The organism is Bacillus sp. I-2, assembly GCF_001974945.1.
Taxonomy (GTDB): domain Bacteria; phylum Bacillota; class Bacilli; order Bacillales; family Bacillaceae; genus Bacillus; species Bacillus safensis.
Genome location: NZ_LZRW01000032.1, coordinates 1 through 57,671 on the forward strand (window position 1 = coordinate 1; position 57,671 = coordinate 57,671).

Here is a 57,671-nt window from a genome sequence, read left to right on the forward strand (position 1 = left end):
TACACTAATCGGATAACTAACTCTTTTTCCCATACAAAAAACACCTCCAAATTGTTTTCAGATATGCTATACCCGATTTTTCAATTTAAAGGTGTTTTTATTTGTCTCACTTTATGGGGTCAGTCCCATGAGGAACGGCTTTTTTCTCGCTTGCGATTATGCTTTTTTTACTCTTGGACTTCTTGGTTTATTGACTTTATTGGCTTGTTTGATGATTCTTCGTTCATCATTTAGTGATTTATACAGTGAGACAATCATCAATATAATGACAACGGAGAACGGCAAGGCTGCGAGCTTGGCTGTATTTTGCAAGGCTTCAAGTCCCCCTGAAAATAAAAGCACAGCAGCAACAGCCGATTGGATAATGCCCCAGCTGACTTTGACACTGCCAGGAGGGTTTAATGATCCGTAGGTTGTCTGCATTCCAAGCACAAATGTAGCTGAATCTGCCGATGTAATAAAGAATACGGCGATTAAAATGAGTGCTAGTATCGATGTAATCATCGCCAGCGGATATTCATTCAGTACACCGAAGAGCATCGTTTCAGTTGAAAGGCCTGCAACATCGACAATATTCTTTTGCTGTAAGTCCATTGCAGATACACCGAAAATCGAGAACCATAGGAATACTAGGATGGAAGGAGCGACTAAGACACCCACTAAAAATTCGCGAATTGTTCGCCCGCGTGACACTCTAGCGATAAAGATCCCGACAAATGGTGCCCAAGAAATCCACCATGCCCAATAAAAGATCGTCCATCCATTAATCCATTCTCTCTTTTCAGGATCATTGGGAGATAGACGGAAGCTCATTTGAACAATATTGGATAAGTATTGTCCAATCGAGTCAGTAAATGAATTTAAGATAAAAACAGTTGGACCTACCAAAAGTAAGAAAAACATCAGAACAGCTGCTAATACCATATTGATATTACTTAAGTATTTAATGCCTTTTCCAATCCCTCTTAAAGCAGATGCAAGGAAAAGCACCGTTACAATGATAATAATGATCAATTGTGTGCTAAAGGTATTTGGAATATGAAAAAGGTAATTCAATCCACCATTTATTTGTGCCGCGCCTAATCCTAGGCTTGTCGCAACACCAACCACGGTTGCAAATACCGCAATACAATCGATGGTTTTACCGATCCATCCGTGAATTTTATTTCCTAAAACGGGCTGCAGCGTTGCACTGATTAAGCCAGGTGCGTCTTTTCTAAATTTAAAGTAAGCAATGCAAAGTGCAACAATGGCATAAATAGCCCATGCATGAAGCCCCCAGTGGAAAAATGTATAGCGAAGGGAATCGCGGAAGGCCTGCGCAGTTTCAGTCTCCCCTGTTGGTGACTGAATAGCATAGTGGCTGATTGGTTCAGCTGCTCCGTAAAAAACAAGACCAATTCCCATACCGGCACTAAATAGCATAGCAAACCAAGAAAATAAACCAAATTCAGGCTCTTCCCCCGGCTTTCCTAGCGTAATCTTACCGATTGGGCTAAAAATAAAGAATAGACAAAAGCCGACAAGCAGTGATACCACTAACAAGTAATACCAGCCAAAGTCATTTGTAATGTATGTTTGAATTTGATCTGTGACATTTTGCAATGTGTCTGGAGAAAACGCTCCCCACATCACGGCAACAAATGTGATCGCAATCACAATCCAAAATACACTTGATACGTTTTTCACACCATCTCACTCTCCTGTTGTTCTACACGTTTAAGCAGAGGACTTTTGCTTAATATCCCCTAACTCAACTTATTTCAAACAAAAAGAGGCGAGCTTCTCACTCGACCTCTACTTTACCGTAACATGTTTTGCTTCCATTTATCAACTATCGATATGGGAAGACGATTTTTCCTCAATTCGTTTGCGAAGACGGTAGACATATTCTTTTAAACATACTGCGAAAATGGTAAACGCCAAAACAATGGCGATTTTTAACGGGGTAATGGACAGCTTCAAGAAAACAGCGGCTGTCAAACTGATAACGACCGCAAGAACAATCGGTAATGCACGTCTGATCATTGATCTCTCTCCTTTGCTTCTAGTGCAGCATTCATCCCGGCAAGCCTGCCTGTCACAAGTGCTGACGTGATATTGTATCCGCCTGTGTAGCCATGGATGTCTAAAATTTCTCCGCAGAAATAAAGACCGGGCATTTTTTTAGACGCCATTTTCTTCGGTTCAATTTCCTTGACAGAAACGCCGCCTCCTGTCACAAACGCTTTGTCCAAGGATAGCGTACCATTTGCATGCACAATAAAATGTTTGCAATCATGGGCAAATGCACGCAGTTTATCCTTGGCTAGACCAGAGAATGTGTCTTGTGGATCAATCCCGTTCCGTTCTAACAGAAACAATAAATAGCGTTCTTGCATCCAAGACTTGAGGACATTTTTAATGGCTTTCTTCGGTTCATCTTTAAGGTCACGATGAAGCTTCTGGAACAGCTCCTCGTCATTCAGCTTCGGATATAAGTCAATTTGAAGACGGACGACCGGCTGCTTTTTCAATTCCTTCACAACAAATCCGCTGCATCTAAGAACAGCTGGACCTGATAAACCAAAGTGAGTAAAAATCATATCCATGACATGTGTGACGACGGGTTTCCCTTTTTTATTTAAAACACTGACAGCCACACTTCTTAAAGAAAGACCTTGAAGCACTTTTTCTTTAATAAATCGTTCATCGGATGTGACCGGTACCTCTGTTGGGAAGAGCTCTGTAATGGTATGACCGGCTGCTTCTGCCCATGCATAGCCGTCACCAGTAGAGCCGGTATGCGGCACACTTTTTCCGCCGACAGCAATGACGACAGACTTACTTGAAATTTTTTCATCATTATTTGTAACAATTCCAGCTGCTTGTCCGTCTTGATACAGAACTGTTTTAATTTTTTCGTTCGTTCGAATGGTGACATTGAGGGCGCGGAGCCTGTCTAGAAGGGCATCCACAACAGATTGTGCTTTGTTTGATACAGGGAACATACGTCCATGGTCTTCTTCTTTTAGTTCAATGCCAAGGTTTTCAAAAAACGAAATAATATCCTCGTTGTTGAACTCAGAAAATGCACTATATAGAAAACGGCCGTTTCCGGGAATATGTTTGATGATTTCTTCTACTGGAAGGCGATTGGTGACGTTACAGCGTCCGCCGCCAGAAATGGCCAGCTTTCTGCCAAGTTTGTTTCCTTTGTCAATTAACAGAACAGTCGCACCGTGCTCTGCTGATGCAATCGCGGCCATCAGTCCAGAAGGTCCGCCGCCAATGACAATGACATCATAATGTTTCATGTTACATTCCTCTTTCTACTTTCAGTCATTTTTCTATTATAACGAAGATTAGGGAAGGCTGAAATATGAATTGATTGGTTTTGTGACTTCCGTATTGGATTTGTTACCTGTGTGTTGAATTGATGTGGTAAAATAGTTAAGTTGAATATTCATTAGAAAAATGGTGGTTAAGCGCATGTCTAATAAACTGCTTCGTGGTACGTTGGTTTTAACGATAGGGACGTATCTCTCTCGTATTCTTGGTATGATTTATTTAATTCCATTTAGCGCAATGGTTGGAGCAACTGGTGGAGCGTTATTCCAATATGGATACAATCAGTATACGATTTTTTTAAGTATTGCTACGCTTGGTTTTCCAACAGCGGTATCAAAATTTGTTTCCAAATATAATGCGATCGGCGATTATGAGACAACAAGAAAAATGTTCAGGGCGGGTATGTCGGTCATGCTGGTCACCGGGATGATCGCCTTTTCTATTTTATATTTGTCCGCACCGATTTTTGCCAAGATTCAGCTTGGCGGATCAAATGAAACAGGCGGTTTGACTGTCGATCAAGTAGTATATGTGATTCGGATGGTCAGCTTAGGTCTTTTGGTTGTACCGATTATGAGTCTTGTACGCGGATTCTTCCAAGGACACTCCATGATGGGACCGACAGCTGTTTCTCAAGTGATTGAACAGCTTGTCAGAATCATCTTCCTATTAACGGCGACGTTTATTATTTTAAAGGTGCTTGACGGCGGGCTTGTCATTGCTGTCGGATATGCAACATTTGCGGCACTGATCGGTGCATTTGGCGGTTTATTCACGCTTTATTTATATTGGCTGAAGCGGAAGGATCGGCTCTTAGCTATGCAGCCGAATACAGGCGCTCACTCTGATTTATCTTATAAGCAAATGTTTACAGAGCTGTTTAGCTATGCGGCGCCGTATGTATTTGTTGGACTTGCGATTCCAATTTATTCTTATATCGATACAAACACAATTAACAGAGCCATGATTGCATCCGGACATCAGGATATTAGTACAGCGGTATTGTCCATTGTGACGTTATATTTACCGAAGGTCGTGATGATTCCTGTGTCACTTGCCACAGCGTTTGGCTTAACATTGATTCCGACGATTACGGAATTATTTACAGCACGTAATTACAAGCTGCTCAATAGACAAATTGATCAGACGATGCAAGTCATTTTATTTTTCGTGCTGCCTGCTTCATTTGGTATCTCGGCATTGGCTGGACCGGCTTATTGGTTTTTCTATCCGTCTGTTCATCCTGAGATTGGGATCTCCATTTTGTTCTGGTATGCACCTGTTGCATTATTGTTTTCTTTATTCACCATTAATGCAGCGATTTTGCAAGGGATCAACAAACAAAAATTTGCGATCGTCAGTCTTTTGTTAGGGATCATTATTAAAACGGTTCTGAACATCCCGCTGATCAGCTGGCTGCAAGGAAATGGTTCTGTATTGGCAACAGCATTAGGCTACAGTGCGTCCATCTTGTATATGTTTATCATGATTAAACGCCATGCCGGCTATTCGTTCCGCAGAATTTTCAAACGTTTTATTCTCATTGGTATTTTAACGGCGATCATGGCTGTCGTGGCATATTTGACAAGTCAGCTTGTGAACCAAGTGATTTCTTATGAAGGCGGAATTTTACAAGCGGGTATCGTCATTTTGATTTCCATGATCACTGGTGGCGGTGTGTATATGTACTTGTCTTATAAGGTGGGATTACTAGAGCGTGTAATGGGCAGCCGTATGCCGAAATTTTTAAGAAAAAAGAGTTAAAGAAGAGGTAGATATTCATGAGGCTTGATAAATTACTTGCTAACAGCGGCTTTGGTTCAAGAAAAGATGTGAAAAAGCTTGTCAAGGCCCGGGCGGTCACAGTGAATGGAGAAGTGGCAAAGCAGGTGAAAGATCATGTTGATCCATCAAATGATGAAGTGCTCGTACACGGTGAGCGTGTAGAATATAAAGAATTCATTTACTTAATGATGAACAAGCCGGACGGAGTGATCTCAGCAACTGAAGATCTGCGGGATGAAACGGTTGTCGATTTACTCGAGCCGGAGGATATCGCAAGGGAGCCATTCCCTGTGGGGAGACTTGATAAGGATACGGTCGGTCTCCTTCTCCTCACAAATGATGGACAGCTTGCTCATCAATTACTTTCTCCAAAAAAGCATGTGCCAAAAACGTATGAGGTTCATTTGAAATATCCTTTAGGAGATCAAGACATTAAGCGTCTTGAAGAGGGCGTTGTCATCTTAGATGATTATCACACGAAGCCGGCGAAGGTGGAAGTAGATGCAAATGAAGAGGAAGATACACGCATCCGTTTGACGATTACTGAAGGGAAGTACCATCAAGTGAAGCTGATGGCCCAAGCGGTGGGAAATGAAGTGATCTTTTTAAAAAGGCTCTCGATGGGGGCTGTCTCTTTAGATGAAGATCTAGCACCGGGAGAGTACCGTGAATTGACGGATGAAGAATTAGACAGCTTAATGAATCGAGAATAACGTCAGAACAAAAGACGAAGGGCTAAAATAAAAATCATTTTAGCCCTTCGTCAACAATTTGCAAAAGAAAAGAACCGGCATATCGCCGGTTCTTTTTGTTATATGGACAATTCATTATACGCTTAAGATGATATTTTTACTTTTTTTCTCGTTGTTTCCCATTTGCCTCTGCTTGGACTATGAACAAGATCGTTATAGGCAAGCACGTTTAAGTCTCTTTGAATGGTTCTAGGTGTGATCCCGAATTCATCAACCAGCTCTTGTGTCGTCACAAGACCTTTCTCTTGAATGAACATATAGACTGATTTGATTCGAGTCATCATACGGTTTGTTGAAGGTTTCAAAAAACCACTCCCTATCAATAAGATCGGATGGACTTGACTAACCACAACTTACTACACTAAAACTGCGAAATAAGGACAAGCAACAATGGTAAATGTTCGTGTTTCTTAATGTTTTATTCTATTATACACGTTATTATGCATCTAGTTCCACCAAAAAGTCAACTTTACGTGTTTTTAAACTTGTCTTCATGAAATGAAATATGGTATATATCATGATTTGAATCCGGTTACAACCCAATAATGATAAGGGATGCGATGGAAGCTGACATTTTCAAATTCCGAAAAATAAACACAGAAAATTTACAAAATAAAAAATTCAGTGAAGGCGAAAAGGCACATTCCATGTGAGGATGTGCCTTTTTTGTTTCTGTTATCCTTCTAAGAAAAAGAGCTGAATGAAAAATAAGACCGCAAAGATGAGAACAAGCACATGTACTTCTCTCCATTTCCCTTTCGCCAATTTCACAAGCGGATATGAAATAAATCCAAGTGAAATTCCTGTAGAGATACTAGAAGTCAGCGGCATCGAAAGAATAACAAGGAAAGCAGGGAATGCCTCGTCTAGTTCGTTCCAGCGAATGCGTGACACCGAGTTCATCATCAAGCAGCCAACAATGATTAAAACAGGTGATGTGATCGATGGTAAAGAGGAAATAGCTTGAACGAGCGGGCCAAAAAATAGTGCCACAATAAACAGTGCAGCGACCGTTAAAGACGTCAGCCCAGTTCTTCCGCCAGCAGCTACTCCTGATGATGATTCAATATAAGCAGTGGTTGGGCTTGTACCAAACATAGAACCAACCGTTGTTGCAGCCGAGTCAGCGAGCAGGGCTCTGCGCACTTTTGGCAGCTGGCCATTTTTCATTAATCCCGCTTGTTCGGCAACGCCGATCATAGTGCCTGTTGTATCAAAAATCGTCACCAGTAAGAAGGAGAAGACGACAGCATACAAATGATGAGAGAACACGTCACCAAAGGCAGCGATTGGATTTGTAATCAGCATGCCTTCAGGCAGTGCAGGGATGTCCATCAGTGTTTTAGGGAAATGAAGCTGGCCGGTTGCGAGCGCAATCAATGTGGTCGCTAACATGCCGATAAACAGTGCACCATTTATTTGAAGAACCATTAAAATAACCGAAATCATTAATCCGACAAGCGTTAAAATGACAACTGGCGAGCTTAAATTGCCAAGCTTCACAAGGTTTTCTGGATCAGCAGCGATGATCCCAGACTGACGGAGGCCGATAAATGCAATGAAAAGCCCGATTCCTGCTGTAATACCGTACTTTAAATTATCTGGAATGGCTTGAATCAGTTGTTTTCTAAGGGATGTTAACGATAAAATAATAAAGAGTAGACCAGCAACAAATACCGCACTAAACGCTGTTTGATAGCTGATGCCGCCACCGCCGACAACGGTAAAGGTGAAATAGACATTCAGCCCCATGCCTGGTGCAATGGCAATCGGATAATTTGCAAATAGTGCCATCCAGAGCGTACCGACAACAGCAGCGATGATTGTTGCAGTAAAGACTTGGTCAAAAGGAATACCTGCTTTTGAAAGAATTCCCGGGTTGACGGCAACAATATAGACCATGGTAAAGAATGTCGTCATACCAGCGATTATTTCTTTCTTTATGTTGGTTTGATTTTCTTTTAACTGAAACATAAAATCCTCCATTTACGAACATTATTACAAAACAATTAATATAATATTCGTTTTAAGGGTGGATTGCAACCTTTTTTCAAGGAGGAATGGAAAAATGAATTGGGAAGCTGAAGTAATACGAAAAAAAGACGACTTGATTCAGGACACACAATCTTTTTTACAAATTGAAAGTGTCCTTGATGAAGAAGGCGGTAAAGAAGGAAAGCCATTTGGTGAAAAAGTCGATGATGCCCTGCAGTATATGCTGAAAAAAGGGGAAGACGAAGGCTTCACAGTCAAGAATGTCGACGGCTATGCAGGTCATATTGAATACGGGGAAGGCGAAGACATTGTAGGTGTGCTGTGTCATGTGGACGTGGTTCCTGCTGGCGACGGCTGGACAACCCCGCCATTTTCAGCTGACATCAGAGAAAATAAAATCTTTGCACGCGGGGCTATTGATGACAAAGGCCCAACCATGGCGGCATTTTATGCGCTGAAAATCTTAAAAGATACTGGCCTGCAGCTGTCGAAAAAAATTCGAATGATCATTGGAACAGATGAAGAAAGCGATTGGCGCTGTGTGGACCATTATTTCAAGCATGAGGCGATGCCGCAAATCGGATTTGCTCCAGACGCCGATTTTCCGATTATTCATGCGGAGAAAGGGATTATTGATGCCACCCTGTCATTTACATATCAACAAACAGCGAATCATCAGCGCTATACGCTGAAGCAATTTACATCGGGTATGAGGCTCAATATGGTGCCAGATGAGGCAGCTGCTACTGTGACTGCTGCACAGGAACACGATGCTGAATTAATAAAAACAGCTTTCAAAGCCTATCTTGCTGATCATCAATTATCTGGTGAGGTAAAAAGCGCAGCGGATGGACTGCATTTTACATTAAAAGGGGTATCTGTTCATGCCATGGAGCCGGCGCATGGGACAAATGCGGGCATTCATATGGCGAATTTCTTATGCGGACACGAATTAGATGAGCAGGGACTTGCCTTTACTTCCCAAATCAACGCTTTATTTGATCAGGATACAAGAGGACAAAAGCTGGGAATTGCTTGCAAAGATGAGATTAGTGGAGATTTGACGTTGAATGTTGGGACAATCCGCTATAAACAGAATGAGGAAGCAAAGCTAGGGTTAAATGTCCGCTATCCAGTGACAGCAGACGGCAAGGACGTCAAAAAAGGAATTGAAAGCATCAAAGGGGCGGCTCTTCTAAAATTCGAAGACAGTCCTCCTCATCACGTCTCAAAAGATCATCCGCTTGTGAAAACCTTGCAGCGGGTATATGAGGAACAAACGGGAGATCCCGCAACTCTTATTGCCATTGGGGGAGGAACGTATGCGAGATCTTTAGAAGCAGGCGTTGCCTTCGGACCTTTATTTCCTGGCAGACCAGACTGCGCCCATCAAAAGGATGAATATATTGAAATTGATGACTTACTGAGAGCAACAGCTCTTTATGCACAAGCCATGTATGAATTAGCAAAATAAAAATTGGAAAAGAGAAGAGGGGATTTACAGTGAAAAAGATGTTCTTATGCTCTTCATTCAAAGACAGCTATTCTCTCTTATCTGACTTTGCCGGTGAATCTTTAAAAGGGAAGCGCGTGACTTTCTTTCCAACGGCAAGTGCTGTAGAAGAAGTCACGCACTATGTGGAGGCAGCGAAGGAAGCCTTTCAGGAATTAGGGATGCAGCTTGAGACTGTACAGATAGATGAACAGTCCGCTGAAGAGATCGCACAGATGATCAAACAAAATGATGTGATCTACGTTTCAGGAGGCAACACTTTTTATTTATTGCAGGAGTTAAGAAAGCATCGTCTCGATGACGTGTTGAAAGAAGAAATCAACAACGGCAAGCTGTACATCGGAGAGTCTGCGGGGAGTATCATCATGGCGCCAAGCATTGAATATATCTCCCTGATGGATGATCAAAAAAAAGCGCCGGAGCTTTCATCATTTCAAGGTGTCAATGAAATAAGCTGCTATCCAGTACCGCATATGCACAATGCCTATTTAGGCGAGGCTGCGCAGCTAATCACAGAGAAGTATCAGCAGACGCTCGATTTATGTCCGCTTACTGATGAACAGGCTTTACTTATCAGAGGGGAACAGGCTGAAGTGAAATCTGTCAAAACATCTTAACCGTGAAATGAAGAAAAAGGAACAGGGATTCATCGCCCTGTTCCTTTTTTAATCTTGAAAAACATCACTTGATAAGTATCGTTCGCCCGTATCTGCTGTCATACAGATCACAATTTGATCTGCCGGCAATTGTTTGGCTGTTTCAATGGCTGCATAGCAAGCCGCCCCAGAGGATGGGCCTACTAAAATTCCTTCAAGCTTAGCGAGCTGCCGTGTGATGTGATAAGCATCTTCGTCACTTACTTGCACGATGTCATCATAGACGTGCTCGTTTAAAATATGGGGGATAAATCCTGGGCTTGTGCCAACAAGTTTATGCTTCCCAGGTTTCCCGCCAGATAAGACAGGGGAACCCTTAGGCTCTGCCACACGGATGGTTAAATGAGGGAATGCTTTTTTTAATTCCTCTCCAGTTCCTGTAATAGTACCGCCTGTTCCAGCTGTTGCGACAAAGGCTCCAAGTGGCTGTCCAAGTTGTTTCACAGCTTCCATAATTTCGACTGCTGTTGTTCCTCTATGTGCATCTGGGTTCGCTCTATTGTCAAACTGCATGGGAATAAAGCTATGAGGAATTTGAGCAGCCAGTTCCTCAGCCTTGCGGATGCAGCCTGGCATTTTTTCTTCTCCTGGGGTTAAGACGACCTGCGCCCCGTATGCCTTCAAAATATTGATTCTTTCCTTTGTCATCGTATCAGGCATGACAAGGATGGCTTTGTAGCCTCTTGCGGCGGCATTCATGGCTAAACCAATCCCTGTATTCCCGCTCGTAGGCTCAATAATGGTTGCTCCTTTTGTGAGTTTCCCTTGTTTTTCTGCTTCGACGATCATATTGTAAGCCGCGCGGTCTTTTACACTTCCGCTGGGATTAAATGATTCCAGCTTTAAGTAAACAGCCGCCGCATTTTCTGGCTGGAGCCGCTGTAATTTGACAAGCGGTGTATCGCCAATCAGCTCAGCTATATTTTGTGCAACTTTCATCAGATGACACCCTTTCTTCTCATTCCGCATTTCTTTAGTTATACTATCATCAATGGGGATTCGTAAAGTTTGTTAAAAAAGGACAGGTGATATTGTGTCAGAAAACCGTCATTATTTTATAGGGATTCACATCCCTGAACAACTTGCGCATCAAATCAAACAAGACATTGATCAAAGGAGCGGACTGTTCTTTCAAAAATGGACAGCACCACATGATTATCATGTGACCCTTGTCTTTTTAGGCGCCATTCCAGAAGAACGTTTAAAAAAGATCATCCAGCTGCTTGACATCCTTTCAAATGAAGCGTCTGCATTTCCACTAGAGCTGAATGAGGTAGGGCAGTTTGGTGCGAAGGAACGCCCAAGAGTCTTTTTTGCAAAGCCTCATGAAAGTGAGCCGCTCATGCATGTAAGAGAAAAGGTAAAGGAAGCCGTCTTGTCAGCAGGACACCCTGTTGAAAAGAGACCGTTTCATCCGCATATGACGATTGCGCGCAAATGGAATGCGGATGACCCTTATGAAAAGCAAGCACCTTTACGCAAAGAGCCATATGTAATGGAGGTTTCTCGTATCACTTTATTTGAAATACGTCCGAAGGAAACCCCTCGTTATCACGCAATCAAACAATTTACACTACATAAATGATTCTAGAAGTTGGAGTGAGCAGCAGATGGCGCAAATTATCAAAATTCAAGATTATATATCACGATATGAACAAGACCCGCATCACTATATCAATCAATTCAATCGGTTGAAAAAACAAAGATGGGACGATTTAAAAAAGGCTTCAAAAGAGGAGGCGCAGCAACCGGTTGACCAAATTCCTCAACAAGCGCCTGAACAAGAGGAAGAAAAGAGAAACAAATTCTCCTTAAAGAGAAAGCAAAAAGAAGCCGATATGAAAAAGGAACGGGACCTGAGTCTTTTTAACGAGCCGACAGATATAGAGCAAGGGGTTTTCAGAAACGTCCCTACCGATGAAACGAAGCTGATTCACTTTTTTAAGGATCATCTCTTTGAAGTGCAATTAAAATGGGCGAGTTCGACGATTTCACATATTTCAACCGTTTCCCATCATATTCGGTATGATGAAAAGCTGCGGATGCTTGCAAGGCAGCTTCCGGATTCTTATTTTGTGATGTACAAGCCGGTGCTGCTCATTCAAAAAGCTGAGATGGAATTATGTCCGATACTCATCACGCCGCTCGAAGTGATCTGTTTATCCTTCTTAGAGGCCGAGCCAGACAGCGTCTATATTGGAACAAAGGAACGTTTTTGGGAAAAACGGGCGACTGGGAAAGCTGTTCAGTCCGTCTTGAATCCTTGTGCAAGCCTTTTGCGTTCTGGTACCGTCGTGTCAAAGATTTTACAGCAAAGTGGTGTAGACCTTCCTGTGAAAAAAATCCTCATCAGCCGAACCTCTTATATTGATTTACCTGAAGTTCCATATGGGATGGAGGTTATCGATAAGAAGAAGGCAGAAGAGTGGTTTGAAAAGCAGCGGAAAAATTCGGCGCCGACAAAGCATCAGCAATTTAAGGCGACAAAGGCATTGCTTGCTTATGGTGAATCAGACAGCAAAAGAAGACAGGAATGGCTCGATTAAAGGCATGATGGAAGGTCACGAAAAATGAGACCTGAGTGGAGCTAATATATGAATGAATGGTACTTTATCGTTAATCCAGAAGCAGGACATGGAAAAGGACTCCGCACATGGAGGAGCATAGAGAAAGAATTACAAAAGGTGGAGGTCTCTTATCGATCATTTCTCACCCAGCATGAAGGCCATGCAGAAGTTTTGGCAAGACAAATCAGTGCCATGCAGGATGACAGGCTGAAGCGCTTAATTGTTATTGGCGGTGACGGCACCATTCATGAAGTACTGAATGGCTTAAAGGAAATCGATCATGTGCAGCTTAGTTTTGTCCCTGCTGGTCATTGGAATGATGCTGCGAAGGGTCTCGGTATCCATCGTCATGATGTCCTAAAAGAAGTGAGAAAGCAAAAGAGAATGCTCACCAAAACATTTTCTCTCGGCTCCTTTCAAGATCATGCCGAAAGTCCGCAATCTGTTCTCTTTCTCAATCACATCGGTGCGGGGTTTGACGCACATGTACTGAGAAAAACGGTGCATTTTAGAGGGGAAAAGTGGCTGAAACGGCTGGGGCTTGGCTTTATCATCTACCCGATGTCATTTCTCCATTCTTTATGGTCGTTTAAGCCGTTTGATCTTGCGTTATTTATTGAAAATGAGAAGAAAGTCTTTCGTCAAGTGTGGTTTGTGATCGTCTGCAATCACCCGTATTACGGGGGAGGGCTGGAGGCGGCACCGGAAGTGAGTGCGAGGCAGCCAGGTTTTCAAACGTTGGTTGTCACAAATTTGAATCCATTCAAAGTCCTTTTGTTTCTAAGCGCGATGGTGTTCCGAAAGCACCTTGGGATGAAGGGGGTTACCCTGTTTCAGCATGAGGAAGCGTTTTTAGAAGCAGATGAAAAAATCTTATTTCACGCAGATGGAGAAGTGATTGGCGCAACGCCTGTCTTTGTGAAGGCAAGTGAACGATCCTTAAAATTACGTGCTTAAATAATTTGCGGTATATCCGCAGTCAAAGAACCATGAAAAAAGCCTTCTTTTTCATAAGGTTCTTGTCCTGATTTTTTAGTTTTGCTTGACGAGTATAAGAAGGTAACGATAAAATCTATAGGACGGCTATTGTTTAGCATCTCATTCTCAATAGCTGTCCTTTTTGTTTTTATGATCATATAAATAAAAAAAGAAACAGCCAATTGATCCTCAATCGGCTGAATTTTGTCGACTAAAAAAGCAAGATTTAAAATATTTTAAGAAATGATGGGTTGAAAATTGATATGAACTGGTTGGGACAAATATTAGGTAGCGAATGGCACATCTCTCCGGCTGGAGGCGCTACGGGGGATGCGTACTTCGCAACACACAATGACCAAAAGCTATTTTTAAAACGCAATACGTCACCGTTTCTTGCGGTTTTGTCAGCTGAAGGCATTGTGCCGAAGCTTGTCTGGACAAAACGGATGGAAAATGGAGATGTGATTACTGCACAGCACTGGCTGAGCGGCAGAGAGCTGAAGCCAAAGGACATGAATGATCGTCCTGTAGCAGAGCAGCTAAGAAAAATTCATACATCAAAAGAATTGCTCGATATGCTGAAACGATTAGAGAAGCACTCTCTAGACCCAGAATCCATTCTGATGCATCTGAAACAGTCCATATTAAACGAGCAAATTGATTCACAAGATATCACACGTGCCATCCAGTATTTAGAGAAGCATGTGGAGGCTGTCCATTTTGAGGACAAGGTCGTCTGTCATTGCGATCTCAATCATAATAATTGGCTGCTGACAGATGAAAATCAGCTCTATTTGATCGATTGGGATGGGGCGATGATTGCAGACCCAGCGATTGATCTTGGACCGCTTTTATACCATTATGTTGAGGAAGAGAACTGGGAAAGCTGGCTCTCTATGTACGGCGCCCCGCTGACGGACAATTTGCGAAAGCGCATGGCGTGGTACGTGCTCGCTGAAACCGTATCGTTTGTCGTTTGGCATAAACGAAAAGGGAATGAAAAGGCGCAAAAAGAAGTGCAAGCGGAGCTAAATGCACTCTTAAAACGATTAAACATCCATTAAGACAGTGGAATGTTCTCGACCCACTCAGACAGATGTGATTGATGCTCCTCAATATGTGCATCAATTGAACTGACAGAGGTGCCCTTTTGGCTGTAATCATAAATATCTGTTAACAGCTGACGTATGTCAGCATCCAGATCTTCTTTTGCCAGCATTAATTGAATCACGCGTCCCACCTGTTCATATTCTGCAACAGTCCCGCAGCAATCCAGCTGGTGATCGGTTAATATATCTTTGATTAATTGAAGCTGATGTTGACGGTTTAAACCCATACGAATGCTCCTTTCCTGCGTGTCATTTATGAGGTTAAACTGTGCATTCAGCGTCCAATTTATACATGCGGCAGACCAGCTCAAGCGAAGGGCTGGTCTTTTTATATGGACATAGAAGATGCTGTCTTGCGGGTCTTTATGTTTCATGGTATCTTGATAAAATGTAAAGAAAATAGAGGTGTATCAAATTGAGAATGCGACATAAACCATGGGCGGATGATTACTTAGCTGAGAATGCTCATATTGCTTTAGCAAGTCCCGAGCAATATAAAGGGAAATGGCATGAGCTATTTGGAAATGATCATCCAATCCATATCGAAGTTGGAACAGGAAAAGGGAGCTTTATTGCTGGAATGGGCAAGCTTCATCCTGATATCAACTATATTGGCATTGAATTATTTAAAAGTGTCATTGTGACGGCAGTAGATAAAATCAAAGAGACAGATGTTGAAAATGTAAAGCTTTTGAACATTAATGCTGAGACGCTGACAGATGTGTTTGCGGAAAATGAGATTGACCGGGTGTATTTGAATTTCTCTGATCCGTGGCCAAAAGCAAGACACGAAAAGCGCAGATTGACGTTTAAAACCTTTTTAGAGCGATATGAACATATTCTCCGTCCAGGCGGTGAGTTACATTTCAAAACAGATAACCGCGGGTTATTTGAATATTCCTTAAAAAGTTTTTCTGCATATGGCCTTCTTTTAACGTATGTCAGCCTAGATTTACATGAGGACGGCTTAGAAGGAAACGTGATGACTGAATATGAAGAGAAATTCTCGTCTATGGGACAACCGATCTATCGATCAGAAGTCAAATTCCCAGAATAACAAGTGACATCAAGCTGGCTGCAAAGAAAAATGGCAGTCAGCTTTTTTTATGAAAAGATTGGTGCATGCGATTTTTGCCTGTATTTGCTACGATAGAAAAAGGAGGGATGACAGCAATGGAGACAATGAAAATAGGTGAAATGGAACTGTTTTGGTTAAACGGGGGAGATACGCACATGGACGGCGGAGCGATGTTCGGTGTCGTGCCAAAGCCATTATGGTCAAAAAAATACCCGGTAAATGACCGCAATCAAATTGAATTACGATGTGATCCAATTCTCATTCGGTGGAAGGGTCTTCATCTGTTAGTGGATTCAGGCATCGGATCAGGGAAGCTGACAGATAAACAAAAACGCAATTACGGCGTGACAGAGGAAACCAAATTGGAAGAATCTCTAGCGGCGCTTGGCCTGCGTCCATCAGATATTGATTACGTATTGATGACACATCTGCACTTTGATCATGCCAGCGGATTAACAAAACGTGAAGGCGATAAGCTCGTGTCTGTTTTTCAGCAGGCAAAAATCATCACATCGAAAATCGAATGGGATGAAATGAGAGCGCCGAACATTCGCTCAAGAAATACATATTGGAAAGAAAACTGGGAGCCTGTAGCAGACCAAGTGGTCACATTTGAAGAAAGCATCGAAGTGACAGAAGGAATCGAGCTGCATCATACAGGCGGACACAGCAATGGTCATAGTATTTTAACGCTCACAAGTGAGGGCGAAACAGCGATTCATTTAGCTGATATCATGCCAACACACGCTCATAAAAATCCACTCTGGGTTCTGGCATATGATGATTACCCAATGACTTCGATTCCAGCCAAGCAAAAGTGGCAGGCATTTGCTGAAGAAAAAAATGCGTGGTACTTGTTTTATCATGATGCCATTTATCGTGCTGTAAAATGGGACGAAGATGGGCAGATTACACACGAAATCAAAAGAGAAACAGGAAGATAAAAGATCATCTGTATGTTTTTTTCGCCTTTCACACAAAATAACGACAAAATGAACTTGTGAAAGGAAGAGTGCAGGTGAACCAATTTTATCGTGTACATGGTGATGTGATCGAAACACCATTAAGAGGGATGGAAGTCATGTCAGTCCCTTATTTAAACAAAGGGGTTGCATTTACAAAGGAAGAGCGGGAGGAGCTCGGGTTAAAGGGATTTCTTCCGCCTAAGGTCTTAACCTTAGAGGATCAGGCAAAGCGTGCATATGAGCAGTTCAAGGCACAGCCTGATGAACTGGGAAAAAATGTGTATTTAACAGCGCTTCATGACAGAAACGAAGTGCTTTTTTACAAACTGCTAAATGAGCACTTGGCGGAAATGCTTCCAATTGTCTACACGCCGACTGTAGGAACGGCTATTCAGCGTTATAGCCATGAGTATCGGAAGCCGAGAGGGCTCTATTTATCGATTGATGATCTGGAAGGCATGGAAGAGATTTTTGCTTCTTATGGTGTCGATGAATCAATCGACTTAATCGTTGCAACGGATGCAGAAGGCATTTTAGGCATTGGAGACTGGGGTGTTGGCGGGATTGCCATTTCAGTCGGGAAACTTGCTGTTTATACAGCTGCAGCAGGCATTGATCCCAGCCGCGTGCTGGCGGTAGTGCTTGATGCCGGAACGAACCAGGAAAGTCTCTTGAATGATCCGCTTTATGTTGGAAATCAGCACTCCCGCGTTCGAGGAGAGCGCTATGATCAGTTCATTGATCAATATGTCGAGCTTGCCCGCGCTACTTTCCCAAATGCCCTCCTTCACTGGGAAGACTTTGGGACAAAGAATGCCCGTGCGATATTGGAAAAATATAAGGACCGTATTTGTACATTTAACGATGACATTCAAGGGACTGGCGCCGTTTCACTTGCTGCAGTTCTGGCATGTGCAAAGGCTTCGAAGGTTCCGCTGAAAGATCACCGTATTGTCATTTTTGGAGCGGGTACGGCAGGTATTGGCATAGCCGAGCAAATCCGTGATGCGATCGTCAGAGACGGAGTCAAAGAAGAGGAGTCCTATGATCACTTCTGGTGTATTGATAAAACGGGGCTGCTCACAGATGATTCACCTGACATTCAGCCATTTCAAAAGCCGTATGCAAGACGTTCTGACGAAGTAAAGGATTATGCCCGAAATGGTCCAAAGCATTCGATTGATCTATTAGAGGTCGTCAAGCAGGCGAAACCAACAATCTTAATTGGCACTTCGACGGTCGGAGGCGCTTTTACAGAGGAAATTGTAAAAGAAATGGCGTCACACGTGGAGCGCCCTGCGATTTTACCGATGTCGAATCCGACACCTCTTTCAGAAGCAAAGCCACAAGATCTGATCAAGTGGACTGAAGGACGTGCCCTTGTGACAACAGGAAGTCCATTTGATCCTGTCGAATATGGCGGCGTCACATATGAAATTGGACAAGCGAATAATGCCCTTGTCTTCCCAGGCCTTGGTCTAGGCACAATTGTGTCAAAAGCACGCCTCATGACAGACAGTATGTTTGTTGCGAGTGCTGAAGCCATTGCAAGCATGGTCAATGTTGGGAAGCCGGGTGCAGCGATGCTGCCAAGTGTCGATCAGCTTCGAACCGTTTCAGCGACAGTGGCCGTCCGTGTGGCGCAGGCAGCAATTGATGAAGGAATAGCAGAAGAAACGCCTGATGATCTTATTCAGGCTGTGCAGGACGCTATGTGGCATCCTGTGTACAAAAAAATTAAAGCCATATAAAAAAAGCTTCGCAAGGACACGTCTTTGCGAAGCTTTCTTGATCAAGCAACAGAATCAATGACATCCACGATCATGCCAGTTTTGGCATCAATCATCACTTCATACTGTTCAAGCTCGCCAAAGGCAGAGCGGGTAATGCCAGATTTGTATACATCAATCGTTTCGCCATTTACGGTATACGGTTCTGGTACAGTATAAATCCAAGAGCCATCAATCGGGCCGCGCTGTTTAAAAGCAGATTTCACAATTTTTAATGCTTTTTCAGACGAGATATACGTAGGGAAAAATACTTTCTTTGCAACAATTGCAGCGGCTACGCCAATACTCGCACCAATCAGAACATGTTTTAACTTCAACGTGCTGCACCTCCGTATTGCTGTTTTTTCCATTATACAAAACTTGTCCATTGATGTTAAGGAATCCGAATGCTTGAAAGCATATTCAAAATTTCTGGAGAGATACTTGGAAAACCGAAAGAATTCTTATAGTATAAAGTGAGTGTTATTTTTATAGGAATATATATGGTCATTACATAGAAACGAGGTAAACTGTAGAATGAACGAAGAAACATTGTCGATTTTCCGAAATTTAACAGAATTACAGGGAACTCCAGGAAATGAGCACCATGTGCGTGCTTTTATGAAAAAGGAACTTGAGAAATATTCTGATGAACTCATTCAAGACCGTCTTGGCGGAGTGTTTGGCGTACGCAAGGGTCAGGAAAACGCACCGAAAATTATGGTAGCGGGTCATATGGATGAAGTCGGATTCATGGTCTCATCCATTACAAAAAACGGGATGATTCGTTTTCAAACACTTGGCGGCTGGTGGAGTCAAGTCATGCTGGCGCAGCGTGTGGACGTCCATACCGATCACGGGCCAATTCCTGGTGTCGTCTCTAGTACACCTCCTCACCTTCTGACGCCAGAACAAAAAAGCAAACCTGTGAAGCCGTCAGATATGCTTATTGATATTGGTGCAGACAGTGAAGAAGAGGCAAAAGAGCTTGGCGTTCGTCCAGGACAGCAAATCGTTCCTGCAACGGTTTTTACCCCAATGGCGAATCCAAAAAAGATTTTAGCGAAGGCTTGGGATAACCGCTATGGCTGCGGCCTTGCAATTGAATTATTAAAAGAATTAAAAGACGAAACACTTTCATGTCAGCTGTACTCAGGAGCAACTGTTCAAGAGGAAGTAGGGCTTAGAGGGGCTGAGGTAGCTGCGAATATGATTCAGCCAGATCTTTTCTTCGCTTTAGATGCGAGTCCTGCAAACGATGTGACAGGTGACAAAACACAGTTCGGCCAGCTAGGAAAAGGTGCACTTCTGCGTATTTTTGATCGGACAATGATTACGCACCGCGGAATGAGAGACTTTGTGCTTGATACTGCTGAGACAAACAACATTCCATATCAATATTTCGTATCACCGGGTGGTACGGACGCTGGACGTGTTCATATTTCAAACCAAGGTGTGCCTTCTGCTGTCATTGGGGTTTGCGCACGCTACATTCATACAAGTCATTCTGTTTTGCATGTGGATGATTACGCAGCGGCAAAAGAGTTAATTGTCCGCCTTGTCAAAAATTGTGATCAAAGTACAGTGGATACTATTTACCAACAAGTATAAATAGAATAGAAAAAGGCTGCTTCTTCAATGAGAGCAGCTTCAGCGTGTAGACAAACCCTCGCATTCTTTGTCAGTCCTGCGTGCCGGTGCTCACGAATGTACAATTCGCTCCGCTCCGGTACTCGTCCTTCCTATACTGCAAAGGTTTTCTATCACGCTGAAAAGAAGACAAAGGGCTAAATTAAACATCATTTTAGCCCTTCGTCAACAATCTGAGGCTGCTTCTTCAATGAGAGCAGCCTTTTTTCTTATTGCTGTTCAAACACATAAGATAACGCCTTGATCGCTTGGTTTACGGTTTCCACAGTGATATTTGCTTTGTTTGAGAGTTCTTTTAATGGATGGTGCAGCTCTTTTGGACGGATTAAAATAAGAGGTTTCCCTTTTGCAATCGCAGCAGATGCATCCATGGCTGTGTTCCACTGCTTATATTTCTCACCAAAGCGCGCAATGACGACATCTGCTTTGTTTAATAAAATTTCAGTACGAAAATTGTTCAAATCAGAAGCTGCATCATCTTTGAAAATGGCATTCGGCTGCTCACCTAAAATATCCTCACCGATGTTATCTGAGCGGTCATGATTTTCCATTGGACCGACAAATGTCACCGGCAGCTTCAAAGATTGGCTTTTCTCCTTGATTTCATCACGCCACTGGCTATGAATTTCTCCAGCTAAATAGACAGTTAATTGCATAACGATCTCCTCCTTTTGTACAAACTTAGTAAAGGTTTGTCCTGTTTCTTTTCATGTTACACAAGAAGTGCTTGATAAAGCAAAAAAAATATGATTATGATATTCATGGTAGAGACTATTTTTCATCGCAAGAATACTACATATAATGGGAAGGACAGGCCTCTTCGTCTTTCCTATGAGAAAGCAGGAAGACGACGTTGATGACTTATTTAAAAAGAAAGGGGATCTCCCTTTCGCCAAAGGTGTATTTCATTGATGCACTTTCTTATATGGCTTTAGGTCTATTTGCTACATTAGTGGTAGGTCTGATTTTAAAAACAGCAGGCGGTCTGTTATCACTTCCACTCATCATTAAAATGGGAACCCTCGCCATGGGGCTCATGGGACCGGCGATCGGCGTAGCGGTTGCGTACCGTTTACATGCATCTCCTTTGATCATTTTTGCAAGTGTTGTCTCAGGCGCTGCAGGAGCAGAGCTTGGGGGGCCTGCTGGAAGCTTTGCCGCAGCATTAATTGGTGTGGAACTTGGCAAGCTGGTCAGTGGTGAGACAAGAATTGATATTATTTTAACGCCGCTTGTCACCATTATCACTGGCTTTTTCACCGCTGCTCTAATCGGACCTGGGATTGAAGCCATGATGACAGGGCTCGGCAGGCTCATCATGTGGGGGACAGATCAAAGCCCGCTGATCATGGGCATGCTGGTAGCGACCATTGTTGGACTTGCTCTCAGTTCTCCGATCTCAAGTGCTGCACTTGCGCTTATGCTTGACTTAAGCGGGACAGCTGCTGGTGCTGCAACGATTGGCTGCTGTGCTCAAATGGTCGGCTTTGCCGCTGCAGGCTTTAGAGAAAATCGTTTTGGCGGTCTTGCGGCTGTCGGCATTGGGACGTCAAAATTGCAGCTTTCGAACATTGTGAAAAATCCCCTCATCCTGATTCCGCCGACGGTTGCTGGTTTGATTCTCGCGCCAATTGGTATTATTGGCTTTGGGATGGTCAATAATGCGGCAGGAGCGGGAATGGGAACGAGCGGCCTTGTTGGACAGCTCATGACGCTGACCGTCATGGGGTTTCATCCATCTGTATTTCTGGCGATCGCTCTCTTGCATATCGTTGGCCCGGCAGTGATTAGTTTGGTAGTATCAGAATGGATGAGAAAGAAAGGCTATATACAATTCGGAGATTTAACCATACAAACTGGAGGAATGAAACATGAAAAAAATTGAATCAAACGAAGAATTACAAAAAGTGATTCAAGAAGACTTAACGGTATTGCTATTTTCAGCTGACTGGTGCCCGGACTGCACATTTATTGAGCCATTCTTGCCAGAGCTTGAAGCAAACTACCCAGAATTTGAGTACTTCTATGTCGATAGAGACAAGTTCATTGACACTTGTGCAGAGTGGGAAATTTACGGTATTCCAAGCTTTTTAGTCTTTAAAAACGGACAAGAGATTAACCGCTTTGTCAGCAAAGATCGTAAGACAAAGGAAGAGATTGAAGCATTTTTAACAGATTCTCTTTCTAAATAACGAAAGGAGAGTCTAAAACGATGGCAAAAATGACATCAAGGCAGCTTGCGAATGAACTCAAAAGCCGTCTGACGAACGACAGCTGGTCACACGAGTTTGACCGGGAAAAAGATACGCTTCGTATTGAAGATAAACAAACAGGCAAAGGCATCACACTAGAGCTCCCGCCAATTATTGCAAAGTGGGAAGTAAAGCCTGATGAAACCATCGATGAGATCGTTTATTATGTGAAAGAAGCGCTGAGTGCCATGAAAGGCGAAGCGCAGCACATTTCAGGAAAAGAAAAGCAGATCTATCCAGTCATTCGTTCCACTTCCTTTCCTGAGGCATCCAGTGATGGGATTCCGCTCGTGTTTGATGAGCATACAGCAGAAACGAGAATCTACTATGCACTTGATCTTGGAAGCACCTACCGATTAATTGATGAAAAGATGCTTCAAAAGGAAAACTGGACAAAAGAGCGAATCAGAGAAACCGCCAGCTTCAACGTCCGTTCGCTTAAAACTGTAGTGAAAATGGATGAAGTGGCAGGCAACCGGTTTTATTTCTTCCGTGCAAATGACGGGTATGACGCCAGCAGACTTTTAAATGAGTCGTTATTACAAGAATACGCGCAAAAAATAGAAGGACAAATGGCGATTTCTGTTCCCCATCAAGATGTATTCATCATTGCAGATGTTCGCAATGATTCAGGCTATGATATTTTAGGACAGATGTCGATGAGCTTCTTCGCCAGCGGTACGGTTCCGATTACCGCATTGTCATTTTTATATGATGAGGGTAAGCTTGAACCGATCTTTATACTTGCAAAAAGCAGACCAAAACAGCAGTAGAAGGGAATTTTGAAGAATGAACGTTTTTTATAATGCAGAAGGTGTAGGCGACACACTCCTTATCTCATTGAAAGATGTAACGAGAGAAGAAGTAGGTCATGAGACGTTTGGAGATGTTGTACGAATCTTCAATCAAGAAACAAAAGAAACAACAGGCTTTAATATCTTCAATGCATCCACTTACATGAAAATTGAAGAAAACGGATCTGTCCCGCTTTCTGAAACCATTGTTCAAGATATCAATGAAATTTTAAACCGTAACGGTGTCAGTGAAACGTTGACTGTGGATCTATCACCAAAATTTGTTGTCGGCTATGTGAAGGAAAAAGAAAAGCATCCGAATGCAGATAAATTAAACATTTGCCAAGTTGATGTGGGCGATGAAACCTTACAAATCGTGTGCGGTGCACCAAACGTTGACCAAGGCCAATATGTCGTGGTTGCGAAGGTCGGTGCAGTGATGCCAAGCGGTATGGTCATCAAAGATGCTGAGCTAAGAGGCGTTCCATCAAGCGGCATGATCTGTTCAGCGAAAGAGTTAGATCTTCCAGACGCACCTGCTGAAAAAGGGATTCTTGTTTTAGATGGAAGCCATCAAGCTGGCGAACCCTTTAAAGCGTAACCTCCCATAAACGGGCACATAGGAGCGAAGAATGTGTTATACCAAAAGTCACTAAGTACGTACTTAGTGACTTTTTTTCATCTATAACAGAGATGTACAGCATAAAGCGGCACTTTTCTCGCTTTTCTGCATGAAAAAGCAATGGTATACTAAAAATCGCCCAAGAAAACGTAAGGGGAGTTAAAGTGAGTGATAAATGATGAGTTGGTTAGATAAATTTTTTAGTGTATTTTTAGGAGAAGAAAAAAAAGAAGAAAAAGCTGCAAGACCTGAAGAAGATCTAGCTGCACCAAAGCAGCCAGCTTTTGAACAGCATAAAGAATATAAAAAAATCGAAGATACGAAAGTGTATTATGAATATCCAAAAGGCAACTTTCGCTTTCCTCTCGTTCCTGATGAACCTCAGCGTGATGGAGTGAAGCCGGAGAGAAGACGCGTGAAACCAAGTCAGCCAAAGACCAAGCAGACAACCTATCAGCCTAAACAAACGCTTCAGCCTGATATGAATAAAAAGCCATTCAAGCCAGAGCAAATTCCATCACCGATCTATGGCTATCATCAGGATATGCGTCCAAAACGGGCAGATGCAAAAGAAGAAACAGCTTCAGTTCAAAGGAAAGCAGCAGAAGAAACGGCGCAGCGTGTCACACTGTTATCAGAAGAGGCAGAGCGTGAACGGAATGTCAGACAGCAAATGAACATCCCATCTATACAGAAAGAAAAACGTATCGAGGAAATGGTTTCAGCGTCAGCAGAAGAGAGAGCAGATAAGGAGCCAGCAGTAACCCCGCATACATTGCAAGAGGAACTCGCTTATCAAGATCATGTTCAATCGACGATGGAACGTTTAACTGACGAGCCGTTCATCCAGCCAGAAGAAAACGAGCCAGAAGATCTTCATGAAGCTGATTTACATAAGCAGCAAGCAGAAGTCTATCAGAAGCAGCCGATTGAGTCTGAGACGGAACAGACTGTCTCCGGTGATGAAGAAGAAATAAAGGACGAGCCTGTCCATCAGTTTGAAGATCATACTGAGGAAATAGACATGTTGACCTTCGAAACACCGGAACCTTCGCACCCAGCAATTGAAATGGAAGTAGACATTCCAGCAGAAGAAGCGGCGTTAACAGAAAACATTTCAGCAGAACCGGTGGAAGAAGAAGTAGAAGCTAATCCAATAGAAGACAAACTAGAAGAAGAGCCAGCGGCAGCATTTGAAGAAGCTGAGCCAGTCAAACATGACCTGCAGGAAGATCAGCTGGTCCAAGAAGCTGAAATTGAAGAAGATCAAGTGATGCCAGTAGAACAAGTAACAGAGGAACAAACTGCATCTGAACCGGCAGAAACGGTTATAGAGCAGACAGAGCAGCAAGAGCAAACGCAGGAAGTCAAGAAAGAAGAACCAAAACAGACATCTCCGCAGCCACAACGCGCAAGCGGTCAAACCTCTACGGTTCCGTTTAATGTCATGATGTTAAAAAGCGATCAGCGCGTGCAAGGGCAAAAGAAAGCAGCCGATACAAAAGGGTATGTTTTTCCAAGTCTCGCCCTTTTAGACGTACCGCCAGCTCAAAAAGAAGAGGACGGCACATGGGTGAAAGAGCGGGCTGAGCTGCTCAATGCGACACTTAAAAATTTCAACGTAAGAGCAAGTGTGGTTCACGTCACACAGGGACCTTCTGTGACAAGGTTTGAAGTACATCCAGAACCAGGTGTCAAAGTGAACAAAATCACGAACCTGTCAGATGATATTAAACTTAGTTTGTCCGCAAAGGATATTCGAATTGAAGCCCCGATTCCAGGGAAAAATACGATCGGGATCGAAGTGCCAAACCTGCACAGTAAAATGGTGTTCTTAAGAGAAATGATCAGAAGCAGTGCGTTTAGAGACAATCCATCTCCTTTAACAGCGGCACTCGGATTAGATATTTCAGGCCAGCCTGTCGTGGTTGATCTGCAAAAAATGCCCCATGGCTTAATTGCCGGAGCAACTGGTTCAGGAAAAAGTGTCTGCATTAATACGATTTTAGTGAGCCTAATGTTTAAGGCATCACCAGATGAAGTGAAAATGCTCTTAATTGACCCTAAAATGGTTGAATTAGCGCCGTATAATCACATTCCGCATCTTGTGAGTCCTGTTATTACGGATGCTAAGACAGCAACTGCTGCTTTGAAATGGGTAGTGGATGAAATGGAAAGACGCTATGAACTATTTGCACACTCTGGCGTGAGAGAAATTAAACGATTCAATGAGCTTGTGAAAGAAAAACAAATGGGTGAAAAACTGCCTTATCTCGTCGTGGTGATCGATGAGCTGGCTGATTTAATGATGGTCGCACCAAATGAAGTCGAAGAAAGCATCTGCCGAATTGCACAAAAAGCAAGAGCATGCGGCATTCACTTATTGATTGCGACACAAAGACCGTCTGTTGATGTCATTACAGGTCTCATTAAAGCCAATATCCCAACAAGAATTGCGTTTTCTGTTTCAAGTCAGGTTGATTCAAGAACGATCATTGACATGGCAGGTGCAGAAAAGCTTCTCGGAAAAGGAGACATGCTCTTCTTAGAAAATGGCTCCGGCAAGCCGACAAGGCTTCAAGGGAACTTTGTATCAGACCGTGAGATTGATCAAGTGGTGGCACATGTGAGAAAGCAGCGCAAGCCAGTGTTCCTTTTTGAACAGGAGGAACTAATGCTCCAAGGCTCTGCGATTACAGACGAAGATGAATTGTTTATGGATGCCTGCCGTTTTGCCATCGAGCAGAATAGCGCTAGTACATCAAGTTTGCAGCGAAGATTTAGAATTGGCTACAATCGTGCAGCCAGGTTGATTGACATGATGGAGCGCGAGGGCATGATCTCTGGTGCGAAAGGCAGTAAGCCAAGAGAAGTGCTCATGACACTGAGTGACTTAGAACAGTTGATCTAAACAAACCACTTCATTTTTTTCGTAAACATGGTATGATAGCACATAGGTGCAATTTTGTAATTGGACGCTTTTCGCATGTCTGCCAGAACGCTTTTTTATGTAAAATAAGCGGAAACAGGTGTTAGAAATGGGAAAGTTGTCGGATACTAATCATAGTTAATATTGATTAGAATAGGAAGATCGGAAAAAATCTTTATTTGGAGCTGCGATCTGTGATCAGCTAGAGGCAAAAATCACAAGTTGCAAATTGAAATGAGCGTCATATACTGTAAGTCAGATAGACGTTTGTTGGAGGTACAATTATGACTGTTTATCATTTTGTTGGAATAAAAGGGACAGGTATGAGTCCACTGGCCCAAATTCTTCATGATACTGGGTATACTGTCCAAGGATCGGATATCGAAAAACATATCTTTACACAAAAAGCATTAGAAGAACGAAATATTAAAATTCTACCATTTGACCCAGATAATATTCAGCCAGGGATGACGGTCATCGCAGGAAATGCATTCCCTGATACACACCCTGAGATTGAACGTGCCCTTTCTGAAGGGATTCCTGTCATTCGTTACCATAAATTCCTTGGAGAATACATGGATTCATTCACAAACGTTGCGATTACTGGTGCTCATGGCAAAACATCGACAACAGGACTGCTTGCTCACGTCATGCAGGCAGCCAAACCTACTTCGTACTTAATCGGTGATGGATCTGGAATGGGGAAAGAAAACAGCGAGTATTTTGTCTTTGAAGCATGCGAATACCGCAGACACTTCCTCAGCTATCATCCAGATTATGCGATCATGACCAATATTGATTTTGATCACCCTGATTATTTCTCGGATATTGATGACGTGTTTGATGCGTTTCAAAACATGGCGCTTCAAGTGAAAAAAGCCATTATTGCCTGCGGTGATGATGAGCATCTGCCAAAGATTCAAGCGAAGGTACCTGTTGTGTACTACGGTTTCAACGAAGAAAATGATTTCCAAGCACGCAATGTTGTGAAAAATACGGAAGGTACCACATTTGATGTATTTGTACGCAATACGTTTTATGATACCTTCTACATTCCTGCCTACGGAAATCATAATGTCCTCAACTCGTTAGCTGTCATTGCATTATGTCACTATGAGTCAATTGATGTAGAGCTTATCAAAGGCGCATTAACGACATTTGGCGGTGTGAAACGACGCTTTAATGAAAAAGTGGTTGGTGAGCAGGTCTTAATTGACGATTATGCACATCATCCAACTGAAATTGAAGTCACGATTGAAGCAGCTCGCCAAAAATATCCGGACCGTGATATTGTGGCTGTCTTCCAGCCGCATACGTTCACACGTACACAGCAATTCTTAAGTGAATTTGCTGACAGTCTAAAGAAAGCCGACTATGTCTACCTTTGTGATATTTTCGGTTCAGCCCGTGAAAACATTGGGAAGCTGAGCATTGAAGATTTACGAGAAAAAATCCCGCAGGCCCAATTGATTGAGGAAGAAGATACATCTGTGCTGAAAACGCACGAAGATGCGATTCTGATCTTTATGGGAGCAGGAGACATTCAGAAGTATTTGCGTGCTTATGAAAAAGTCGCTGTATAAATGCTTTAAAAAAGTGCCGTTTCACACGGCACTTTTTTTATTTTGAATAAAATGTGACAAAAGGGCTAAATGTGTCAACATGTGGCGCTTTTTTTCGTTCGCTGTGGACAGGAATTAGCGAATAAGTGTAGAATTATTATTCAATCGGTCATTCTAGGCGATGTTTGAATGATACAACGAGAGGGTAATGAATTGAATATGCCCGCAGCAAAGGAGGTATCAGATGATTATTATTCTATATCTAAGCGTTGCACTGATCGCAATTGCTTTCCTCATTCTTGTCATCTATTTGTCCAAAACATTAAAATCCTTACAGCTGACTTTAAAGAATGTTGCATCAACTTTAGAAGGTCTTGAAGGTCAGATGCAAGGGATCACCACAGAGACAGCACAGTTGCTACATAAGACGAATCAGCTTGCTGAAGATATTCAAGACAAATCAGCAAAACTTAACACAGTTGTGGATGCGGTGCAGGGAATTGGCGGCTCGATCAACCAATTTAATACAAGCATAAAGCAGGCAGCTGGTGCGGTTTCTTCATCCGTTGAAAGAAATCAAGAAAAAGTGACGGATGTGGTAAGCTGGAGTAACGCAGCACTTGAAATTTATAAAAAATGGAAACAGCGTAAACACCAAAAATAAACCATATTCGCATAGGAGGAATAATCATGAGCAAAGACGGAATCAATAGCAAAGACTTTTTGATCGGAACACTTATTGGTGGAATTGTTGGTGCAACAACAGCATTATTTTTAGCACCGAAGTCAGGGAAAGAGCTTCGCGATGATTTGAACACCCAAGCGAATGCGTTAAAAGAAAAAACAGACCGGCTCACAACAGATGCAAAAGAAAGAGGCACTGAATATGTGACGATTGCGAAAGATAAAACGTCTGAATTGTCTCAGCTTGTAGCAGAGCAGTCAAACCAGATTTTAGACAAAGTGAAAGACATAAAAGAGCGTGCGGCTGGAAAAGCTAATCACGTGAAAAATGAAGCAGAAGATGGGGCAGCGGATTTGGCAAGCGAAGCATCTGATGTAGCAGATGAAGCAAAAGTAAGAGCACAAGAAGCAAAATCAGAAATTGAAGACGGCATCAAAGATGTCAAAGAAAAAGTAGAACAATCTACTAAAGGCTAACTCTCACTGCTCGAAGTGAAGAAGGAGAACATCATGTCAAAACAACTCATTGAAACAGAAGAACAGTTTGATCAACTAACGAATCAAGATGGGACCTTTGTCTTTTTTAAGCACAGTTTGACATGTCCGATCAGCCAAGCGGCTTTTCAAGAGTTTGAAGCATTTGCGTCTGCACATGAAGACGTGCCAACTTATTTCTTGCAAATTCAAAACACGAGAGAGCTTTCATCCTACGTGGCTGAAAAATCGGGTGTAAAGCACGAAAGTCCGCAGGCACTCGTTTTTAGCGGTGGAAAAGTAAAATGGCATGCTTCTCACTCAAGCATTACAAAAGAAGCGCTTGAACATAATCTGTAAAAGAAAGAAACGTCAGCAGCGGCTGACGTTTTTTTTATAAAAAAGGTTTACTTGAACGAAAAGTATGCTATAATCTTACATACAATACTTTATCGCTTAAAAGCGTTTGGGTAATAAAGAAAATTTTCGTGACAATTCCGAAATCTTTGTTTATAATAAACCCTATCATGCAAGAATGAAAAAATAAAAAGCGAGAGCAGGCAGAGGAAAGGATGACAAAAATGAGCAACAATGAACTAGAAAAATTGAGGCAGCAAGCAGATGAACTAAATCTTCAAATTCTAAAACTGATCAATGAAAGAGGAAACATTGTCAAAGAAATTGGAAAAGCAAAAGAAGCGCAAGGTGTCAACCGTTATGATCCTGTCAGAGAGCGCACAATGCTGAACCAAATTCTTGAAGAAAATGATGGGCCATTTGAAAACTCAACGATTCAACATATTTTCAAAGAGATTTTCAAAGCAGGTCTAGAGCTTCAAGAAGATGACCACAGCAAAGCACTTCTTGTTTCTCGTAAGAAAAAACCAGAAAACACAATCGTGAACATCAATGGGGAAGCGATCGGTGATGGAAAGCAGCGTTTCATCGTTGGACCATGTGCCGTTGAAAGCTACGAGCAAGTCGCAGAAGTAGCGGCAGCAGCGAAACAGCAGGGATTAAAACTACTTCGCGGTGGCGCATTTAAACCTCGCACAAGTCCATATGACTTCCAAGGACTTGGTGTAGATGGTCTAAAGATTCTAAAGCGTGTAGCGGATGAATACGGTCTTGCTGTCATTAGTGAAATTGTCAATCCTGCTCATATTGAAGAAGCGATTGAGCATATCGATGTCATCCAAATTGGGGCACGTAACATGCAAAACTTCGAACTGTTAAAAGAAGCCGGTTCCGTGAAGAAACCAGTTCTTTTAAAACGCGGTCTTGCAGCGACCATTTCAGAATTCATCAATGCAGCTGAATACATCATCGCCCAAGGAAATGATCAAATCATCCTTTGCGAGCGCGGTATCCGCACATACGAAACAGCGACAAGAAATACACTAGATATCTCTGCAGTGCCAATCTTGAAACAAGAGACACATTTACCAGTCTTCGTTGATGTGACGCATTCAACTGGACGTAGAGATCTTCTCCTTCCAACAGCAAAAGCAGCTCTTGCGATTGGAGCAGACGGTGTCATGGCAGAAGTACATCCAGATCCATCTGTTGCTCTATCTGATTCAGCGCAGCAAATGGACATTCCACAATTCGAAAAATGGTTAGATGCGTTAAGACCACTTGTCAATATTCACGCGTAATCATAGATAGAAATAGCCGCCGGATGACTGCCCGGCGGTTTTTTTTATGGAAAAAATACCATGAGGTTTGGGAATGAAAGGAAGAAAGCACATTGCAAGCCCAAAAAGTGCTTGTTCACAATGTTTTCATTTTTAAAATTCGATAGAATCTGCTAAGATCATTGTCATAGCTGGCGTTCTCGATGATTTTTTATGAAATATGATTCAAATTACAGGTAACAAGCTGATTAAAGTTTGTTTAATTTAGTTATAAAAAGAAAGGGAACGTTTTCATATGACAAAAAAACGTGTATAATTTCATAAAAGAATGTCATTTTGATGTAGATTGAAAAATTATGTGTCTCTTTTCATCGTTTTAATGACAAATAGGATATTATTTTCCTCGTATCTGACATGTCTCTATCCAATTGGTGAATGCTATAGATATGAAGTGTATTTGAAGGAGTGATTTATGTGAATAATGTTACAATATATGATGTAGCAAGAGAAGCAAATGTAAGTATGGCAACGGTATCACGCGTAGTAAATGGTAATCCAAACGTAAAACCAACAACAAGAAAAAAGGTGCTTGAAGCGATTGATCGCCTTGGCTATCGTCCGAATGCAGTGGCACGAGGCCTTGCAAGTAAAAAAACAACGACAGTTGGGGTCATCATCCCTGATATTTCTAGTATCTTCTATTCGGAATTAGCACGCGGTATTGAAGATATCGCCACGATGTATAAATACAACATCATTTTAAGCAACTCAGATCAAAATACGGATAAAGAGCTTCATTTGTTAAATACGATGCTTGGCAAACAAGTAGACGGAATTGTCTTTATGGGCGGAAACATCACAGATGTACATGTGGAAGAGTTTAAGCGCTCTCCTGTACCGATAGTGCTTGCAGCATCTGTTGAAGAACAGGCTCAAACACCATCTGTTAACATCAACTATGAGCAGGCGATTTATGATTCCGTTCAGCTGTTAGTTGAAAAAGGACATAAACGAATTGCGTTTGTTTCTGGTCCGATGTCAGAACCAATTAATTCCGTGAGAAAGCTAGCAGGTTATAAGCGTGCGCTTGAAGAAGCGGGTATCGCGTTTGACGATGCACTTGTCGCTGAAGGCGATTACTCTTATGACTCTGGAATTGAAGCACTTGCTCATCTGCTTGAGCAGTCTGACAAACCGACAGCTGTTATCGCAGCTACAGATGAAATGGCACTAGGTGTCATTCACGGAGCACAAGACAGAGGGGTCTCCATTCCTGAAGATTTAGAAGTGATTGGCTTTGATAATACAAGACTTTCTCTCATGGTGCGTCCTCAGCTGACAACAGTTGTTCAGCCAACATATGATATTGGTGCTGTTGCCATGAGACTGCTCACAAAACTGATGAACAAAGAACAAGTGGACGATCAAATTGTTGAGCTTCCGCACAGAATTGAAGAAAGACAATCAACAAAATAAAACAAAAAAAGCAGGCTTACCTTATGAGGGAAAGCCTGCTTTTCTTATGCCTTTTTCTTTTCTCTTCTAACAGGCATGAGTGCTTTTTCTACTGTTTGAGCATTTTTTTCTGTGATTTCTGCTTTTCTTGGGATCGGTGGATATAAATCGTTAGGGTCTCTCCACGTGGATGGAAGGGTAACAGGCGATTGCTTATTCCATGCCTGAATCCAGTTCTGAGGGAGCTCATCTGGCGGTGTAATGCCTTTCATCTCAAGCCAAATGCGGCTCCACGCTCTTGGAACGACGCGCCAAATATCATATCCCCCTCCGCCAACAGCGATCCACTTGCCGTCACAATATTGATGAGCAAGTTCATGGGCAAGTCTAGGAATTTCTTCATATATTTTCATCGTGGCAGATAAATGAGTTAACGGATCATAGTAGTGAGCATCTGCCCCGTTTTGCGTCAAAATCACATCTGGTTTAAAAAAAGCAGCAATTTCAGTCACTGCTGTTTGGTATGCTTCGAGGAACGATTCATCTTCCGTAAATGCATCTAGCGGAATATTATAGGCGTAGCCATAGCCTTTATCGTGGCCTCTTTCCTGTACTTGTCCGGTTCCAGGGAACAAGTAGCGTCCCGTTTCATGAATGGAGACTGTACATACCTCTGGGTCGTCATAGAAGCTGAACTGGACACCATCGCCGTGATGAGCATCCGTATCAATATATAAAATTCTAGCGCCATAAGTCTTTTGAATATATTGAATCGCCACAGAGCTGTCATTATAAATACAAAAGCCAGATGCACGCCCTTTGAATCCGTGGTGAAGCCCGCCTCCAAGATTGAGGGCATGCTGCGAATGACCGAGCATCACTTGATCAACCGCTGTTAATGTTCCGCCAACAAGGAGAGATGCCGCCTCATGCATGCCTGCGAACATCGGTGTATCTTCAGTGCCAAGACCGTAGCGTTCACCCTCTGCTGTAGACAGCTTTCCTTCACTTGCCCGCTGCACAGCCTGGATATAATCTGCTGTATGGACGAGCTTTAATTCCTCCAGAGTAGCCATACGCGGTGCGATGATTTCATCATCTGTTAACGCCTTCATTTTTTGAAGAAGATCATAAGTTAAGTAGACCCGAAGCTGATTGAAAGGATGATCTTGGTTAAATTGGTACGTTTGAAAAGATGGTGAAAAAACAAAGGTCGCTTCCTTCATTTGATCGTCTGCTCCATAGGCCAGAGCACCTTATAGCCTTTTGCGCGAATCAGCTTCGTCACATGATCTGCATGAATGGTTTGAAGGCGGAAGACGAGCACTTTAGATGCCTCATTGGCATGCGGGTACACAAGCACACTCAGCAATTGAATATGCTGCTCCTTTAAAATGGCTGTAATGTCTGCGAGGCCTTCTGTCATCTGCTTCACTTCAACCTCTAAGTGCGACCCAGGCTGATCTGCACCTGTCAGTCTTACAAACGTACGAAGCAGATCTGTTTTTGTGATAATGCCTACAAGCTTGCCGCGTCTCACCACTGGAAGACAGCCAATTCCGTGCTCAAAAAAGACACTTGATATCTCCTCAACGAAATCAAGCGGGTGAGCAGTGATCGTCTCTAATACCATGATCTCTTCTACCGGCCGCTGAATAAAGAGCTTCCTTTTCTCTGTTTCAAAAATACTTGGACTGGCATTTTTAATATCCCGGTCTGTCACCATCCCAATGACAGATCTTTGATCAGATACGATCGGAATATGCCGGATGTGGTGTGCACTCATTTTTTGAATGGCCTCTTCAATCGTATCGGTTTTTCGCAGCGTGATCACATCACGCTCCATAATTTGTTCAATCATCATTGTTTACCAATCCCCTTTGCCAAAAAAACGAATTGAACGTTAATACATAAAGCGCTGATGGAAGCGAAGACGATCGAAACGCTCGATCGAATCAGGACTCACATGTTTCCCAATTCTGGCCATTAAACAATTGGCTGGATGTGAGCTGATTTCTGGCTCGTCTGTTGCAAACCAGACAAGACCGCCTGCGTTCATCATTTTCTCCATCATTTTGCGGTACTCCCAAACGTTTTTCTTTGTCCCCTTTAAATCCCAATGCCAGTAATATTCAGTTGTAATGATGATGTAATTCTCCATTTGTTCATCCATCATGCTCACATCAAGCAAATGCTTGCCAAGTGAGCATCCTCTAAATGGAGGAGCGACCTCAATCGCGCCAAGCTCAATTAAATTGTCCATTTTGCCCTCTGACCAGCGCTCAAGTGGATCAGGATACAAATACGTGACATAGCCTACGACGAGCTCATTCGCTCTTGCAATGATAATACGTCCTTCTGGAAGATCTGCTATTTCAACAAGTGCTTGTTTCTGTTCCTCAGGCGTGCGAAATGCCGTTAGTCCTTCATGAAACGTATAGTTCGCAAGCTCTGATGCAGGTACCGGTCCTTCAATCAGGATGGAACCTGTTTCTCGCTCAATGGTTTTTGAATAATAAGTTTTAGGATGCTCCACGTATCCACCGCCCCTAATTCTAGTGAGTCGTCTCTATTCTATCTTAAATCTTGCAATAATTAAAACGGTTTCATCAGAAGTTTTTTAAAAATTGAGAAAAAAAGTCATCTATACTATAATGGTCATTGTAAACGTATGCAAAGGGGGACTGTTTGATGAAATTGGAAACGCTACCATCAGTAAAAGGGGATTATCATTTAAATGATTATGAGCAGGCATACAAAGATTTTTCATGGGAGGAAGCTAGAAAAAACTTCTCCTGGTATGAAACAGGAAAAATAAATGCAGCCTATGAAGCGATTGACAGACATGCGGACTCGTTTCGTCAGAACAAGGTGGCGCTTCACTACAAAGATTCACAGCGGGATGAAAAGTATACGTTCAGGGATATGAAAATCAACACAAACAAAGCGGGGAATCTATTCAGAGAAAAGGCACATGTGGAAAAAGGGGATCGCGTGTTTATCTTTATGCCAAGATCACCTGAGCTCTATTTTCTTCTGCTTGGTGCAGTTAAAATTGGAGCGATCGTTGGCCCATTATTTGAGGCATTTATGGAAGGTGCCGTCAAAGACCGTTTAGAAAATAGTGAGGCTAAGGTGATCGTGACAACACCGGATTTGCTTGAGCGAATTCCATTTGCAGAGCTTCCGAAGCTTGAATCTGTCATCATTGTCGGCGGTGAAAACGAAGACGTCGATGGCGTGCGGACAATTCACTATGAAAAGGCGTTTGAGGAGGCAGCAAAGGAGCTTGAGATTGAATGGATGGATGAAAAAGACGGCTTCCTGCTTCATTACACATCAGGATCTACTGGTACGCCAAAAGGTGTGCTTCATGTCCATGGTGCAATGGTCCAGCAAGGTCAGACTGGTAAATGGGTGCTTGACTTGAAAGAAGATGACGTTTACTGGTGTACAGCTGATCCAGGCTGGGTTACAGGCACAGTGTACGGTATTTTTTCACCGTGGTTAAATGGGGCGACGAATGTGATTTTAGGCGGCCGGTTTAATCCTGATACGTGGTATGAAACCATTGAATCACTCGGTGTAACCGTTTGGTACAGTGCCCCGACCGCCTTTAGAATGCTCATGGGGGCAGGGGATGATCTTATTCAAAAATATGACCTCAGCTCGCTCCGCCATGTCTTAAGTGTGGGAGAGCCACTTAATCCAGAAGTCATCCGCTGGGGAGATGCTGTTTTTGGCAAACGGATTCACGACACTTGGTGGATGACAGAAACCGGAGCACAGCTGATTTGTAATTATCCATGCATGGACATCAAGCCAGGCTCGATGGGAAAACCGATTCCAGGCGTAGAAGCGGCGATTGTCGATAATGCAGGAAATGAACTTCCGCCATACCGGATGGGCAACCTTGCGATTAAAAAAGGATGGCCTTCTATGATGCATACGATCTGGAACAATCCTGAAAAATATGAATCTTACTTTATGCCGGGAGATTGGTATGTTTCAGGAGATTCAGCTTATATGGACGAAGACGGATACTTTTGGTTCCAGGGACGTGTCGATGATGTCATCATGACGTCAGGAGAGCGGGTCGGTCCATTTGAGGTGGAAAGTAAACTGGTCGAACATCCAGCTATTGCGGAGGCTGGTGTCATTGGAAAGCCAGATCCGGTCCGCGGTGAAATTATTAAAGCATTTATAGCGCTTAGAAGTGGATATGAGCCGACAGATGAGCTGAAAGAAGAGATTCGTACGTTTGTGAAAAAAGGACTCGCAGCACATGCGGCACCGCGGGAAATTGAGTTTAAAGACAAACTGCCGAAAACGAGAAGCGGAAAAATTATGAGACGTGTGCTAAAGGCGTGGGAGCTGAATTTACCTGCTGGCGACCTTTCGACAATGGAAGATTAAATTTTTCATCAGTTGACTTGATATCAAAAGTGTGTTAAAAATGACATTAGTTGAATATGAAAAGGTTTTGACTGAGATTCAGTAGAATGATCTTTCCCTGTTGAAGAGAGCTGACGGCTGGTGCAAGTCAGTACAAAGAGATATTCGAATTACCCTCACGAACCGCTTTTACGAAAAGGAGCATGCCCTGATTAGTGAAAGAACGGATCTGTCCGTTATCAGTGTAAGTGAAAAGACGAGATTTTTTGTCTTTTAAGCAGGGTGGTACCGCGATATATATCGTCCCTTCGTTCATTCGAAGGGGCGTTTTTTATGTTGAATTGTAAAAAAAGGAGATTTGGAAATGAGTCAATTGATGGAAGAGCTATCGTTCAGAGGATTAATTCAGCAGCAAACTGATGAAGAAGGTTTAACAAAATTGTTAGCAGAAGAGAAAATCAAACTATACTCCGGTTTTGATCCGACAGCTGACAGCTTACACATTGGTCATCTATTGCCAATTTTAACATTACGCAGATTCCAAGAAGCAGGTCATCATCCGATTGCTCTTGTTGGCGGCGCAACTGGACTCATTGGTGACCCTAGCTTCAAAAAAGCAGAACGTTCACTCAATCCAGCAGAAATCGTAGAGCAGTGGTCAGAAAAAATCAAAGGACAGCTGTCTCAATTTCTTGATTTTGAAGCAGGCGAGAATCCAGCTGTCATCGTGAATAACTACGACTGGATCAGCCAAATGAATGTCATCACGTTCCTTCGTGATATTGGAAAGAACTTCGGTGTAAACTTCATGCTGGCAAAAGATATCGTGAGCTCACGTATCGAAACAGGGATTTCTTACACAGAATTCAGCTACGTCATCCTGCAGTCTTTAGATTTCTTAAACCTTTACAGAAATGAAAATTGTAAGCTGCAAATCGGCGGAAGTGACCAGTGGGGAAATATCACATCTGGACTTGAGCTGATCCGTAAGTCTGAAGCAGAAGGGGCAAAAGCATTCGGTCTGACGATGCCGCTTGTCACAAAAGCAGATGGCACAAAGTTTGGTAAAACAGAAGGCGGCGCCATCTGGTTAGATAAAGAAAAAACGTCTCCATACGAGTTCTACCAATTCTGGATCAACACAGATGACCGTGATGTCGTGAAATACTTAAAATACTTTACGTTCTTATCAAAAGAAGAGATCGCATCGTACGAAGAAAAAGTGCAAACAGCACCTGAAAAGCGTGAAGCGCAGCGCCGTCTAGCAGAGGAAGTGACAACACTTGTACATGGCCGTGAATCACTAGAACAGGCTGTTAACATCTCAAATGCGCTATTTAAAGGTGAGATCAAATCTCTTACAGCTGAAGAAGTGAAAGTAGGCTTTAAGGATGTTCCATCAATGGAGAAAAGCAGCACAGAAGAATTAACACTAGTCGATATCCTTGTGGAATCAAAGCTGTCTCCATCAAAGCGTCAAGCACGTGAAGATATCACAAATGGTGCTGTCTCCATCAACGGAGAGAGACAAACAGATAAAGATTATGTTCTTTCAGCTGACGACCGAATTGAAAACCAATTTACTGTTTTAAGAAGAGGGAAAAAGAAATACTTCCTCGTGACGTATAAATAAAGTATGAAACAGTAAGCATCATGGAAAAGCCCCTCAAATGTTCGTGTACATTGAGGTGCTTTTCTTTTTTATGTAGAAGTAGCTTATTCGTCTGCTTCTTGTTCAAGGAGTGAATCTTTGTTTGTATAAGCATGTTCTACCTTACAAATTCGAGTTGTATAGGATTCATACCAATCTTTTTTCCCCTTTTTTTGAACACGTTGATGTGCTGTGTGTGCTTTCCATTCTTTGATGGCTTCTAATGAATCCCAATAAGAGACAGTGATTCCAACACCATGTTCATCTCGTACACTTTCTATTCCAAGAAACTCATTTAGATCTTTCGCTAATTCTTCCAATTTTTGAGCAGCCGCATCGTATTGTTTCTGTTCGACATTTGTTCGTTTTGATGTGAAAATCACGGCATAATAGGGTGGTGAAGGTGTTTGAGTAAATAGCATTTAGTAGAACCTCCTTTTGTCTATTTGACATTATATATGAAAGAAAGAGGGTCTCGTAGTCTTTTTGTTTTAATTTAAAAAAGTCCAAGGTGCTTTTTGATTATTTATATTTTTGTAAAATCATCTCATAAACATTACCTTGTTCACTTTTCTGACATATTTTTCTTGTATAAAATAGAGTCGTATAAGATGAATAAGGGGGAATGAAAGTGATGTTCGTTAAGAAAAGGAGTTTGCAAATTCTCATTGCGCTTGCATTGGTGATTGGTTCAATGGCTTTTATCCAGCCGAAAGAGGTGAAGGCGGCTGAGCATAATCCAGTTGTGATGGTGCACGGCATTGGTGGTGCCTCTTATAACTTTTTTTCTATTAAAAATTACTTGATTGGACAAGGCTGGGATCGAAACCAATTATATGCTATTGATTTCATAGACAAAACAGGAAATAACCGCAACAATGGTCCGCGTCTATCGAGATTCGTCAAAGATGTGTTAGACAAAACGGGTGCCAAAAAAGTAGATATTGTGGCTCATAGTATGGGCGGGGCGAACACGCTATATTATATTAAGAATCTAGATGGCGGCGATAAAATTGAGAACGTTGTCACAATTGGTGGAGCAAACGGACTCGTTTCAAGCAGAGCATTACCAGGCACAGATCCAAATCAAAAAATTCTTTACACATCCGTCTATAGCTCAGCAGATCTTATTGTCGTCAACAGCCTCTCTCGTTTAATTGGCGCAAGAAACATCCTGATCCATGGCGTTGGCCATATCGGTCTATTAACCTCAAGCCAAGTGAAAGGGTATATTAAAGAAGGACTGAACGGCGGAGGACAGAATACGAATTAAAAAACAAAAAAAGACAGCGGCATATGCTGTCTTTTTTTATGTCAGTTGGCACATGGCGGCTGCTAGGTAAAAGAGATATTGATAAAGGAGGCAAAACGATGATGCAAAAACAGACAAAACATCGTACATAGCCAAATAAAAACATGTACAAAACGATCCTCATTCCTTACACTACATGTAGTGAATGTGAATATTCGGAGGTGGGCGTTTGTGAAAACGAATCAAAAGGCTTTTATCATTGTAGATGTACAAAAAGCGTTCGAGCATGAAAAATGGGGAGAACGCAATAACCTAGGGGCAGAGGGAAATATCAGCAGGCTATTGGCGTTTTGGCGAGAGAAAGGCTGGAAAGTGATTCATATTCAGCATACATCCGACAATCCGGACTCTGTATTTCATCCAGCAAATGAAGGGCACCTTTTCAAAGATATGGCTAAACCGCTAGAGGAAGAAACAGTGATACAAAAGAAAGTCAACAGCAGCTTTATAGGTACAAGCTTGGAGGAACAACTAAGGTCAAATCAGATTGACACGGTCGTAATTGCAGGATTAACAACCCCTCACTGCGTATCAACGACCACAAGAATGAGCGGAAATCTTGGCTTTGATACGTACTTGATCTCAGATGCAACAGCCGCATTTGGACTAACAGATCAAAACGGTACATATTTTGACCCAGAAACGATCCACCGGCTCTCACTTGCAACCCTGCATGATGAATTTGCGACTGTCATGACAACAGAGCAGCTCATCGCAAAATGGACAAGTCCAGAATGAACGTTTGAAAGCTCCTAGGAAGAAATCTAGGAGCTTTTTTTATGCTAAGTATATGTGTCCAGCGATTGTTTTCGTTGTTTCTTACGTGAGTAAACGAGATCAATCTCAATAAATAAAAAACTGACAAAGAATGATAAAATCAATACGCCGTCATCCCCTATCGATACATTCATTAAGTTTAAGTAAAGGACATACTTGATAGAGAGATATAAAACGATCCAAGAACTCACCCATTCCAAAGCATAAGTGAGCCATACAGGAAGTTTAAGGAGATAAGCCAGTCCTTTTCCTATGAATAGAAGGACAGGTGACCAAAAAACGACGATAACACTCACGAACAAAGAGAAAGAGATCAAAGAAAAAAACGAATCATACGTGATGGTTTCTCCAAAAAGAAAATTCACGCCTAGAACGGTGATGTATAGCAATACACTTGAAACCGCGATCACAAAGCAGATAGAAAAAAAGAGCAGGAAGATAAACAGACTTGCAGCAAATCTATTGGGTGGCTCATCTATAATCTGTTTTTTTCTTAGAAGAGAATAGGCAATCACTGATAAGGTTAAAAGTAAGAATAGAATAATCGTGATACTATACATGGAACTCCTCCATCTAAGTACTATAGAAGACCATACGACTGATATGTCATCTATCATGATTGTACCAATAGAAAAAAGGAACTTCAATGAAATATTTCCTATATTTGTATATAAAAATAGAGACAGGTTTGATTGAAGTAGAAATGGAGGGGATGGTCGAGGAAAAGTGGTTTTTGAAAATGGGAGGTTTCTTCCAATAATCTCATGTATAATAGAGAATGTACAAATGTACGGCTTACTCAAAGGTGGTCTTGGCTAAATCCCCTTGAAAGGGGGTGACGCCTATGTCAACTTTTCAAGCATTATCCCTTATGTTTTTATTTGGGATGTTTATACTTGCTTTGTTGACGTATATAGACAAAAAGAAATAGACCACCCTTTGAGCCTAGACAACTTGTAGGGTAGGTCCATTTATTGCGTACCTTCTAGCCAGCTCACTTTGAGCCAAGCATTTGTGCATTGCCGGGATGTGACAGCATCCTGGCTTCTTTTATTTTACGCTAAGTCTATTTGTATTATAACATAAAAAGGATGCGGTTAAACACTGTCATACATTTGCTTTTACTTTATATGTTTGACCCGAAACAAAAAACCCTAGAAATCCTTGAACAATCAAGGGATCTAGGGTTTGTTTGCTCTGTCTTAGAGAAGTAATGAAATTAACGAGAGTAGAACTCAACGATTAGTTGTTCGCTGATTTCAGGCGCTAATTCAGAACGCTCTGGAAGACGAGTGAAAGTTCCTTCAAGCTTTTCAGCATCGAAAGAAAGGTATTCAGGAACGAAGTTGTTTACTTCAACTGATTCTTTCACTACTGCAAGGTTTTGAGATTTCTCACGAAGAGCAATCGTTTGACCTGGTTTCACAGAGAAAGATGGGATGTCTACACGGCTTCCATCAACAAGGATGTGACCATGGTTTACTAGCTGACGAGCTTGGCGGCGAGTGCGAGCAAGGCCAAGACGGTATACTAGGTTGTCAAGGCGAGTTTCAAGAAGGATCATGAAGTTTTCACCTTGTTTACCAGGAAGTTTAGCAGCTTTGTCATATAGTGTACGGAATTGACGTTCGTTGACACCGTACATGTGACGAAGCTTTTGCTTCTCTTGTAATTGTAAACCATATTCAGAAAGTTTTTTGCGTTGTCCTGGACCATGTGGGCCTGGAGCGTAAGGGCGTTTTTCAAGTTCCTTACCTGTTCCGCTTAATGAAATGCCTAAACGGCGGGAAATCTTCCAACTTGGACCTGTATAGCGAGCCATAATGTGACTCCTCCTTATTGTTTTTATTTGTGAAAAATAAAAACCGTCTGTTCTTCCTCTTTTTCGTCATTATGTTTTCATGCATCCTCGCTCCAGCAGCAGGGAGTTACAAGATACACCTTCATAATATAGAAGGAACAAAATGATACAAAAAAGCCGAACAAAAAGGCTGCCATATTTCACACAAACTCTATTATATGACGCTGGGTAGGAGAAGTCAACCTATTTAGAGGCAAAGGTGACGTTCTTCATTATATAAAGAAACATAAAAAAGCAGACAATGTGCCTGCTTTTTCTGCATGATTACGCATCCGTAGAGACGGATAACGCCTGTTGGAGAATTTCTGTAAATTGAATAAGGTAGGTCTCATCTACTTCACTGAAGCGGTCTTTCACAGGGCTGTCAATATCGAGTACCCCAATGATCTGTCCATTGACCTTGAGCGGAATGACTATTTCAGATTGCGATGCGGCATCACAGGCAATATGTCCAGGGAATGCATGGACATCAGCGATACGCTGCACTTCACCTGTCGCAAAGGCTGTACCGCAAACGCCTTTTCCAGAAGGGATGCGCACACATGCAGGCAGTCCGTTAAATGGTCCAAGCACAAGCTCGCCGCCCTTTGCTAAATAAAACCCGGCCCAATTGACTTCAGGAAGTGAGTGATAGAGTAGCGCAGCTGCATTTGCCAAGTTGGCAATCAGATCAGGTTCACCATTTGTAATGGCTTCTACCTGTTTGACAAGCAATTGATAGTCTTTTGAAGGATCGCCAGACTGTTTTTCGACATGAAACATGAAAATCTCCTACTTTCTATCTTAAAAATACATAACTTGCGTCTCGCATGTGGGATTTGTCGAGCAATTGTAAAAGGAACTTCCGCCTTCATCTTGAAGTATGTACACATGAAGAGGGGTGAGCGGATGAAAACATCAACAACCGTGCAAACAAAAGATCGTATTATGGATGCTGCCATCAGACTTTTTAACCAAAAAGGATTTTCTGGAACCTCTGTCCGTGAGATTGCGAAGGAAGCAAACGTCAACGTTGCCCACATTTCTTATTACTTTCAAGGAAAAGGAGGGCTGCTTGAGCAGCTCGTATCCGATTTTTATGAAGGCTACATTCACATGATTGAATCACATCTCCATCACATGGAAACCCGTCACGCAAAAGAATGCTTACTACATGTGGTTTTTGATATTTTATCTTATCAGCACAAGCACCGTCAATTAACCCGTTTCGTTTATCGGGAGGTGACGATTGATTCGACACTCATCAGAGAAATCATGTCGACATATTTAACAAAAGAAAAGTATTTGTTTCAGCTTATCATTGAAAAAGGAAAAAGCACCCATGTTATTTGTGAGCAGCTTTCACTCGCATCCTTTATGATTCAGCTAAAATCACTTCTCATGATGCCATATTTACAGCCGCAATATTTAACAGAGGTGCTTTATTTGAACCCAAGTGAGCCGTATTTCTATCAAATGTACTTTAAGGAGCTGAGCCGCTCGCTTCATTATCTGCTAGAACCAAAAGAGCCGGCACTAGATTCTCATCTGAACCTCATGATGTCCTCGAATTGATCATACGCATATCCGAGATCTTCCGCTTGATGGGCATCAGAGCCGAATATGAGCGGAATTTTTTTCTTTTTGGCAAGGTCAATCATCCATGAATCTAAATAGATACTTCTGGCATATGTTTTACGAAGACCTGATGTATTAAAATCTAAGGACATGCCTTTTTTTGCCGTTTCTTCAAGGCAAAGGGTGACCTTTTGACAAAGTTCAGGTGACATTTCATATGGAAAAAGCTGTTTGAATTTCTGGACAAGGGTGATATGACCGATTCTCTTTGGCTTATATTGGCCTAAAGATGATAGAATAGAAGAATGAATTTGGTCATAGTAGCATTGATAGACCTGTTCGATGCTGCCATAGATGCTTATTAGCTGCTGGAAGGCATGCTCGTCAAAATCAAGGCAAATATAATCATCGCCAGCAGGAAGAAAGTGAACAGATAAAATGGCGTCGTCTAGTTCTGGACCGTAGCAGTCTAAAAAGGTTCTTGTTTCCTCTTCATACTCTTTGATAAAGTCAACCTCAAGCCCAGTTTTTACTACTAATTGTCCTTTGTATTCTTGTTTCAGCTGAGCCAGTTTCGTTATATACGCTTCAAGGTCTTGGAGCTTCATGGCACTATCCTGCTCAGGTGTTGGATCTTGAAACGATGGAGGCAGCGGGGCATGCTCGGTAAAGGTTATGGAATCAAATCCCTTTTTAATGGCTTTTTCAATATAAGAATGAAAAGAATCAAGCGAACCGTGCGGGCAAAACGGTGTATGTAGATGTGCATCTTGTTTCAGCATGTCGTCACCTCTTGTCGATATTTTGAAAAACGTGATGTTTATCAGCGAAAATAATGAAAAATCATGACCAAAAATGCTGGTTACATGGTATCATAATAACAATGAAAACGACAGCTTCCGCATACATAAAAGCAGGTCACATTGATACGTGTGATCAAATGATAGAAAGCGCACAAATACTTTCTTGAAAAAACATACATAAAACCGTGAATGGATGGTATTGGAAAACATACGATCCTGCTTATAAAAAAACAAATGCAAAGCGGACACGAAAGGGTTCTCAGGTCTACTCGGGACACTTTTACCCTGACATCACTTAGATCACAACAAGGGGGCTCATTATGGAGTTAATCATCGGTTTAATTGTCATTTTGCTTGCTTTGTTTTCAGTCGGTTATTTCCTGCGAAAAAATATATATAAAGAGATTGACCGATTGGAAGCATGGAAAATTGAAATTTTAAACAGATCAATTGTAGAAGAAATTTCAAAGATCAAACATTTAAAAATGACCGGAGAAACAGAGCAATTTTTTGAAAGATGGCGTGCAGAGTGGGACGATATTGTCACAGCCCATCTTCCAAAGGTAGAGGAGCTATTATATGATGCAGAAGAGTATTCTGATAAATATCGATTCTCCAAAGCCAAGCAGGTCCTTACGCACATTGAGGACTTGCTGAGTGCTGCTGATTCGAACATTGAAGACATTTTAAAAGAGATTGCAGACCTTGTCACAAGCGAGGAGCAAAATCGCAAGGACATTGAAAAGGTCAAAGAACAATATCAAACAGTTCGAAAAAATCTGCTTGCGTACAGCCATTTATACGGCACCCTTTATGACAAAATGGAGCAGGACTTAGATGAAGCCTGGGAAGGGATCAAGCAGTACGAAGAAGAGACAGAAAACGGCAACTATATGAAAGCAAGAAAGATTTTGCTTGAGCAAGACCGCAGACTCGATCAGCTTCAGCTGTATATCAATGATGTACCGAAGCTCATTGCAGACTGTAAACAAACCGTACCAGGCCAGCTGACGAAGCTGAAAGACGGATATAAAGAAATGACAGACAAAGGCTACAAGCTCGAGCACATCCAGATCACTAAAGAGCTTGAGAACTTAAACAAACAGCTGACCCGTGCGGAAAAACTACTGATTGATGAACTCAATCTGGAAGAAGCATCAAGCATTTTGCAAATGATTGATGATGCCATTCAGACGCTGTATGATCAGCTGGAAGCGGAAGTAGAAGCAGGTCAGGAAATCAAAAGCAAAATGCCTGAGCTGACGGAAGCATTTGAAAAGCTCGAGCAGGATCACACCCAAACAAAGGCAGAAACAGCTCTTGTAAAAGAAAGCTACAAACTGACAGCCGGAGAGCTTGATCAACAGAAGGCGTTCGAAAAACGCTTAGAAGAAATTGAAAAGCTCATGAAACAAATTCGCGAGAAGCTTGATCGTGACCATGTCGCATATTCATTATTAATGAATGAAATCAATCAGCTTGAGACCTTTATCGATGATGCAAAAGCATTGCATGATACATTTAAGGATCATCTTCAATCATTAAGAAAAGAAGAGCTGCAAGCGAGAGAAACACTGGCTGAGCTCAAAACGATGCTGACAGATACAGTGCGTCAGCTGCAAAAAAGCAATATTCCAGGTGTACCTGCTGATATGAAAGAGCAGGCTGAAAAAGCGCAGGAGATGATTCAGCAAGTGCACGAGCAGCTGGAGAACCTGCCGCTCAACATGCCAGCTGTGAATGGGCAATTAAAAGAAGCCTCCAACACAGTGAGACATGTTGTGAATGAGACGGAAGAAATGCTCACTAAAGTGGATCAAATTGAACGAATCATTCAATATGGCAATCGTTTTAGAAGCCAAAATCATATTCTTTCAGAACAATTAAAAGAGGCAGAGCGAAGATTTTATGCGTATGATTATAACGGTTCATTTGATGTAGCAGCAGCAGCTGTTGAAAAAGCATCACCTGGAGCCGTTCAGAAGTTATTAGCTCAGCACGAAAAAGAATATCAGCATCAATAAAAAAGCTGAAGTCCATTGATAGGACTTCAGCTTTTTTTGTATTATGATGCCTGTTTCTGGCGTTCTTCTGAAGCAGAAGAAGTGAAAAGTGAGATCACGAACCCAATGGCGACTCCAAGTATCGCAGGAACAAGCCAGCCAATGCCAAGGTCATAAAAAGGCAGCACTGTTTGGAAAATGTCTTTTACTGGACCGATTGGAAGCTTTGCTGCTGCTAAGCCGTCAAATAAGCTGACGCACCCTGTTAAAATTAACGAGAGGACATATACAGGTCTTCTATGTCCAAGCCATTTATCTGCAAGTGATAGAACGATGATCACAATCGCCAGCGGATAAATCGCTGTTAAGACTGGAACAGAGAAAGCAACAATATGAGCAAGTCCAAAGTTAGAAATGATGAAACTAAATAATGTAACAAGTGTCACGACCATTTTATATGAAAGCTTAGGAAGTAACTTCGAGAAATACTCTCCACATGATGTGACAAGACCGATACTTGTTGTTAAACAAGCGACTGTGATGGCAGCACCTAATACAATATTTCCTAGACTGCCGAAAAGGAACTGAGAAGACTGTGCTAAGATTTTGCTTCCATCTCCAACGAATCCAATGGCATGTGTACTAGAAGCACCTAGATATGCAAGTGACAGGTAAACAAAGGCTAATCCAGCAGCTGCAATCAAACCTGCTTTGATACAAGCAGAAGCCAGTGCCTTTTTACTTGTCACACCGCGTCCTTTAATCGCGTTGATGACAACAATTCCAAATACAATAGAAGCAAGAGCATCCATCGTTTTATAACCCTCTAAAAACCCTTTGAAAAACGATCCGTTGCTATAAGATACATCTGGTGTACCAATGACGCCCATCGGTGTCAAAATGGCTTTGACAATGATAATAAAAATGATCGTAAATTTAATCGGTGTTAATATTTTCCCTACACGATCCACGATTTTCGTTGGATTTAAAGCAAGGTAATACGTAATACCGAAAAAGACGAGTGTAAATAAAAGAAGAGACAGCCAAGCTGGCACACTTGATAAAAATGGTAATGCTCCAATCTCATATGAAACTGTTCCTGTACGCGGAATAGCGAAAAGCGGCCCAATGGATAAATATAAAATGACGGTGAATGCTGTTCCAAACACTGGGTGAGCCTTATCTGCAAGTCCTTTTGCATCACGCCCTGTTAAAGCAATCGCAATAATCCCGAGTAGAGGTAAACCGACACCTGTTAATAAAAATCCGCCCATTGCTTTCCATACATTTGTTCCGGCATATTGCCCAAGCTCTGGTGGATAAATCATATTTCCGGCGCCGAAGAATAAAGCAAATAACATAAAACCTATAATAATCGTATCTTTCGTCGACAATGTTGCCTTCATTGAATATAAAGCCTCCAATATTATGTTGAAATATTCTGTTAATTAGCTGCTAAAACGGTTCTTCATTAACATTCACTAATTATAAAGGATGTACGCCTGATGTCAACATGTGTTTTCGTACAAAAGTCATGAATTTTTCTATTTTAGTATATGAAGAACAATAAAAAAACATCCCCTTCCACAGAAGAAGAGGATGTTTTGGTTCACGATAACTAGGAGGCGAGCTGTTTCGACGGATTGGTAAACATCGAAATAAGTAAACCAATCACAGCACCGAGAATAGCTGGTACGATCCAGCCAATCCCTAAATCATAAAACGGAACGATTGAACCTAAGATCTTAGGCAAGCCGCCTAGATTGACTTCGGCTGCTAATAATCCATCAATAATGGCAAAGAAACCAGTAAAGATGAGAGATACGATATAAATGAGTCTTCTGCCGTTAATCCAGCGGTCAAGGAATGACAATAAAATAATGACAATGGCCAATGGATAGATGGTTACAAGAACAGGAACAGATAGAGAAATAATTTGTGCCAGCCCAAGGTTTGCAACCAGTGTACTAAATAAAGAAACAATTAGAACGACTGTACGATAAGAAAAGCTAGGGAAAAGCTTTGAAAAATATTCCCCGCAAGATGAAATAAGTCCAACACTCGTCGTTAAACAAGCAAATAAAATGGCTGCGCCAAGAACAATGTTACCAGCAGAACCGAATAAAAAGTTGGCAGAGAGTGAAAGGAGCTTTCCACCTTCATTGGCTCCAACAATGCCCGTCGCATCAGGACTTGAAGCACCCACATAAGCAAGTGAAATGTACACGAGTGCCAGTCCAATAGCAGCCACGAATCCTGCTTTAATACAAGCTGCTGCAAGAGATTTTCGCTCCGTAATGCCTCTGTCTTTAACAGCTGTTACCACGACGATTCCAAAAACGATAGAAGCAAGAGCATCCATTGTTTTATAGCCTTCTAAAAAGCCAGTGAAGAGCGGGTTTGCTTTATATGTTGCATCAGGAGCACCGATCATTCCCATTGGCGTAGCAATGGCTTTAATGACAATAATAGCAATAACTGTTAATAAGATCGGTGTTAAAATTTTACCAATTCGATCAACCAGCTTTGAAGGATTTAAAGCGAGCAGATATGAAATGGCGAAAAACACAACGGTAAAGATGAATAGCGGTACCCATGAAGTAGATTGGGCACTTGACAAGAAAGGAGCTAATCCTATCTCATACGAAACCGTACCTGTTCTCGGAATAGCGAAAAATGGTCCAATGGACAAATACAGAATGACGGTGAAAATGGTGCCGAATTTAGGATGAGCTTTATCAGCAAGGCCTTTTGCACCGGTACCTGTCAGTGCGACTGCAATTACCCCTAGAAGCGGAAGACCTACTCCTGTGAGTAAAAATCCACCGATGGCGAGCCATACATTCTCACCAGCATATTGTCCAAGAACAGGTGGGAAAATCATATTTCCAGCGCCAAAGAATAATGCAAAAAGCATTAGACCAATGGCTAACGTCTCTTTTATACTTAAACTATTTTTCAAAATAGTCCCTCCTCAATCTCAATCAGTGTAGTGTGCCAAATTAAAATATTCTGACAATTTAAATGTTTATGTGACAATTGCACTATGGATGATATAGTGAAAATGAAAAGTTGTCAACTGCCATTTTCAGAAAATTCTCTGTCTGACTTCATTATGGTAACATATAATTGCATTTATTTTTTAAGCTTTTTGTAAGGAGTTACATTTATGATCTATCTTGATAATAGTGCAACCACAAAACCGTACCCTGAGGTTTTACAAGTATATCAGCAAGTGAGTGAGCGTTATTTTGGAAATCCATCTTCGCTTCATCAGCTCGGAATAGATGCAAGCCGGCTGTTAAATGAAACGAGAAAACAAATGCTTCACTACACGGGCTTGAAACATTATGAGATTATTTTTACTTCTGGTGCAACAGAAGCGAATAACATTGCCATTAAAGGGGCAGCACTTGCCAAAATGAACCGGGGCAAGCATATTGTGACAACAGAAATAGAGCATCCTTCTGTTATTGAATCGTTTGAACAGCTGAAGGCGTTATTTGGCTTTGACATCTCCTATATTCAAGTAAATGAGCATGGCCATGCAGATATGACTCATTTAAAAGAAGTGCTTCGCCCTGATACAGTGCTTGTCAGCATGATGCACGTCAATAACGAAACCGGTGCCATCCAGCCGATTGAAGAGGCTGCTGGTATCATTCGTGAACATGCCGAAAACGCACTTTTTCATGTCGACGGGGTGCAGGGAATGTGCAAGATAGCACTCAATAAACAGCTGGATGTAGACCTTTTGACGATGTCAGGCCATAAAATTCATGGATTAAAAGGCACAGGAGCTCTCTTTTTAAAGAAAGATGTCACTCTCGCCCCTTTCATTACTGGAGGAGAGCAGGAATTAGGGCTTCGTTCAGGTACTGAAAACCCTGCTGGAGCTGTCAGCTTAGCAAAAGCCATGAAACAATCATTTGGACAGCTTGACAAGCATCATGATGAGATGCTGAACTTAAAAACGCAGCTGCAAAAACAGCTTGGAGAGATAGAAGGTATTGTGATGAATACACCGAGGGCACAAAGTGCGCCGCACATTGTGAATTTTTCAGTGCCGGGTATTCAAATTGAAGTCCTCCTCCATATGCTTGAAAAAGAAGGCATATATGTTTCTACAACCTCTGCCTGCTCAGCCAAGAAAAAAGAGCCAAGCCGTGTACTGCTGGCAATGGGAAAACCAGAAGAAATAGCCAAAAGCAGTATGAGAATCAGCTTGACGTATGGACAAGGACCAGAGCTAACGCCGCAAATCATCACATCGATCGCACAAAGTGTGAAAAAATTAAAAGGAATGAGATAACAGCATGAAATATGATCATATTTTAGTCCGTTTTGGTGAAATCTCAACAAAAGGGAAGAATAGAAAGAAATTTATTGAAAAACTAAGACAGCACATTCGGTTCGTCTTAAAGGATTTTGAAGCATTAAAGTTTGCATCTGATAGAGACCGCATCACGATTATGCTAAACGGAGAAGACCCTGAACCGATTTCAGAACAGCTCAAAAGTGTATTTGGTATTCAGAGCTTTAGTCTTGCGGTTAAATGTGAGACGAATCTAGATGCGATTAAAGAAGCAGCACTAACAGCGGTACAGGAAGTGTATGAACAAGGAAATACATTTAAAGTCTCAACGAAACGCTCTTATAAACAATTTGAACTTGATTCCAATGAAATGAACCGCGAAATTGGCGGACATGTTCTAAGGAATACGGAAAACCTAACAGTCAATGTGAAACAGCCGGATGTGCATTTACGCATTGAAATCAGAGAGCACGCCACGTACATTACATTTAAAGATGTCAAAGGTGCAGGCGGCCTGCCGGTCGGTTCTAGCGGAAGAGCGATGCTCATGCTTTCAGGCGGCTTTGACAGCCCAGTTGCCGGCTATCAAGCGATGAAACGCGGAATTGAAATCGAAGCTGTGCATTTCTTTAGCCCGCCGTATACAAGTGAACGTGCCAAACAAAAGGTCATTGATCTTGCAGAATGCCTGGCAGCATATGGAGGCGAAGTGAAGCTTCACATCGTACCTTTTACAAAAATTCAAGAGCTGATCCATAAACAAGTACCTGAAAACTATACGATGACATCAACAAGAAGAATGATGCTGAAAATAGCTGACAAAATAAGAGAAAAGCGCGATGCCCTTGCGATTATTACCGGAGAAAGCCTTGGTCAAGTGGCAAGCCAGACGCTTGAAAGCATGTATGCTATTAACCATGTGACCAATACACCAATCATCCGCCCGCTCATTGCTGTCGATAAAAATGACATTATTGATGAAGCGAGACGAATTGGCACATACGATACAAGCATTCAGCCTTTCGAGGATTGCTGTACGATTTTTACGCCGCCGTCTCCTAAAACAAAACCAAAGCTTGAGAAGGTAGAACGCTACGAAAGCTTTGCTGATTTCGAGCCGATGCTGGACGAGGCAGTAGAGCAAATTGAAACAATTATTGTAACAAATGAAAAGAAAGCAGCAGACGAATTCGCTGATTTATTCTAAAACGAAAATTTCATAATAATTACCATAAAATCAATCGCATGAAGTCATGTGTTTCTACACATTCTATATTCACAAGGAGGTGAGAACACATGGCTCAACAAAACAGACAAAGCAGTTCTAACCAATTACTAGTACCAGGCGCTGCACAAGCTATCGACCAAATGAAGTACGAAATCGCTTCTGAATTTGGTGTAAACCTTGGTGCAGAAACTACATCTCGCGCTAACGGATCAGTTGGTGGAGAAATCACTAAGCGTCTTGTATCTTACGCTCAACAACATATGGGTGGCGGATCTTTCTAAGACACACAATTTAAAAGCTATGGCTTATGAGCGGGATCCTTCCCGCTCTTTTCTTTTTGTACATATAAATAGTTAGAATATTTTTAAAAAAGAAGACGGATGAAAAAAATTATGGCATAATACTAGGAGTAGGTCCTAATTCAAGCATTTTTCAGTTATGAGTGTTAGAATAGGTAAATTGAAACATGTTTCGTTTCATAAGAAAGAGGCTAAAAGGAGCTGTACCATGAAAAGAGAAGACTTAATTGCACCAGAACAATATAACTTAGTCAGCGAGATTGAAGCGTTCAGTCATGACAAGGAGAAAATGGCCCTGCACTGGCAGGACGGCAATGGCCACGAAGCGCATGTGACGTATGCAGCATTAGTGGAAGAGGCAAATAAAATTGGACATGTTTTATTAAAAGCAGGCTTCAAAAAAGGTGATAAAATCATTGTGATGGTGCCGCGCATGCTCGAGGCATACAGCATTTATTTAGCGATTTTGAAAACAGGAATGGTCGTGATTCCTTGTTCAGAAATGCTGCGTGCGAAAGATATAGATTACCGAATTGAACATGCAGAAGCAAAGGGAGCGATCGTTTACTCTTCATTCATTCAATCGTTCGACGGAACCAAACAGCCAAACGATTTTAAAACATTCTCAATCGGTGAAAACGATCATGGCTGGAGAAACATTCTAGCGCAAAAGGAAGAGCAATCAAACGAGCTTGAGTTGGCAGATACAAAGCGCACAGACATGGCGTTTTTATCCTATACATCAGGTACAACAGGGAACCCAAAAGGGGTTGTTCATACACACGGATGGGCGTATGCACATTTACGCACAGCTGCAAAAGCATGGCTCTCCATTAATGAAGGAGATAAAGTATGGGCAACAGCAGGACCAGGCTGGCAAAAATGGGTGTGGAGTCCCCTCTTATCTGTGTTAGGAAGTGGAGCAGAAGGCTTTGTGTATGGAGGAAAATTCAATCCAAATACATACTTAGAGCTGCTTCAAAAAAATGAAATCAATGTTCTATGCTGTACACCGACAGAATACCGCTTTATGGCAAAAGTAGATGATTTGAGTCAGTACAAGCTGCCAAATCTGCATAGTGCTGTTTCTGCGGGAGAGCCGCTGAACCGTGAAGTCATTGATACATTCAAAAAGCATTTCGATATAGAAGTACGAGACGGCTATGGCCAAACTGAAAGCACACTGCTCGTAGGGGTGCTAAAAGGAATGGACATCAAGCCAGGCAGTATGGGAAAACCAACCCCTGGAAACGAAGTAGACATCATTGATGAGGATGGAAACGTCTGCGCACCTGGAGAAATTGGTGACATTGCGGTCCATCTTGAAACGCCGGCTTTATTTAAGGAATACTATAAAGACGAAGAGCGTACAAAGGCGCAGCGCCGCGGCAATTACTTTATTACGGGTGACCGCGCGAAAAAAGACGAAGATGGGTACTTCTGGTTTGAAAGCCGCAGAGATGACATCATTGTCAGCTCAGGCTATACGATTGGACCGTTTGAAGTAGAAGATGCGCTGATCAAGCATCCAGCAGTGAAGGAATGTGCAGTTGTGGCGAGCCCAGATGAAATCAGAGGATCAATCGTGAAAGCATACGTCGTCCTTCGTGATGGAACTGATCAAAGTGATGAACTGATCAAAGAGCTGCAAACACATGTGAAAAACACAACAGCACCGTACAAATACCCAAGAGAAATCGAATTCATTGACGAACTGCCAAAAACACCGTCAGCGAAAATTCGCCGTGTAGAGCTGAGAGAAAGAGAGCTTGCACGAAAAGGTCAATCATAAAGAAGCGAGAAGCGTTCGGATGGAAGCATCCGGCGCTTTCTTTGTATGAAATATCAAATTCGTTGAAAGCGGGCATGATGTTATATGTTAAAATATGTAGGAATTTCTGAAAAAGGAGAATGTTAGTAGATGTCCATTGCGATCATTCATGGAATTGTGCTTGCCTTTGGTCTCATTTTACCTTTGGGCGCTCAAAATGTATTTGTATTTCAACAAGGAGCGCATCACGGCTGCTCTTTGTGACACACTTTTAATTGCTTTAGCTGTCATAGGTGTTTCTGTTGTGGTGTTTACCATTCCAGTGCTGCAAATTGGTCTTTATATCATTGGTTTTTGTTTTTTAGTTTATATGGGATGGTCTGTATGGAACACAAGCTCATCATCAGGTGATCAAGAGAAGCAGAAATTAATGCCTGCAAGAAAACAAATTGTATTTGCCTGTTCAGTTTCTCTTTTAAATCCCCATGCGATTCTCGATACAATTGGTGTCATTGGTACAAATTCGCTGCAATATAGCGGGGCAGAAAAGCTGGCGTTTACACTTGCCTGTATCATCGTGTCCTGGTTATGGTTTATGGGGCTCGCCCTTTTAGGGAAGATGTTAGGAAAGTTAGATACAAACGGCAAATGGATGAACCGTATCAATAAGGCTTCGGCGGTCATGATCTGGCTGGTTGCGTTATACATTGCGTATCAATTGATTGTGTAAGATACATAGAGAATCGAACAAAGAAGCGTTTGGACGTAATGATCCTGCGCTTTTTTTGTGTATTGGACAGGCTTTCCAGCCAGTGTCAGTACGATCTTAAGAGGTAAATCAGATGCAATTGCCTAGAGGAAATGATAAAGAGTAGACTTTATGCTACATTATCACTAGTGGGTTTTATTGGTAATTTAGTCTATTACATTATTTTCCTTGAAAGGTTATAATCTTTATTAAATTTACTAAAGGAGTCTATCGATGAAGATAAGAAAAATGTTTTGTGTGTTATTGTTCATATCACTTTTATTCGGACAATATCCTGTTGGAAACGCTGTTACCGTAAAGGCGGATGAGCCTTTTAAAAAGATACAAAATGATAAAGCAGCAGAAAAACTCATAAAAAAGGCAAAAAAAAGCTCTCAATTTTTAGAGGCAAAAGAATTAGCCCAAAAGAAAGGATATCTATTAAATGGAGAAAGTGCAGCTGTTCATTTGAAAGCTGCTAAAACGGATGTTGTTTATTTTTATCTGAAAAAAAAGAAGTCAGATAATCAGCTGCTTAACAATGTTTCCTTCATTTCAGTTTCACTGAGCCAAATAAAAGCTCACTATATTCAACTTGCGGAATACGATGAGAAAGGGAATTTGCACTCATACTTCTTTCAAAATGGAAAATTGAAAAATAAGTTCCATATCAACCAAAAAGGGGAGTTTTTAAAAGGATCTTTTACCTATGGTGAAAATGATGTAAAGCAAGATATGATGGAATTAAATAAAAAAATTGTCCAAATAGATGAATCGGAAATTCAAACGAGTTTTAATTGGAACAAGTTTTGGGACTGCTTAAAAAAGAAAAGCGGTCCGAATGAATCTCTTCCATTACGTTCAATGGTTCTAGGAGCGTGTTATTATATTTGTTTTACGGGACCTGCTAGCTGTATTGCATGCGCAGTGATTAATGGAGGTATATCAGCGGGATTGGCCGGTTATTGTGTGAAAAAAGTTTGGTGAATAGGGGGGATTTAGAATGGCTCATAAAGAACAGCGTAAAGGAGTAGTTCTTGCTGTTTTAGATACGATAACATTTGGAATACCAGTGTTGCTATGGAATTTATATAAGAATACGAATAAAACATTGAAATTAATGATCCCGATCATTCCGATTGTTGGTTTCATAACGTATCTTTTAGCATCCCTTCACTAATAAGATAAAAAATCCTTAGTATGAGCGTAACGCTCATGCTTTTTTCATTTATTTCAGAAACGTCTTCCCTTCATATATTGGGATAAGTCACTTTTCTTCTAATTTGATCCTTTTCTGTTTTAAAATAACATTGAGGCGGGGTCACTCATCCTCGTCATTTGAAAAGGGGGATATGGATGAAGAAAACATTGTTTAAAGATGCAGCTCTCTTAACACTGGATCCATCTTTAGGTTTTTTTGAAAAGGGAGATTTATTAATTGAAGGGAAACATATTTTAGAAGTTGGACCTTCAATTGAAGTAAGCGATGCAGACATCGTTGATGCATCTGATATGGTCATCATGCCAGGTCTTGTAGATACACATCGGCATGTGTGGCAGTCTGTCATCCGGGGCATAGGGACGGATTGGTCTTTGCAGACATATTTGAGCAAAATCTATTATGGCAACTATGGAGCGATGAGACGCCCATCCGACGATCGAATCGCCAATTATTTAGGGGCATTAGAGGCTTTAGATGCAGGCGTGACCACATTTTTAGACTGGACGATGATCAATTCAATGGATCATACAGAAGAGCTCATTGAAGGATTAAAAGATGCGGGTATTCGAGCTGTTTTTGCTTTTGGTTCCTCTGGAGATGCTGAATATTGGGATAGAGAGAGTACGCTCACTAATATGGAGGACGCAGCACGTGTGAAAAAAGCGCATTTTCAATCATCAGATCAGCTTTTAACAATGGGACTTGCGATTCGTGGTCCAGAGTTTTCTTCATGGGAGACGTCGGTATTTGAAATTGAAACAGCTCGGTCTCTAGATGCTCTATGCAGTATGCACATTGGCTTTGGGAATTGGGGAGCGGAGGATCGATCGATTGAGCGGCTTCACAAAGCAGGGTTACTCGGGCCGGATTTGAACATGGTGCATATTAATGCAATCGATGCGGATCAAATGAAGATGCTGGCAGACAGCGGAAGCTCCATATCCATTACCCCTGAAATTGAAATGATGATGGGTCACGGTTATCCTGTCACAGGACTTGCGATTGAACAAGGTGTTCTTCCAACGCTCGGTGTTGACGTAGTGACAGCGACAGGAGGAGATTTATTTGCCCAAATGAAATTCGGACTTCAGGCAGAGCGCGCGATCCAAAATCAATCGTTGTTAATGGATGGGATCATGCCGGGGCCTGAACTTGGGCTGTCTGCTTATCAAA

At 41.9% G+C, this 57,671-nt stretch carries 56 protein-coding genes, 1 pseudogene and 1 other annotated feature (1 of these 58 running past the window's edge); of the genes and pseudogenes, 38 read left to right on the plus strand and 19 right to left on the minus strand.

From position 1 onward, the window contains the following. Positions 1–156: 156 nt before the first annotated feature. From opuD to BAE31_RS09030, 3 genes are all read right to left on the minus strand, one after another. Positions 157–1,689: a glycine betaine transporter OpuD gene (opuD, locus tag BAE31_RS09020; RefSeq protein ID WP_076840260.1), complete on the minus strand. Its 1,533-nt coding sequence runs from the start codon at positions 1,687–1,689 to the stop codon at positions 157–159. A gap of 141 nt (positions 1,690–1,830) precedes the next feature. Then, positions 1,831–2,028 (minus strand): hypothetical protein, encoded by a 198-nt coding sequence (locus BAE31_RS09025; RefSeq protein ID WP_076840262.1) that lies wholly within the window; start codon positions 2,026–2,028, stop codon positions 1,831–1,833. Further along, entirely contained in the window at positions 2,025–3,296 is a 1,272-nt protein-coding gene (locus BAE31_RS09030) for a BaiN/RdsA family NAD(P)/FAD-dependent oxidoreductase (protein WP_041107316.1), read from the minus strand. The genes BAE31_RS09025 and BAE31_RS09030 overlap by 4 nt, the downstream gene beginning before the upstream one ends. Positions 3,297–3,471: 175 nt before the next feature. Here BAE31_RS09030 and BAE31_RS09035 point away from each other — a divergent pair, with 175 nt between their 5' ends. Further along, positions 3,472–5,094: a putative polysaccharide biosynthesis protein gene (locus tag BAE31_RS09035; protein ID WP_076840264.1), complete on the plus strand. Its 1,623-nt coding sequence runs from the start codon at positions 3,472–3,474 to the stop codon at positions 5,092–5,094. 17 nt (positions 5,095–5,111) lie between these two features. Further along, positions 5,112–5,828 carry a pseudouridine synthase gene (locus BAE31_RS09040; protein WP_024424876.1) on the plus strand — a complete coding sequence of 239 codons (717 nt, stop codon included), beginning with the start codon at positions 5,112–5,114 and terminating at the stop codon, positions 5,826–5,828. A gap of 122 nt (positions 5,829–5,950) precedes the next feature. Here the strand turns inward: BAE31_RS09040 and BAE31_RS09045 are convergent, their stop codons facing one another. Both BAE31_RS09045 and BAE31_RS09050 read right to left on the minus strand, forming a co-directional pair. After that, positions 5,951–6,172, minus strand: coding sequence for a DeoR family transcriptional regulator (locus BAE31_RS09045; RefSeq protein WP_008356419.1), 222 nt, complete (start codon positions 6,170–6,172; stop codon positions 5,951–5,953). Positions 6,173–6,542: 370 nt separating this feature from the next. Then, positions 6,543–7,841 (minus strand): NCS2 family permease, encoded by a 1,299-nt coding sequence (locus BAE31_RS09050; protein WP_076840265.1) that lies wholly within the window; start codon positions 7,839–7,841, stop codon positions 6,543–6,545. A gap of 94 nt (positions 7,842–7,935) precedes the next feature. On the opposite strand from BAE31_RS09050, the gene pepV reads away from it, so the two are divergent. Together pepV and BAE31_RS09060 are read left to right on the plus strand one after the other, a co-directional pair. Next, positions 7,936–9,336 carry a dipeptidase PepV gene (pepV, locus tag BAE31_RS09055; protein ID WP_076840267.1) on the plus strand — a complete coding sequence of 467 codons (1,401 nt, stop codon included), beginning with the start codon at positions 7,936–7,938 and terminating at the stop codon, positions 9,334–9,336. A gap of 29 nt (positions 9,337–9,365) precedes the next feature. After that, a complete protein-coding gene (locus tag BAE31_RS09060; protein ID WP_076840269.1) occupies positions 9,366–9,992 on the plus strand; it encodes a Type 1 glutamine amidotransferase-like domain-containing protein in 627 nt (208 codons plus the stop codon). Between the two features lie 48 nt (positions 9,993–10,040). Here BAE31_RS09060 and cysK read toward each other — a convergent pair whose 3' ends face one another. After that, positions 10,041–10,970, minus strand: a complete 930-nt coding sequence (gene cysK, locus BAE31_RS09065) for a cysteine synthase A (protein ID WP_041107304.1) — start codon at positions 10,968–10,970, stop codon at positions 10,041–10,043. Positions 10,971–11,064: 94 nt separating this feature from the next. Here cysK and thpR point away from each other — a divergent pair, with 94 nt between their 5' ends. The 4 genes from thpR (at position 11,065) to BAE31_RS09090 (ending at position 14,640) form a co-directional block, all read left to right on the plus strand. Further along, entirely contained in the window at positions 11,065–11,616 is a 552-nt protein-coding gene (gene thpR / locus BAE31_RS09070; RefSeq protein ID WP_075622005.1) for an RNA 2',3'-cyclic phosphodiesterase, read from the plus strand. 25 nt (positions 11,617–11,641) lie between these two features. After that, complete coding sequence (locus tag BAE31_RS09075; protein ID WP_076840271.1) at positions 11,642–12,577, plus strand: hypothetical protein; 936 nt, start codon at positions 11,642–11,644, stop codon at positions 12,575–12,577. A gap of 48 nt (positions 12,578–12,625) precedes the next feature. Then, positions 12,626–13,555 carry a YegS/Rv2252/BmrU family lipid kinase gene (locus BAE31_RS09080; RefSeq protein ID WP_076840273.1) on the plus strand — a complete coding sequence of 310 codons (930 nt, stop codon included), beginning with the start codon at positions 12,626–12,628 and terminating at the stop codon, positions 13,553–13,555. Positions 13,556–13,839: 284 nt separating this feature from the next. Next, the gene (locus BAE31_RS09090) at positions 13,840–14,640 is read left to right on the plus strand and encodes a phosphotransferase family protein (RefSeq protein WP_076840453.1); all 801 of its coding nucleotides are present in this window, start codon (positions 13,840–13,842) and stop codon (positions 14,638–14,640) included. Here BAE31_RS09090 and BAE31_RS09095 read toward each other — a convergent pair. After that, on the minus strand, positions 14,637–14,912 hold the full coding sequence (locus BAE31_RS09095; RefSeq protein ID WP_024424867.1) for a YtzH-like family protein: 276 nt from the start codon (positions 14,910–14,912) through the stop codon (positions 14,637–14,639). The genes BAE31_RS09090 and BAE31_RS09095 overlap by 4 nt on opposite strands. Positions 14,913–15,100: 188 nt before the next feature. Here BAE31_RS09095 and trmB point away from each other — a divergent pair, with 188 nt between their 5' ends. From trmB to BAE31_RS09110, 3 genes are all read left to right on the plus strand, one after another. After that, on the plus strand, positions 15,101–15,742 hold the full coding sequence (gene trmB, locus BAE31_RS09100) for a tRNA (guanosine(46)-N7)-methyltransferase TrmB (protein WP_024424866.1): 642 nt from the start codon (positions 15,101–15,103) through the stop codon (positions 15,740–15,742). Positions 15,743–15,858: 116 nt separating this feature from the next. Beyond that, positions 15,859–16,707: a YtnP family quorum-quenching lactonase gene (locus tag BAE31_RS09105; protein ID WP_024426185.1), complete on the plus strand. Its 849-nt coding sequence runs from the start codon at positions 15,859–15,861 to the stop codon at positions 16,705–16,707. 74 nt (positions 16,708–16,781) lie between these two features. Further along, positions 16,782–18,479: an NAD-dependent malic enzyme gene (locus BAE31_RS09110; RefSeq protein ID WP_076840274.1), complete on the plus strand. Its 1,698-nt coding sequence runs from the start codon at positions 16,782–16,784 to the stop codon at positions 18,477–18,479. A gap of 41 nt (positions 18,480–18,520) precedes the next feature. On the opposite strand, the gene BAE31_RS09115 is transcribed toward BAE31_RS09110, so the two are convergent. After that, the gene (locus tag BAE31_RS09115) at positions 18,521–18,835 is read right to left on the minus strand and encodes a PepSY domain-containing protein (RefSeq protein WP_003217759.1); all 315 of its coding nucleotides are present in this window, start codon (positions 18,833–18,835) and stop codon (positions 18,521–18,523) included. A gap of 199 nt (positions 18,836–19,034) precedes the next feature. Between BAE31_RS09115 and BAE31_RS09120 the strand changes: the two genes are divergently transcribed. Further along, on the plus strand, positions 19,035–20,108 hold the full coding sequence (locus BAE31_RS09120; RefSeq protein WP_076840275.1) for a M42 family metallopeptidase: 1,074 nt from the start codon (positions 19,035–19,037) through the stop codon (positions 20,106–20,108). Between the two features lie 248 nt (positions 20,109–20,356). Here the strand turns inward: BAE31_RS09120 and BAE31_RS09130 are convergent, their stop codons facing one another. Continuing rightward, positions 20,357–20,803 carry a YtoQ family protein gene (locus BAE31_RS09130; protein WP_024426182.1) on the minus strand — a complete coding sequence of 149 codons (447 nt, stop codon included), beginning with the start codon at positions 20,801–20,803 and terminating at the stop codon, positions 20,357–20,359. A 200-nt stretch (positions 20,804–21,003) separates the two neighbouring features. Here BAE31_RS09130 and BAE31_RS09135 point away from each other — a divergent pair, with 200 nt between their 5' ends. The 11 genes from BAE31_RS09135 (at position 21,004) to ccpA (ending at position 32,577) form a co-directional block, all read left to right on the plus strand. Continuing rightward, positions 21,004–22,032: a PTS sugar transporter subunit IIC gene (locus BAE31_RS09135; RefSeq protein ID WP_041107289.1), complete on the plus strand. Its 1,029-nt coding sequence runs from the start codon at positions 21,004–21,006 to the stop codon at positions 22,030–22,032. Next, positions 22,019–22,339, plus strand: coding sequence for a thioredoxin family protein (locus BAE31_RS09140; protein WP_024424860.1), 321 nt, complete (start codon positions 22,019–22,021; stop codon positions 22,337–22,339). The genes BAE31_RS09135 and BAE31_RS09140 overlap by 14 nt, the downstream gene beginning before the upstream one ends. 20 nt (positions 22,340–22,359) lie before the next feature. After that, the gene (locus BAE31_RS09145; protein WP_076840277.1) at positions 22,360–23,172 is read left to right on the plus strand and encodes a DUF1444 domain-containing protein; all 813 of its coding nucleotides are present in this window, start codon (positions 22,360–22,362) and stop codon (positions 23,170–23,172) included. 16 nt (positions 23,173–23,188) lie between these two features. After that, on the plus strand, positions 23,189–23,794 hold the full coding sequence (ytpR, locus tag BAE31_RS09150; RefSeq protein ID WP_024424858.1) for a YtpR family tRNA-binding protein: 606 nt from the start codon (positions 23,189–23,191) through the stop codon (positions 23,792–23,794). Positions 23,795–23,990: 196 nt separating this feature from the next. Beyond that, positions 23,991–26,726 (plus strand): DNA translocase FtsK, encoded by a 2,736-nt coding sequence (locus BAE31_RS09155; RefSeq protein ID WP_076840278.1) that lies wholly within the window; start codon positions 23,991–23,993, stop codon positions 26,724–26,726. Between the two features lie 302 nt (positions 26,727–27,028). Further along, positions 27,029–28,327 carry a UDP-N-acetylmuramate--L-alanine ligase gene (gene murC, locus BAE31_RS09160; protein ID WP_025092288.1) on the plus strand — a complete coding sequence of 433 codons (1,299 nt, stop codon included), beginning with the start codon at positions 27,029–27,031 and terminating at the stop codon, positions 28,325–28,327. Between the two features lie 223 nt (positions 28,328–28,550). Continuing rightward, on the plus strand, positions 28,551–28,970 hold the full coding sequence (locus BAE31_RS09165; protein ID WP_024424855.1) for a DUF948 domain-containing protein: 420 nt from the start codon (positions 28,551–28,553) through the stop codon (positions 28,968–28,970). Positions 28,971–28,996: 26 nt separating this feature from the next. Then, on the plus strand, positions 28,997–29,467 hold the full coding sequence (locus BAE31_RS09170) for a YtxH domain-containing protein (RefSeq protein WP_076840279.1): 471 nt from the start codon (positions 28,997–28,999) through the stop codon (positions 29,465–29,467). A gap of 33 nt (positions 29,468–29,500) precedes the next feature. Beyond that, positions 29,501–29,824 carry a bacillithiol system redox-active protein YtxJ gene (ytxJ, locus tag BAE31_RS09175; RefSeq protein WP_046312088.1) on the plus strand — a complete coding sequence of 108 codons (324 nt, stop codon included), beginning with the start codon at positions 29,501–29,503 and terminating at the stop codon, positions 29,822–29,824. 221 nt (positions 29,825–30,045) lie between these two features. Then, positions 30,046–31,122 carry a bifunctional 3-deoxy-7-phosphoheptulonate synthase/chorismate mutase gene (locus tag BAE31_RS09180; protein WP_034279528.1) on the plus strand — a complete coding sequence of 359 codons (1,077 nt, stop codon included), beginning with the start codon at positions 30,046–30,048 and terminating at the stop codon, positions 31,120–31,122. A 453-nt stretch (positions 31,123–31,575) separates the two neighbouring features. Next, on the plus strand, positions 31,576–32,577 hold the full coding sequence (ccpA, locus tag BAE31_RS09185; RefSeq protein WP_024424851.1) for a catabolite control protein A: 1,002 nt from the start codon (positions 31,576–31,578) through the stop codon (positions 32,575–32,577). Positions 32,578–32,621: 44 nt separating this feature from the next. Here the strand turns inward: ccpA and BAE31_RS09190 are convergent, their stop codons facing one another. The 3 genes from BAE31_RS09190 to BAE31_RS09200 are packed head-to-tail and all read right to left on the minus strand — an operon-like array spanning position 32,622 to position 35,092. Beyond that, positions 32,622–33,782 (minus strand): acetoin utilization protein AcuC, encoded by a 1,161-nt coding sequence (locus BAE31_RS09190; protein WP_076840280.1) that lies wholly within the window; start codon positions 33,780–33,782, stop codon positions 32,622–32,624. Continuing rightward, complete coding sequence (locus BAE31_RS09195; RefSeq protein WP_076840281.1) at positions 33,779–34,420, minus strand: CBS and ACT domain-containing protein; 642 nt, start codon at positions 34,418–34,420, stop codon at positions 33,779–33,781. Before BAE31_RS09195 ends, BAE31_RS09190 begins: the two co-directional genes overlap by 4 nt. A gap of 39 nt (positions 34,421–34,459) precedes the next feature. Then, complete coding sequence (locus BAE31_RS09200; protein WP_024424848.1) at positions 34,460–35,092, minus strand: GNAT family N-acetyltransferase; 633 nt, start codon at positions 35,090–35,092, stop codon at positions 34,460–34,462. A 155-nt stretch (positions 35,093–35,247) separates the two neighbouring features. On the opposite strand from BAE31_RS09200, the gene acsA reads away from it, so the two are divergent. Together acsA and tyrS are read left to right on the plus strand one after the other, a co-directional pair. After that, positions 35,248–36,972: an acetate--CoA ligase gene (acsA, locus tag BAE31_RS09205; RefSeq protein WP_025092287.1), complete on the plus strand. Its 1,725-nt coding sequence runs from the start codon at positions 35,248–35,250 to the stop codon at positions 36,970–36,972. Positions 36,973–37,030: 58 nt separating this feature from the next. Then, positions 37,031–37,262: a binding site (T-box leader), on the plus strand. Between the two features lie 53 nt (positions 37,263–37,315). Further along, positions 37,316–38,584: a tyrosine--tRNA ligase gene (gene tyrS, locus BAE31_RS09210; protein WP_024424846.1), complete on the plus strand. Its 1,269-nt coding sequence runs from the start codon at positions 37,316–37,318 to the stop codon at positions 38,582–38,584. Between the two features lie 83 nt (positions 38,585–38,667). On the opposite strand, the gene BAE31_RS09215 is transcribed toward tyrS, so the two are convergent. Beyond that, the gene (locus BAE31_RS09215; protein WP_076840282.1) at positions 38,668–39,024 is read right to left on the minus strand and encodes an antibiotic biosynthesis monooxygenase family protein; all 357 of its coding nucleotides are present in this window, start codon (positions 39,022–39,024) and stop codon (positions 38,668–38,670) included. Positions 39,025–39,233: 209 nt separating this feature from the next. Between BAE31_RS09215 and BAE31_RS09220 the strand changes: the two genes are divergently transcribed. Both BAE31_RS09220 and BAE31_RS09225 read left to right on the plus strand, forming a co-directional pair. After that, positions 39,234–39,875, plus strand: coding sequence for an esterase/lipase family protein (locus tag BAE31_RS09220; protein WP_163114906.1), 642 nt, complete (start codon positions 39,234–39,236; stop codon positions 39,873–39,875). 210 nt (positions 39,876–40,085) lie between these two features. Then, on the plus strand, positions 40,086–40,652 hold the full coding sequence (locus tag BAE31_RS09225) for a cysteine hydrolase family protein (protein WP_076840284.1): 567 nt from the start codon (positions 40,086–40,088) through the stop codon (positions 40,650–40,652). Between the two features lie 44 nt (positions 40,653–40,696). Here the strand turns inward: BAE31_RS09225 and BAE31_RS09230 are convergent, their stop codons facing one another. Then, positions 40,697–41,251, minus strand: coding sequence for a hypothetical protein (locus BAE31_RS09230; protein WP_041107273.1), 555 nt, complete (start codon positions 41,249–41,251; stop codon positions 40,697–40,699). Between the two features lie 284 nt (positions 41,252–41,535). Here BAE31_RS09230 and BAE31_RS19915 point away from each other — a divergent pair, with 284 nt between their 5' ends. Then, positions 41,536–41,622 (plus strand): putative holin-like toxin, encoded by an 87-nt coding sequence (locus tag BAE31_RS19915; protein ID WP_017358303.1) that lies wholly within the window; start codon positions 41,536–41,538, stop codon positions 41,620–41,622. A 288-nt stretch (positions 41,623–41,910) separates the two neighbouring features. On the opposite strand, the gene rpsD is transcribed toward BAE31_RS19915, so the two are convergent. Both rpsD and BAE31_RS09240 read right to left on the minus strand, forming a co-directional pair. Next, positions 41,911–42,513 carry a 30S ribosomal protein S4 gene (gene rpsD, locus BAE31_RS09235; protein WP_024424838.1) on the minus strand — a complete coding sequence of 201 codons (603 nt, stop codon included), beginning with the start codon at positions 42,511–42,513 and terminating at the stop codon, positions 41,911–41,913. A 303-nt stretch (positions 42,514–42,816) separates the two neighbouring features. Next, a complete protein-coding gene (locus BAE31_RS09240; RefSeq protein WP_046312074.1) occupies positions 42,817–43,314 on the minus strand; it encodes a GAF domain-containing protein in 498 nt (165 codons plus the stop codon). 126 nt (positions 43,315–43,440) lie between these two features. Here BAE31_RS09240 and refZ point away from each other — a divergent pair, with 126 nt between their 5' ends. After that, positions 43,441–44,106, plus strand: a complete 666-nt coding sequence (gene refZ, locus BAE31_RS09245) for a forespore capture DNA-binding protein RefZ (RefSeq protein ID WP_024426169.1) — start codon at positions 43,441–43,443, stop codon at positions 44,104–44,106. Here the strand turns inward: refZ and hisJ are convergent. Further along, on the minus strand, positions 44,076–44,891 hold the full coding sequence (hisJ, locus tag BAE31_RS09250) for a histidinol-phosphatase HisJ (protein ID WP_076840285.1): 816 nt from the start codon (positions 44,889–44,891) through the stop codon (positions 44,076–44,078). The genes refZ and hisJ overlap by 31 nt on opposite strands. A gap of 341 nt (positions 44,892–45,232) precedes the next feature. Between hisJ and ezrA the strand changes: the two genes are divergently transcribed. Continuing rightward, a complete protein-coding gene (ezrA, locus tag BAE31_RS09255; protein WP_076840286.1) occupies positions 45,233–46,936 on the plus strand; it encodes a septation ring formation regulator EzrA in 1,704 nt (567 codons plus the stop codon). A gap of 41 nt (positions 46,937–46,977) precedes the next feature. On the opposite strand, the gene brnQ (BAE31_RS09260) is transcribed toward ezrA, so the two are convergent. Further along, entirely contained in the window at positions 46,978–48,321 is a 1,344-nt protein-coding gene (brnQ, locus tag BAE31_RS09260) for a branched-chain amino acid transport system II carrier protein (protein ID WP_076840287.1), read from the minus strand. Between the two features lie 212 nt (positions 48,322–48,533). Beyond that, positions 48,534–49,877, minus strand: a complete 1,344-nt coding sequence (gene brnQ / locus BAE31_RS09265; protein ID WP_076840288.1) for a branched-chain amino acid transport system II carrier protein — start codon at positions 49,875–49,877, stop codon at positions 48,534–48,536. Between the two features lie 207 nt (positions 49,878–50,084). On the opposite strand from brnQ (BAE31_RS09265), the gene BAE31_RS09270 reads away from it, so the two are divergent. The 8 genes and pseudogenes from BAE31_RS09270 to BAE31_RS09300 form a co-directional block, all read left to right on the plus strand. Further along, a complete protein-coding gene (locus BAE31_RS09270; RefSeq protein WP_076840289.1) occupies positions 50,085–51,227 on the plus strand; it encodes a cysteine desulfurase family protein in 1,143 nt (380 codons plus the stop codon). A 4-nt stretch (positions 51,228–51,231) separates the two neighbouring features. Beyond that, positions 51,232–52,437, plus strand: coding sequence for a tRNA uracil 4-sulfurtransferase ThiI (thiI, locus tag BAE31_RS09275; RefSeq protein ID WP_076840290.1), 1,206 nt, complete (start codon positions 51,232–51,234; stop codon positions 52,435–52,437). 89 nt (positions 52,438–52,526) lie between these two features. Next, positions 52,527–52,739: an alpha/beta-type small acid-soluble spore protein gene (locus BAE31_RS09280; protein ID WP_024424829.1), complete on the plus strand. Its 213-nt coding sequence runs from the start codon at positions 52,527–52,529 to the stop codon at positions 52,737–52,739. A 226-nt stretch (positions 52,740–52,965) separates the two neighbouring features. Beyond that, a complete protein-coding gene (gene mbcS / locus BAE31_RS09285) occupies positions 52,966–54,549 on the plus strand; it encodes an acyl-CoA synthetase MbcS (protein WP_076840291.1) in 1,584 nt (527 codons plus the stop codon). Positions 54,550–54,678: 129 nt separating this feature from the next. Beyond that, a pseudogene (locus BAE31_RS09290) lies at positions 54,679–55,258 on the plus strand (LysE/ArgO family amino acid transporter). 252 nt (positions 55,259–55,510) lie between these two features. After that, positions 55,511–56,263 (plus strand): hypothetical protein, encoded by a 753-nt coding sequence (locus BAE31_RS09295; RefSeq protein ID WP_076840292.1) that lies wholly within the window; start codon positions 55,511–55,513, stop codon positions 56,261–56,263. A 16-nt stretch (positions 56,264–56,279) separates the two neighbouring features. Continuing rightward, complete coding sequence (locus BAE31_RS19650; RefSeq protein WP_170871287.1) at positions 56,280–56,456, plus strand: hypothetical protein; 177 nt, start codon at positions 56,280–56,282, stop codon at positions 56,454–56,456. A 176-nt stretch (positions 56,457–56,632) separates the two neighbouring features. After that, positions 56,633–57,671, plus strand: the 5' portion of a protein-coding gene (locus BAE31_RS09300) for an amidohydrolase family protein (protein ID WP_076840293.1). 314 nt of this gene lie beyond the right edge of the window; only the first 1,039 of its 1,353 coding nucleotides appear in the window; the start codon lies at positions 56,633–56,635; its stop codon lies beyond the right edge, outside the window.

Bases quoted from the DNA above. Each gene is read 5' to 3' on its own strand.
- BAE31_RS09025 (WP_076840262.1), bottom strand. From the start codon at position 2,028: ATGATCAGACGTGCATTACCGATTGTTCTTGCGGTCGTTATCAGTTTG.
- BAE31_RS09030 (WP_041107316.1), bottom strand. From the start codon at position 3,296: ATGAAACATTATGATGTCATTGTCATTGGCGGCGGACCTTCTGGACTG.
- BAE31_RS09035 (WP_076840264.1), top strand. From the start codon at position 3,472: ATGTCTAATAAACTGCTTCGTGGTACGTTGGTTTTAACGATAGGGACG.
- BAE31_RS09040 (WP_024424876.1), top strand. From the start codon at position 5,112: ATGAGGCTTGATAAATTACTTGCTAACAGCGGCTTTGGTTCAAGAAAA.
- BAE31_RS09050 (WP_076840265.1), bottom strand. From the start codon at position 7,841: ATGTTTCAGTTAAAAGAAAATCAAACCAACATAAAGAAAGAAATAATC.
- pepV (WP_076840267.1), top strand. From the start codon at position 7,936: ATGAATTGGGAAGCTGAAGTAATACGAAAAAAAGACGACTTGATTCAG.
- cysK (WP_041107304.1), bottom strand. From the start codon at position 10,970: ATGAAAGTTGCACAAAATATAGCTGAGCTGATTGGCGATACACCGCTT.
- BAE31_RS09075 (WP_076840271.1), top strand. From the start codon at position 11,642: ATGGCGCAAATTATCAAAATTCAAGATTATATATCACGATATGAACAA.
- BAE31_RS09080 (WP_076840273.1), top strand. From the start codon at position 12,626: ATGAATGAATGGTACTTTATCGTTAATCCAGAAGCAGGACATGGAAAA.
- BAE31_RS09090 (WP_076840453.1), top strand. From the start codon at position 13,840: ATGAACTGGTTGGGACAAATATTAGGTAGCGAATGGCACATCTCTCCG.
- BAE31_RS09095 (WP_024424867.1), bottom strand. From the start codon at position 14,912: ATGGGTTTAAACCGTCAACATCAGCTTCAATTAATCAAAGATATATTA.
- BAE31_RS09105 (WP_024426185.1), top strand. From the start codon at position 15,859: ATGGAGACAATGAAAATAGGTGAAATGGAACTGTTTTGGTTAAACGGG.
- BAE31_RS09120 (WP_076840275.1), top strand. From the start codon at position 19,035: ATGAACGAAGAAACATTGTCGATTTTCCGAAATTTAACAGAATTACAG.
- BAE31_RS09130 (WP_024426182.1), bottom strand. From the start codon at position 20,803: ATGCAATTAACTGTCTATTTAGCTGGAGAAATTCATAGCCAGTGGCGT.
- BAE31_RS09135 (WP_041107289.1), top strand. From the start codon at position 21,004: ATGACTTATTTAAAAAGAAAGGGGATCTCCCTTTCGCCAAAGGTGTAT.
- BAE31_RS09140 (WP_024424860.1), top strand. From the start codon at position 22,019: ATGAAAAAAATTGAATCAAACGAAGAATTACAAAAAGTGATTCAAGAA.
- BAE31_RS09145 (WP_076840277.1), top strand. From the start codon at position 22,360: ATGGCAAAAATGACATCAAGGCAGCTTGCGAATGAACTCAAAAGCCGT.
- ytpR (WP_024424858.1), top strand. From the start codon at position 23,189: ATGAACGTTTTTTATAATGCAGAAGGTGTAGGCGACACACTCCTTATC.
- BAE31_RS09155 (WP_076840278.1), top strand. From the start codon at position 23,991: ATGATGAGTTGGTTAGATAAATTTTTTAGTGTATTTTTAGGAGAAGAA.
- murC (WP_025092288.1), top strand. From the start codon at position 27,029: ATGACTGTTTATCATTTTGTTGGAATAAAAGGGACAGGTATGAGTCCA.
- BAE31_RS09165 (WP_024424855.1), top strand. From the start codon at position 28,551: ATGATTATTATTCTATATCTAAGCGTTGCACTGATCGCAATTGCTTTC.
- BAE31_RS09170 (WP_076840279.1), top strand. From the start codon at position 28,997: ATGAGCAAAGACGGAATCAATAGCAAAGACTTTTTGATCGGAACACTT.
- ytxJ (WP_046312088.1), top strand. From the start codon at position 29,501: ATGTCAAAACAACTCATTGAAACAGAAGAACAGTTTGATCAACTAACG.
- BAE31_RS09180 (WP_034279528.1), top strand. From the start codon at position 30,046: ATGAGCAACAATGAACTAGAAAAATTGAGGCAGCAAGCAGATGAACTA.
- BAE31_RS09190 (WP_076840280.1), bottom strand. From the start codon at position 33,782: ATGAAGGAAGCGACCTTTGTTTTTTCACCATCTTTTCAAACGTACCAA.
- BAE31_RS09195 (WP_076840281.1), bottom strand. From the start codon at position 34,420: ATGATGATTGAACAAATTATGGAGCGTGATGTGATCACGCTGCGAAAA.
- acsA (WP_025092287.1), top strand. From the start codon at position 35,248: ATGAAATTGGAAACGCTACCATCAGTAAAAGGGGATTATCATTTAAAT.
- tyrS (WP_024424846.1), top strand. From the start codon at position 37,316: ATGAGTCAATTGATGGAAGAGCTATCGTTCAGAGGATTAATTCAGCAG.
- BAE31_RS09215 (WP_076840282.1), bottom strand. From the start codon at position 39,024: ATGCTATTTACTCAAACACCTTCACCACCCTATTATGCCGTGATTTTC.
- BAE31_RS09230 (WP_041107273.1), bottom strand. From the start codon at position 41,251: ATGTATAGTATCACGATTATTCTATTCTTACTTTTAACCTTATCAGTG.
- BAE31_RS19915 (WP_017358303.1), top strand. From the start codon at position 41,536: ATGTCAACTTTTCAAGCATTATCCCTTATGTTTTTATTTGGGATGTTT.
- rpsD (WP_024424838.1), bottom strand. From the start codon at position 42,513: ATGGCTCGCTATACAGGTCCAAGTTGGAAGATTTCCCGCCGTTTAGGC.
- BAE31_RS09240 (WP_046312074.1), bottom strand. From the start codon at position 43,314: ATGTTTCATGTCGAAAAACAGTCTGGCGATCCTTCAAAAGACTATCAA.
- refZ (WP_024426169.1), top strand. From the start codon at position 43,441: ATGAAAACATCAACAACCGTGCAAACAAAAGATCGTATTATGGATGCT.
- hisJ (WP_076840285.1), bottom strand. From the start codon at position 44,891: ATGCTGAAACAAGATGCACATCTACATACACCGTTTTGCCCGCACGGT.
- ezrA (WP_076840286.1), top strand. From the start codon at position 45,233: ATGGAGTTAATCATCGGTTTAATTGTCATTTTGCTTGCTTTGTTTTCA.
- brnQ (WP_076840287.1), bottom strand. From the start codon at position 48,321: ATGAAGGCAACATTGTCGACGAAAGATACGATTATTATAGGTTTTATG.
- BAE31_RS09270 (WP_076840289.1), top strand. From the start codon at position 50,085: ATGATCTATCTTGATAATAGTGCAACCACAAAACCGTACCCTGAGGTT.
- thiI (WP_076840290.1), top strand. From the start codon at position 51,232: ATGAAATATGATCATATTTTAGTCCGTTTTGGTGAAATCTCAACAAAA.
- BAE31_RS09280 (WP_024424829.1), top strand. From the start codon at position 52,527: ATGGCTCAACAAAACAGACAAAGCAGTTCTAACCAATTACTAGTACCA.
- mbcS (WP_076840291.1), top strand. From the start codon at position 52,966: ATGAAAAGAGAAGACTTAATTGCACCAGAACAATATAACTTAGTCAGC.
- BAE31_RS09295 (WP_076840292.1), top strand. From the start codon at position 55,511: ATGAAGATAAGAAAAATGTTTTGTGTGTTATTGTTCATATCACTTTTA.
- BAE31_RS19650 (WP_170871287.1), top strand. From the start codon at position 56,280: ATGGCTCATAAAGAACAGCGTAAAGGAGTAGTTCTTGCTGTTTTAGAT.